The organism is Arenibacter amylolyticus (genome assembly GCF_002150785.1).
Classification (GTDB): Bacteria; Bacteroidota; Bacteroidia; order Flavobacteriales; family Flavobacteriaceae; genus Arenibacter; species Arenibacter amylolyticus.
On record NZ_MTAZ01000034.1, the window covers coordinates 1 to 57,671 of the forward strand.

General features: G+C 39.7%; 50 protein-coding genes and 1 tRNA gene (1 of these 51 running past the window's edge). 25 read left to right on the forward strand and 26 right to left on the reverse strand.

Going from position 1 to position 57,671, the window contains the following annotated elements:
- Window positions 1-269: 269 nt before the first annotated feature.
- Window positions 270-812 (reverse strand): RNA polymerase sigma-70 factor, encoded by a 543-nt coding sequence (locus BV214_RS12310; protein WP_086477814.1) that lies wholly within the window; start codon window positions 810-812, stop codon window positions 270-272.
- Window positions 813-984: 172 nt separating this feature from the next.
- Between BV214_RS12310 and BV214_RS12315 the strand changes: the two genes are divergently transcribed.
- The 3 genes from BV214_RS12315 (at window position 985) to BV214_RS12325 (ending at window position 7,627) form a co-directional block, all read left to right on the forward strand.
- Window positions 985-2,124 (forward strand): FecR family protein, encoded by a 1,140-nt coding sequence (locus tag BV214_RS12315; RefSeq protein ID WP_086477815.1) that lies wholly within the window; start codon window positions 985-987, stop codon window positions 2,122-2,124.
- A 180-nt stretch (window positions 2,125-2,304) separates the two neighbouring features.
- On the forward strand, window positions 2,305-5,802 hold the full coding sequence (locus BV214_RS12320) for a TonB-dependent receptor (RefSeq protein ID WP_217868740.1): 3,498 nt from the start codon (window positions 2,305-2,307) through the stop codon (window positions 5,800-5,802).
- A gap of 13 nt (window positions 5,803-5,815) precedes the next feature.
- The gene (locus BV214_RS12325; RefSeq protein WP_217868742.1) at window positions 5,816-7,627 is read left to right on the forward strand and encodes a RagB/SusD family nutrient uptake outer membrane protein; all 1,812 of its coding nucleotides are present in this window, start codon (window positions 5,816-5,818) and stop codon (window positions 7,625-7,627) included.
- Window positions 7,628-7,943: 316 nt separating this feature from the next.
- On the opposite strand, the gene BV214_RS12330 is transcribed toward BV214_RS12325, so the two are convergent.
- Window positions 7,944-8,663, reverse strand: a complete 720-nt coding sequence (locus tag BV214_RS12330) for an oxygen-binding di-iron domain-containing protein (protein ID WP_086477818.1) — start codon at window positions 8,661-8,663, stop codon at window positions 7,944-7,946.
- Between the two features lie 279 nt (window positions 8,664-8,942).
- On the reverse strand, window positions 8,943-10,040 hold the full coding sequence (locus BV214_RS12335; RefSeq protein WP_086477819.1) for a ScyD/ScyE family protein: 1,098 nt from the start codon (window positions 10,038-10,040) through the stop codon (window positions 8,943-8,945).
- Window positions 10,041-10,606: 566 nt separating this feature from the next.
- Between BV214_RS12335 and BV214_RS12340 the strand changes: the two genes are divergently transcribed.
- A complete protein-coding gene (locus BV214_RS12340) occupies window positions 10,607-11,416 on the forward strand; it encodes an alpha/beta fold hydrolase (RefSeq protein WP_086477820.1) in 810 nt (269 codons plus the stop codon).
- Between the two features lie 94 nt (window positions 11,417-11,510).
- A complete protein-coding gene (locus BV214_RS12345; RefSeq protein WP_086477821.1) occupies window positions 11,511-12,620 on the forward strand; it encodes a sensor histidine kinase in 1,110 nt (369 codons plus the stop codon).
- A 186-nt stretch (window positions 12,621-12,806) separates the two neighbouring features.
- Here the strand turns inward: BV214_RS12345 and BV214_RS12350 are convergent, their stop codons facing one another.
- Window positions 12,807-13,550 (reverse strand): SOS response-associated peptidase, encoded by a 744-nt coding sequence (locus tag BV214_RS12350; RefSeq protein ID WP_086477822.1) that lies wholly within the window; start codon window positions 13,548-13,550, stop codon window positions 12,807-12,809.
- 271 nt (window positions 13,551-13,821) lie between these two features.
- On the opposite strand from BV214_RS12350, the gene BV214_RS12355 reads away from it, so the two are divergent.
- The 7 genes from BV214_RS12355 (at window position 13,822) to BV214_RS12385 (ending at window position 24,364) form a co-directional block, all read left to right on the forward strand.
- On the forward strand, window positions 13,822-15,261 hold the full coding sequence (locus tag BV214_RS12355; RefSeq protein WP_086477823.1) for an SLC13 family permease: 1,440 nt from the start codon (window positions 13,822-13,824) through the stop codon (window positions 15,259-15,261).
- 414 nt (window positions 15,262-15,675) lie between these two features.
- The gene (locus BV214_RS12360) at window positions 15,676-17,013 is read left to right on the forward strand and encodes a sugar porter family MFS transporter (RefSeq protein ID WP_086477824.1); all 1,338 of its coding nucleotides are present in this window, start codon (window positions 15,676-15,678) and stop codon (window positions 17,011-17,013) included.
- Between the two features lie 36 nt (window positions 17,014-17,049).
- Window positions 17,050-18,690, forward strand: coding sequence for a glycoside hydrolase family 32 protein (locus BV214_RS12365; protein WP_086477825.1), 1,641 nt, complete (start codon window positions 17,050-17,052; stop codon window positions 18,688-18,690).
- Window positions 18,691-19,063: 373 nt separating this feature from the next.
- Complete coding sequence (locus BV214_RS12370; RefSeq protein ID WP_086477826.1) at window positions 19,064-21,088, forward strand: cation:proton antiporter; 2,025 nt, start codon at window positions 19,064-19,066, stop codon at window positions 21,086-21,088.
- 162 nt (window positions 21,089-21,250) lie between these two features.
- A complete protein-coding gene (locus BV214_RS12375) occupies window positions 21,251-21,508 on the forward strand; it encodes a hypothetical protein (RefSeq protein WP_086477827.1) in 258 nt (85 codons plus the stop codon).
- A gap of 202 nt (window positions 21,509-21,710) precedes the next feature.
- Complete coding sequence (locus BV214_RS12380; RefSeq protein WP_245806791.1) at window positions 21,711-22,955, forward strand: alkaline phosphatase family protein; 1,245 nt, start codon at window positions 21,711-21,713, stop codon at window positions 22,953-22,955.
- Between the two features lie 257 nt (window positions 22,956-23,212).
- The gene (locus BV214_RS12385; RefSeq protein WP_086477829.1) at window positions 23,213-24,364 is read left to right on the forward strand and encodes a universal stress protein; all 1,152 of its coding nucleotides are present in this window, start codon (window positions 23,213-23,215) and stop codon (window positions 24,362-24,364) included.
- A gap of 198 nt (window positions 24,365-24,562) precedes the next feature.
- On the opposite strand, the gene BV214_RS12390 is transcribed toward BV214_RS12385, so the two are convergent.
- The 4 genes from BV214_RS12390 to BV214_RS12405 form a co-directional block, all read right to left on the reverse strand.
- Window positions 24,563-25,873 carry an ABC1 kinase family protein gene (locus BV214_RS12390; RefSeq protein WP_086477830.1) on the reverse strand — a complete coding sequence of 437 codons (1,311 nt, stop codon included), beginning with the start codon at window positions 25,871-25,873 and terminating at the stop codon, window positions 24,563-24,565.
- Window positions 25,874-25,879: 6 nt separating this feature from the next.
- Entirely contained in the window at window positions 25,880-26,539 is a 660-nt protein-coding gene (locus BV214_RS12395) for a TetR family transcriptional regulator C-terminal domain-containing protein (RefSeq protein WP_086477831.1), read from the reverse strand.
- Window positions 26,540-26,807: 268 nt separating this feature from the next.
- A complete protein-coding gene (locus BV214_RS12400) occupies window positions 26,808-27,257 on the reverse strand; it encodes a ferritin-like domain-containing protein (RefSeq protein WP_086477832.1) in 450 nt (149 codons plus the stop codon).
- Window positions 27,258-27,674: 417 nt separating this feature from the next.
- A complete protein-coding gene (locus BV214_RS12405) occupies window positions 27,675-28,517 on the reverse strand; it encodes a helix-turn-helix domain-containing protein (RefSeq protein ID WP_086477833.1) in 843 nt (280 codons plus the stop codon).
- A 227-nt stretch (window positions 28,518-28,744) separates the two neighbouring features.
- Between BV214_RS12405 and hxlB the strand changes: the two genes are divergently transcribed.
- From hxlB to BV214_RS12425, 4 genes are all read left to right on the forward strand, one after another.
- Window positions 28,745-29,338 (forward strand): 6-phospho-3-hexuloisomerase, encoded by a 594-nt coding sequence (hxlB, locus tag BV214_RS12410; protein WP_086477834.1) that lies wholly within the window; start codon window positions 28,745-28,747, stop codon window positions 29,336-29,338.
- 59 nt (window positions 29,339-29,397) lie between these two features.
- Window positions 29,398-30,027, forward strand: coding sequence for a 3-hexulose-6-phosphate synthase (hxlA, locus tag BV214_RS12415; RefSeq protein ID WP_086477835.1), 630 nt, complete (start codon window positions 29,398-29,400; stop codon window positions 30,025-30,027).
- A 210-nt stretch (window positions 30,028-30,237) separates the two neighbouring features.
- The gene (locus BV214_RS12420) at window positions 30,238-31,326 is read left to right on the forward strand and encodes a site-2 protease family protein (RefSeq protein ID WP_086477836.1); all 1,089 of its coding nucleotides are present in this window, start codon (window positions 30,238-30,240) and stop codon (window positions 31,324-31,326) included.
- Window positions 31,327-31,467: 141 nt separating this feature from the next.
- Window positions 31,468-31,863, forward strand: coding sequence for a hypothetical protein (locus BV214_RS12425; RefSeq protein ID WP_086477837.1), 396 nt, complete (start codon window positions 31,468-31,470; stop codon window positions 31,861-31,863).
- 66 nt (window positions 31,864-31,929) lie between these two features.
- Here BV214_RS12425 and BV214_RS12430 read toward each other — a convergent pair whose 3' ends face one another.
- Window positions 31,930-32,697, reverse strand: a complete 768-nt coding sequence (locus BV214_RS12430; protein ID WP_317045184.1) for an exodeoxyribonuclease III — start codon at window positions 32,695-32,697, stop codon at window positions 31,930-31,932.
- A 401-nt stretch (window positions 32,698-33,098) separates the two neighbouring features.
- On the opposite strand from BV214_RS12430, the gene BV214_RS12435 reads away from it, so the two are divergent.
- The gene (locus BV214_RS12435; protein ID WP_086477839.1) at window positions 33,099-34,058 is read left to right on the forward strand and encodes a bile acid:sodium symporter family protein; all 960 of its coding nucleotides are present in this window, start codon (window positions 33,099-33,101) and stop codon (window positions 34,056-34,058) included.
- Between the two features lie 81 nt (window positions 34,059-34,139).
- Here BV214_RS12435 and BV214_RS12440 read toward each other — a convergent pair whose 3' ends face one another.
- Window positions 34,140-35,060, reverse strand: coding sequence for a serine hydrolase (locus BV214_RS12440; protein ID WP_086477840.1), 921 nt, complete (start codon window positions 35,058-35,060; stop codon window positions 34,140-34,142).
- 312 nt (window positions 35,061-35,372) lie between these two features.
- Here BV214_RS12440 and BV214_RS12445 point away from each other — a divergent pair, with 312 nt between their 5' ends.
- Window positions 35,373-36,272 (forward strand): DMT family transporter, encoded by a 900-nt coding sequence (locus tag BV214_RS12445; RefSeq protein ID WP_086477841.1) that lies wholly within the window; start codon window positions 35,373-35,375, stop codon window positions 36,270-36,272.
- 202 nt (window positions 36,273-36,474) lie between these two features.
- Here BV214_RS12445 and BV214_RS12450 read toward each other — a convergent pair whose 3' ends face one another.
- The 5 genes from BV214_RS12450 to BV214_RS12470 all read right to left on the reverse strand — a co-directional run bounded on the left by BV214_RS12450 (window position 36,475) and on the right by BV214_RS12470 (window position 38,802).
- Window positions 36,475-37,068 carry a TlpA family protein disulfide reductase gene (locus tag BV214_RS12450; protein WP_086477842.1) on the reverse strand — a complete coding sequence of 198 codons (594 nt, stop codon included), beginning with the start codon at window positions 37,066-37,068 and terminating at the stop codon, window positions 36,475-36,477.
- A 30-nt stretch (window positions 37,069-37,098) separates the two neighbouring features.
- The gene (locus BV214_RS12455; protein ID WP_086477843.1) at window positions 37,099-37,515 is read right to left on the reverse strand and encodes a DsrE family protein; all 417 of its coding nucleotides are present in this window, start codon (window positions 37,513-37,515) and stop codon (window positions 37,099-37,101) included.
- Between the two features lie 56 nt (window positions 37,516-37,571).
- A complete protein-coding gene (locus BV214_RS12460; RefSeq protein ID WP_140157756.1) occupies window positions 37,572-37,982 on the reverse strand; it encodes a sulfur reduction protein DsrE in 411 nt (136 codons plus the stop codon).
- A gap of 2 nt (window positions 37,983-37,984) precedes the next feature.
- On the reverse strand, window positions 37,985-38,395 hold the full coding sequence (locus BV214_RS12465) for a DoxX family protein (RefSeq protein WP_086477845.1): 411 nt from the start codon (window positions 38,393-38,395) through the stop codon (window positions 37,985-37,987).
- Between the two features lie 116 nt (window positions 38,396-38,511).
- A complete protein-coding gene (locus BV214_RS12470) occupies window positions 38,512-38,802 on the reverse strand; it encodes a hypothetical protein (RefSeq protein WP_140157757.1) in 291 nt (96 codons plus the stop codon).
- A gap of 514 nt (window positions 38,803-39,316) precedes the next feature.
- Between BV214_RS12470 and BV214_RS12475 the strand changes: the two genes are divergently transcribed.
- From BV214_RS12475 to BV214_RS12490, 4 genes are all read left to right on the forward strand, one after another.
- Window positions 39,317-40,738, forward strand: coding sequence for an SDR family oxidoreductase (locus tag BV214_RS12475; RefSeq protein ID WP_086477847.1), 1,422 nt, complete (start codon window positions 39,317-39,319; stop codon window positions 40,736-40,738).
- Window positions 40,739-41,034: 296 nt separating this feature from the next.
- Window positions 41,035-41,250 (forward strand): hypothetical protein, encoded by a 216-nt coding sequence (locus BV214_RS12480; RefSeq protein ID WP_086477848.1) that lies wholly within the window; start codon window positions 41,035-41,037, stop codon window positions 41,248-41,250.
- Window positions 41,251-41,634: 384 nt separating this feature from the next.
- A tRNA-Pro gene (locus BV214_RS12485) sits at window positions 41,635-41,708 on the forward strand.
- A gap of 517 nt (window positions 41,709-42,225) precedes the next feature.
- The gene (locus BV214_RS12490; protein WP_317045185.1) at window positions 42,226-43,170 is read left to right on the forward strand and encodes a site-specific integrase; all 945 of its coding nucleotides are present in this window, start codon (window positions 42,226-42,228) and stop codon (window positions 43,168-43,170) included.
- 614 nt (window positions 43,171-43,784) lie between these two features.
- On the opposite strand, the gene BV214_RS12495 is transcribed toward BV214_RS12490, so the two are convergent.
- The 11 genes from BV214_RS12495 to BV214_RS12545 all read right to left on the reverse strand — a co-directional run bounded on the left by BV214_RS12495 (window position 43,785) and on the right by BV214_RS12545 (window position 52,925).
- A complete protein-coding gene (locus BV214_RS12495) occupies window positions 43,785-44,378 on the reverse strand; it encodes a P-loop NTPase family protein (RefSeq protein ID WP_140157758.1) in 594 nt (197 codons plus the stop codon).
- 104 nt (window positions 44,379-44,482) lie between these two features.
- Window positions 44,483-44,935 carry a helix-turn-helix domain-containing protein gene (locus BV214_RS12500; RefSeq protein WP_176328513.1) on the reverse strand — a complete coding sequence of 151 codons (453 nt, stop codon included), beginning with the start codon at window positions 44,933-44,935 and terminating at the stop codon, window positions 44,483-44,485.
- Between the two features lie 15 nt (window positions 44,936-44,950).
- The gene (locus BV214_RS12505) at window positions 44,951-45,241 is read right to left on the reverse strand and encodes a hypothetical protein (RefSeq protein WP_086477851.1); all 291 of its coding nucleotides are present in this window, start codon (window positions 45,239-45,241) and stop codon (window positions 44,951-44,953) included.
- 411 nt (window positions 45,242-45,652) lie between these two features.
- Window positions 45,653-47,902, reverse strand: coding sequence for a xanthine dehydrogenase family protein molybdopterin-binding subunit (locus tag BV214_RS12510; RefSeq protein WP_086477904.1), 2,250 nt, complete (start codon window positions 47,900-47,902; stop codon window positions 45,653-45,655).
- Between the two features lie 51 nt (window positions 47,903-47,953).
- Window positions 47,954-48,421 (reverse strand): (2Fe-2S)-binding protein, encoded by a 468-nt coding sequence (locus tag BV214_RS12515; protein WP_086477852.1) that lies wholly within the window; start codon window positions 48,419-48,421, stop codon window positions 47,954-47,956.
- A gap of 119 nt (window positions 48,422-48,540) precedes the next feature.
- Complete coding sequence (locus tag BV214_RS12520; RefSeq protein ID WP_086477853.1) at window positions 48,541-49,128, reverse strand: flavodoxin family protein; 588 nt, start codon at window positions 49,126-49,128, stop codon at window positions 48,541-48,543.
- A gap of 13 nt (window positions 49,129-49,141) precedes the next feature.
- Entirely contained in the window at window positions 49,142-49,594 is a 453-nt protein-coding gene (locus BV214_RS12525; RefSeq protein ID WP_086477854.1) for a nuclear transport factor 2 family protein, read from the reverse strand.
- A gap of 15 nt (window positions 49,595-49,609) precedes the next feature.
- Window positions 49,610-50,458, reverse strand: a complete 849-nt coding sequence (locus BV214_RS12530) for a DUF4440 domain-containing protein (protein WP_086477905.1) — start codon at window positions 50,456-50,458, stop codon at window positions 49,610-49,612.
- Between the two features lie 39 nt (window positions 50,459-50,497).
- The gene (locus BV214_RS12535) at window positions 50,498-51,607 is read right to left on the reverse strand and encodes an alpha/beta hydrolase (RefSeq protein WP_086477855.1); all 1,110 of its coding nucleotides are present in this window, start codon (window positions 51,605-51,607) and stop codon (window positions 50,498-50,500) included.
- Window positions 51,608-51,651: 44 nt separating this feature from the next.
- Window positions 51,652-52,161 (reverse strand): cupin domain-containing protein, encoded by a 510-nt coding sequence (locus tag BV214_RS12540; RefSeq protein WP_217868745.1) that lies wholly within the window; start codon window positions 52,159-52,161, stop codon window positions 51,652-51,654.
- Window positions 52,162-52,166: 5 nt separating this feature from the next.
- Window positions 52,167-52,925 (reverse strand): carboxymuconolactone decarboxylase family protein, encoded by a 759-nt coding sequence (locus BV214_RS12545; RefSeq protein ID WP_086477857.1) that lies wholly within the window; start codon window positions 52,923-52,925, stop codon window positions 52,167-52,169.
- Between the two features lie 265 nt (window positions 52,926-53,190).
- On the opposite strand from BV214_RS12545, the gene BV214_RS12550 reads away from it, so the two are divergent.
- The 3 genes from BV214_RS12550 to BV214_RS12560 all read left to right on the forward strand — a co-directional run.
- Window positions 53,191-54,102 carry a helix-turn-helix domain-containing protein gene (locus BV214_RS12550; protein ID WP_086477858.1) on the forward strand — a complete coding sequence of 304 codons (912 nt, stop codon included), beginning with the start codon at window positions 53,191-53,193 and terminating at the stop codon, window positions 54,100-54,102.
- Window positions 54,103-55,259: 1,157 nt separating this feature from the next.
- On the forward strand, window positions 55,260-56,267 hold the full coding sequence (locus tag BV214_RS12555; RefSeq protein ID WP_086477859.1) for a lipoate--protein ligase: 1,008 nt from the start codon (window positions 55,260-55,262) through the stop codon (window positions 56,265-56,267).
- A gap of 724 nt (window positions 56,268-56,991) precedes the next feature.
- Window positions 56,992-57,671: the 5' portion of a mechanosensitive ion channel family protein gene (locus tag BV214_RS12560; RefSeq protein ID WP_245806792.1), read on the forward strand. 13 nt of this gene lie beyond the right edge of the window; only the first 680 of its 693 coding nucleotides appear in the window; its start codon is at window positions 56,992-56,994; its stop codon lies beyond the right edge, outside the window.

Sequence of the window (57,671 nt, forward strand, 5' to 3'; positions counted from 1 at the left end):
ACACCGTAGGTAATCCTTCCAAGAAGATTCTTCGGAAAATGTTTTACAAGAAATAGATAAACCAAGCAGCGATAGCTGTGTGGTTTCGAATTTGCAACATTGCTTGCTGAAGGAACACCGTAGGTAATCCTTCCAAGAAGATTCTTCGAAGCCAAGAGTATGACTTCAGGTTTCGTGGTTTTAAGACTTTTCGTAAAACAGCAAGACTTCCAAATTGTACATAGTATTCTATTTTCACCAATTTATTCTCTCAATTAAACTGTTTCGGTCTAATGGAAGTAAGCGGAAAGTGCTAGTATGATATGTAGCCAATCTTTAGAAGCATTATTTCTAAGAAAAGCATATGCCCTTTTCATTTGTGTTTTCACGGTATTTATGGAAATATTGTTGTTTGCGGCTATTTCTGCATAACTCATACCATCCAATACATAAGAGGTGAAGATATTTCTACGGCTTTCAGGTAATTGTTCAAGCAGCTTGGGAACTTTAACTTGAGCAAGTGGTGCTTCTGTTATTTTAGTTTCCTCATGTTCATCAAGTGGCATTTTCTTAATCAGTAACTGATGGTTACGATGTTGCTTCAGATAACGTAAACTTAAATTTTTAACAGCACCTATCGCATAAGCCTTAAAAGTTTTTGTAACAGTTATATTCCTCCCTTTCTCCCAATATGATATAAAAAAGTCTTGGACGATATCTTTAGCAGCTTCTTGGTCTTTTACTACGCTATACGCATATAGGCACAAAAACGAATAATGTTCTTTAAAAAGTCTTTCAGTCTTAGATGAATCTGAAGGCTTGGAAAACTTCATAGATTTAAGATTGATTGGTTAACGTTTTCGGTTACTAATTTGATTGGTAGAGATTTCGAATATAAGGTTTTTGAAGGTAATTCAAAACTGTGCTTTTGAGGTTGAAAAATAAAAACATTTTTTTTGTCACCCTAAATCGCTTTTCTAGGAACATTATAATAAAGGCTTTAATATGTCTGAGATACATCGATTAAAAAAAATATTAAGAGCTATCAATAATTCTGAATCTATTGATGAAATAGATCTTGAAAACCTTACCAAGGAAGAAAGAGAATTATTACTGAAGCTGGTCCAGGAGGATATGGTAGGGGAGTCATTAACTTTTCTTGCTGATTTGGATACTGATAGGGAGTGGAATAAAATAAAGAAGCAGTTAGCTAAGACTGAAAATTCAGTGATTCGGATGCGAAAGTCTGTTATAAGATATGCCGCAGTAATAGTATTGCTTTTGGCATTGGGAATAATAATTTCTACAACATTAGGTCCAGATAAGAAAGAAACAGTGATTGAAAATGCGGTTACTCTGACAATAGGGGAGGACGATGTTAAGATTATTAAACGAAATGGAGAGCAATCCATTGTTACAGCTTCGGGTGAAATTGTTGGACACCAATACGGTAACAAAATTATTTATACTAAGGAAGTACAACAGGATAAATTGGTATATAATGAATTGAGCATCCCCAATGGAGAGTTATTTGAATTGGAGCTTTCCGATGGTTCATTGATTCACTTGAATGCAGGAAGTAAACTGCGATATCCAATTAGTTTTTTAAGTGAGAATAATAGAGAAGTATTTATAGAGGGAGAAGGATATTTCCAGGTTGCTGAAGATAGGGATCATCCCTTTATTGTCCACACCGACGGAATCGCGATAGAGGTCTTAGGAACGTCGTTTAATGTTTCCAATTATAAGGACAATAAGCAGGTAGAAACCGTTTTAGTAGAGGGTTCTGTACAACTTTATAATCCAAATGAATCAGGATCAGGGGTGATGCTAACTCCTGGTTATAAAGCCAGTTGGGATAAAAATGAGCTTTTGATGGAAATAAATGAGGTCTCTACTGAGCTTTATACTGGTTGGGTTAAAGGAGAACTGATTTTTAGTGATATAGCTTTTAGGGATATGGAGAGAAAGTTAGAGCGGGCATTTAATGTGACTATTGATAACAACAATCTAATGCTGGCAGAAAAAGTTTTAAATGCCAAATTCAACAAGGATGTGGAAGATATAGAGGGGGTGCTTAAAGTGATTAACGCCATTTACCCCTTTTCATATAAGATTTCTGGACAACAAATAATTATAAACTAAAAATAATAAAAGTATGAAATGAGAATCATTAAAGAAGATCACAGAAAAAACCGGAAAATGATTGGAGCATTTTCCGATTAATTAAACATGGATTAAAAACCCTATTCAAGATTATTTAACCCAACCAAAATTATGAATAAATTTTTTATTAGATGCTTGCGTCACTGGCAAATTCCCAGGATGGAAAAGAAAATTAAGCAGACACTACTTTTACTATTTCTTTTCTCATTAAATGTACAGGCTAATAGCAACCCTGTATCCACTAAGTTCTCATTGAACTTTAAAAATGTTGAATTAGAGCAGGTTTTGACTAAAATTGAGGCGATATCCGAATTCAGATTTCTATATGAAAGTAATCAACTGAATTTAGCTCAAAAGGTTTCTCTGAGAATTAAAGAAAAAGAAATAAAAGATATCTTAAAACTTCTTTTTGAAAAAACGAATATTCGTTTTAAGGTTTTAAATAGACAAGTAGTTTTAACAAAGGCTACGCCAACTCCATTGTCTTTAAAAGAAGAATCACAACCCCTTATCGAAAGAGAGGATTCCTATGTCCAGATTCAAGTATCTGGTACTATCACGGATACAGAGGGGCAACCTTTACCAGGAGCTAACGTACTAGAAAAGGGGACCACCAATGGTACACAATCTGATTTTGATGGAAATTTTATCCTCAACGTAAGCAATCGCGATGTAATTCTTGTAATTTCGTACTTGGGTTTTAAAACGCGGGAGATACCTCTATCTGGTCAATCAACATTATCAGTACAACTTGCCGAGGACGCTGCTGGCTTGGATGAGGTTGTCATTGTTGGGTATGGTGTTCAGAAAAAAGCAAATATTACCGGAGCAATTACTTCTGTTAAAGTGGATGAGCTTAATAATATATCTAATTCTAATCTTTCAAATACTTTGGCGGGAAGAGCGCCTGGAGTTGTGATTGCTGGTTCTTCGGGATTAACCGGAGCCAGTTCTTCCGTCCGAATACGTGGTGCATTTGGTGAACCACTTTATGTAATAGACGGAATAGTCAGGGATAAAGAAGCCTTTGATGCCCTTAATTCAAGTGAAGTTGATCAGTTGAGCTTTTTAAAGGATGCGGCTTCTGCTTCAATTTACGGAAGCAGGGCTGGAAACGGAGTGGTGCTGGTGACCACAAAGCAGGGTGTTAGACAAGAACCAACCTTTAGTTATCAAGGTTCGTTTACTACATCCTCCCCAACACAACAATTATTATCAGACCAAACGACTGCCACGGATGAGCTTATTTATCAAAACCGTGTGGCAGAATATATGGGAACCCCAATTCCTAATGGAGCCGAGGAGTTTGATTATTTTAAAAATCTTAGCTATAACGTTAATGATTTTATCTGGAACAATCCCCAAAGCAACAAGCATTCCTTAAGTGTAAGTGGTGGAACTGATAAGATTACCTATTACTCACTTGCCAGTTATCATGGGGAAAAAGGATCTTATAAGAATTTGAAATACGACAAGGTTAATTTGCGGTCTAATGTTACGGCGCAAATATCGGACGATATCAAGTTAAACCTAAATATATCGGCTAATCAAAGGAATCACAATCGCTTCTATTGGCCGTTTTCACCTGATGATGATTATGATGTGTCCGATTTATATAGGGTTACATTTAACTGGCCCAAGGTATATCCTTTTTATACTACGGCAGATGGTACCCCGGCAGATTATGTAACAGATTACCCAGTGCAAACCCCGATGGGTAGTTGGCTAGCATGGAGCGTTATCGATCAGGTCATTGGTGATCGCTATATCAAGACTAGACAAAGGGAGGTGAATTCGATTCTATCCCTTGATATAGATTTAGGGAAGTTGGTTCCTGGATTATCTACTAAGATCTATGGAAACTATCTGGGGTCTGACTATATGAGGAAAAAGTACCTAACTTTTCAAAAAAATTATGTGTTTAACCAGGCTGATCCTGATGGCAATAGATTTATTCCGGGTGCACCAGACCCTAATAAGACCAACACCTTTACATTTTCTAGAAATCAAGAGTTTTTGAGCTATGATATCAATACGCTTTGGAGTTATCAATTGAACTGGCAATTAAATTACATGAGAACTTTTGAGAAAAGTGATTTTAGTGGAATGTTGGTATTGGAGCAGGGAGAGAATGGAGGATATGGGGCTTTTGCCCAGGCAGAGGATCCAGTAACTAATTATGATCAGATGTTTGTTTACTCTACCGATTCTGAGCGTAGGTATGGAGACGGTTGGGAACAAGTAGGAGCACGCCAATCTGCTATAGGTCGCTTTAATTATAATTACGATCAACGGTATATAGCAGAGTTTTCTTTTCGGTATGATGGAAACACCTTATTTCCCAAAAATAAGCGCTGGGGATTTTTCCCGTCCATGTCCTTAGCTTGGCGACTTAATAATGAACACTTTATGGAAAAGTATGATACTTGGCTAGATGATTTAAAATTAAGGCTCTCATACGGAACCACGGGGAATGATCTGGATGTTAACAATAGAAGAATAAGCCCTTTTGGATTTAGACAAGTATATAGAAATGCCGGTTCATATATTTTTGGCAATAATTTATATAGAAGTATAGCTCCTGGGGTAACTCCTAACCCTAATTTAACTTGGGCGACTTCTACCACTTATAATGCTGGTTTTGATGCTGCTATTCTTAAGAATAGGCTAGTTACTATGTTTGATATTTTTTACAAGAAAGAAGAAGATATTTTAGGATCAAGATTGGTAACCTTACCAGATAACTACGGACAGGATCTTGCACCTGAAAATTACGCAGCAAGATCTTGGAAAGGACTTGAATTTTCGGCAATTTGGCGTGATATGCTGTTGGATAATGAACTTTCGTACTCTATAAATGCTAATATTGGATATGCAAAGGATCAATGGGATGTTCTGGATGAAGGAGCTTCTTTTCAAGAAGGAGGATCTCTTGCATGGCAAAGTAAAATAGGGCAGCCGTTAAATAGAATTATAGGTTTGAAAAATGTTGGGATGGTCAGAAGCCAGGAGCAACTAGATGAATTACTTGCAGCTGGTTTTAAACAATTTGGTAGAGACCCATATCTAGGAGCTCTTATTTTTGAGGATATTCGAGGCGATGGATATTCGGAGGGGCCCGATGGTAAGATTGATGGCAATGATATGCAGGTTCTTTCCAATAATGCAGCGCCACGTATCAATTACGGATTCGGATTTAATGTAGAATATAAAGGATTTGTGGTAAATACTCATTTTCAAGGAGTAGGGATGTATGACAGAATCATCTCTAATAAGGAAGGTCCTGGTATGCGTCAACACGGAGGCTCTATAAGACCATATTATCCAATATGGGCGAAAGATGTATGGACACCTGACAATCCCGATGCTAAATATCCTCGTCCGGTTGGTAAGAACTGGTATGAATCTGGTACTGGCGCTTCTTCATTTTGGATTAGAAATGGAGCATACTTGCGATTGAAAAACCTCAATATTGGTTATAATCTACCGGTTAAATGGACTTCTTTATTGAGTCTTAACCATGCGCAAGTATTCTTTAACGGAACCAATCTTTTTGCTATTTCGGAAATGAAAGAATTTCATGATCCAGAGCAGAAGGAATATGATTCATATCCTTTAATGAAGTCTTTTACATTGGGACTAAACATAAACTTTTAATAAAGATTAGAACATGATGAATATTCATAATAAATATAAAAAGACTTTTAAAGTTAGGCTATTAGCCCTAATAGCAACGTTTTTATTTAGTGCGTTTTGTTTTGTTGCTTGTGAGGATGTTTTGGATATAGAGGACATTAATAATTATGATCCAGAGCAGTTATGGAATGATGAAAACTTGGCCAATGCCTATATGGCAAACCTATATCCATTGTTTGGCAATTGGAGTGTTGGTCAAGACAGTTATTCCCAGCAATTAACTGGAATTCAGTTTTATCCTGATATGATAACTGTAACAAATGGTAATTTTAAATATTGGGATTATGAGCGCATTCGATTAATAAACCAAGCTATACAAGATGTTCAAAATGGTAGCTTGGCTCAAGAATTTAAAGATCAAATTTTAGGTCAGGCTTACTTCATGAGAGCCTACATTTATTTTAAAATGATAAAATATCACGGTGGAATCCCTTATATAAAGGTGCCACAAGATCGATATAATGATGATCTTTTTGTGTCACGAAACTCTACTGAAGAATGTTTTAAGTTTTTAGTAGAAGATTTGGACAGTGCTATATCTTTGTTACCAGAAAAGATTGATAAGGGATCCCAAAATTATGGGAAAATTGATGGGAATTTCGCATTAGCTTTTAAAGCGAAGGTTTTGCTTTACAAAGCGTCTCCGCAATTTAATCCGGCTAATCCTTGGTCTAATGCCCATTGGGAGGAAGCATACGCTGTAAATAAACAAGCATACGACCACCTATCTTCCCAAGGGTACGGATTAACAGAGGATTATAGTGATATTTTTCTTGAGGAAAGAGGACCAGAAGTAGTTTTTGCAGTTATCAACAGTTATCCCAATAAAACTGCAAGTTGGGATGCAGGTGTCCGTCCCGGATCTGAAAGCCGAGGACCAGCTTCCGTAACGCCAACATGGGAGTTTGTAAAAGAGTTTCCAATGAAGGACGGAAAAAGCTATAATGATCCAAGTGGAAAATATTTTAAAACAGACAGTGAATTTTTAATGGATTATTGGTCAGATAGAGATCCTCGGTTTGATAAGTCTATTGTTTGGAATGGGAAGCTTTATGAAGTGTCTGGTAAATCTGGAAAGCGACAATACACTGCACTGGGAGTAGCTCATGAATTAGATGATTTTGGAATTAATCCACAGGCGGCAGTTAACTCAACAAACCTTGATAGGTATAGTGGATTTTTTGTCTTAAAAGCCTCCAAACTAAGTTATACTCAGGCTGAGGTTCAGCAATACGACGTAGACTTTATTTTAATGCGTTTCGCGGAGGTAATGATCAATTATGCTGAAGCTGCCAATGAAACTGGAAGGTTTGATGAAGCGATGGAGATTCTTAGATTAATAAGAAAGCGGGCTGGAATTGAGCCAGGGCTAGATAATAATTATGGGATTACAGCTACTAGCCAAGAGGAAATGAGAGAGGCAATATTACATGAACGTAATATAGAATTTAGTTTTGAAGGTCATCGCTTTTGGGATTTACGTAGACTTAGAATGTTGGATCGCTTAGATAATACCACTAAATCTGGTGTTGAAGCAATTGCAATAAAAGCAGATGGAAGTGAAATGCCTATTGGAGAAGCCCGTAATAAGGCTGACAATTATGAACTGGTGGAATCTGACTTTAAATATTCCGTGCTTCAAGTACCATTTAGTGGCGTAAAAGTTAATTCTGTCCCTGAGTCCTATTATTTCTTTCCTATCCAACAAGGAGTTCTGGATAGGAACCCTAATCTCGAACAAAATGTAGGTTGGGGTGGTACATTTAACCCCACCTTAGAAGATTAATAGCTATCATCGCAAAACATAGTAGGGTAGAAAAGAAAGGGAAAGGGCGCTAAATGAATTTAACGCCCTTACCCTTTCTTATTTTAAAAAGGCTGAAAATTATTATTAAGCAATTTTACCTCCATAATTGAAAATTAGGAACTTTTAATTTCAATATATTGCTTCAAGAGTTATTTACTTTTGGGTTAAATTACACTCTATTAGCCTTTCACTTTAAATAAAACCGGTTTATATAATACTAATAAGGCAAGGGTATTATATGTATTTTTATGATAAAGAGGAAAATTTACTGTACTGCTTTTAATTAATTTTCAACCTACGCTTCCCAAACCTCCCTGAGAACAGCATCTAGATCCATTAGTGTTTGCTTACAATTGCCATTAAAGGAAGAGCCATGCATGGTAGCCAATGTTTTTGGGTTGAGGTCTACCAAACTCTGAATAATTTTTCCGGTGCGTTTGGTATAGGGGGTGTATCCCATTAGCGGGCCATTTTCAAACTCCAGTAAGGAACTTTTGTGCAAGGACAGGATATCCGAATCCGTTATGGGTTTTACATCGCCATTTTGGTGAAGAATATCCGAACAAAAAAGGGTTTTATTGGTTTCCTCAAACAATACGCCAGCATCCCAACCGTGGGGAAGATGAGGGGTTCTGATAAAACGAAACTTATGTTTCCCCGTAGTAATGGTGTCTCCCTGTGCCATGGCATGGGCAGGACGGATGGAATAATCACCCATATTAACCAAGGCTCCCACTTCACTACAGACAGGTAAGGCATTAGGAGCAATTTGGAGCCACTCGTTCAGGGCCCCGCACTCATCTACTTCAAAATGACTAAAGCCAATCCACCTAAGCGCTGAGGGGTTGATGAGTTTGCTTACGGCCTCACGTAGTGCTGGAAACATATTTTTCATCCCTGCATGGTAGAGCATGGGCTGATTGTCCATGATGAGGAAATGATTGAATTGTAAATTTATTTCTGGTACATAAAGGGAAATTCTGTAAACATCCGGTGCTATTTCGTGGATTTGCATGGTGTATGGGATTAAGGTATATGTGAAATCAAAATTATAAGGGTCCTGTTGTAATTCACTGGTAAGTAGGAGGTTGTGTTGTGTGTTGAGAAGGAATGGCTGGCTGGCACCTTCTTATATTTAATCATCTAAATTTATGCTAGTGTTATAGAATAGAAGAAACCATCCCGCTAAAACCTTTAGCGGGATGGTTAATCAATTTCCTCAGAGTCGTTCCAACGATTTGGTAGTGCTACTCATCAGTAATGCTATCCCCACAGTCTTGTGACATAAAACGGATTACATAGCTATTTTTATGACTTCTGCCAGTGAGGGGTTAAGGGAGTGGGTAGTGGCCCAGAGACTCCCGTCCTTCCCAAAAGTAATACCTGTAAGACCCATTATCCCAGTAGCTACCTCTTCAATATTCAATGTTTCTATATCAATTGCACTTATAGTACCACCTACACCTGTACCTAAGACTTCCACTGCAAACCAGCTTTGTTCATCTAGTTCTGCAACGTAGAGTTTTCCGTCGGGGCCAAAGGCTAAATCGATGATAGAAGTGAAACCTCCATCCAATAACTTCATGCAATCCGCACTTGTACCACAGGCAGCTCCCGATGCATTGGGAGATATTCGCCATATATTGGAGGCATCTGCAGGAGCCGGAAACCCTTTAAGCTCCCCCACATAATAATAGCCGTCTGGCCCCACTACTACAGTGGTTGGGACTGCTTGTGCTGGCAATTGAGGGGTGTCGCATATAAACGCGAAATCAGGATTGGGGCAGCCTACAAGGGCTTGTAGGTTGGCAGTAGATACCACTTCATCAGGGAAAATAGCCAAAAGCTTTATGTTCCCCTGCCTATCAACCTGAAGAAGGTCGTTTCCCCCTGCATCTGTTACCAATGCGGCATTGCCACCTAGGGAGGCTAGGCCAAAAGGGTTAGAATCTACCCCAGCGCCATCAGGGTCATGCGCTTCTTCAAAGGCAAATAGGTCGGCAATGAGTTTGCTATTGCCATTAGAGACCCGATGTAAACCTTGGCCCGTATTAATGACAGCCCCGTCGGGTCCGCCAATAGCGCCCGTGATGGCCCACATAGAGCCGGTTCCAATAGGGGCAACGTCAGTAACACCAAGCAAAGGAATGTTGGTAGTGCCCGTAGCGTTGGCAATTCCAGCGCCACCGTCCGCAACCAAAATGTCCCCGTTAGGGGCGGTTGCAAGACCAAAAAGGGGTGTGATGAAACCCTCGGAGCTCATTTTTTTACCTGCTTTGGCTGTAATAGCTCCATGTTCTAAGATGGCTTCGGGGGTAATAGACTCTTTACTACATGCCGTTAATAATAAGAGGGACAGGGTTAGGACCCCGAAAATGGATAAATTTTTCATAATTACATGTTTTAATTAAATGAAAACTCTTTTAGTAAAATACTCTAAGTCGGAATGAAATTATTCCTAACAAGCTGAAGAGGGGTCGCAAGAAACCGTCATAAGTGCTTTCTATAAACAAAGAGCACTTTAAAATGGGAGAGTGTAAATAGAAGGTAAATCAAAAAAACAGGTTGATTGTCAGTCTCTTATAAATGTATGGTTTTTTGTGGATAACCCCAAATGAAAATAGGAAACAATTAATAAATATTTAAAGTTGTGGGAGGGATCTCATCAAACTTTAAATAAAAGGGCGGCTATTGGAGTATTGGTCATTTCCTTTGTTGTGGTAGATTTACCTTCCCAATTTATTTGGTTTTAGGCTGAGAAACTTGTCCTGCTGTCATGGGAGTGTATAGAAGCTAAAAATGAATACTGGGATTCTTCACTTATTTGATTTGAACCTTAGGGAATAAAGCAGCCCTACTAAAGGAAAGGAAAACTCATATAAATAGAAATATGGCTAATTATTGGGGATGGCATATATTGTTTATACATTTTTCTATCTTTAGGAAAAATGATAGTGCATGGATACATTAAAAAGAAATAATGTAAAGGTAATTGGCAAGGGAGACCAAGTAATTATGTTTGCACACGGCTTTGGATGCGATCAGCAAATGTGGCGATATATTACACCCGCTTTTGAAGACGAGTATAAATTGGTGTTGTTTGATTATGTTGGTTGCGGAAAATCGGATATTGAGCAATATAATGAAGATCGCTACGGTTCGCTGCACGGATACGCCCAAGATATTCTTGATATATGCACTACACTAAACCTTAAAAACGTCATCTTGGTAGGTCATTCAGTAAGTTCTATGATTGGCATGCTCGCCTCCATTCAACAGCCCTATTTATTCCGGTCATTGATTCTAGTGTGTCCTTCTCCATGTTACATTAATAAGTCCGACTACATAGGAGGTTTTGAAGAAAAGGATTTACAAGGCCTTATGGAAGTTATGGAAAATAATTATGTTGGTTGGGCTAGTTTTCTGGCACCCGTGGTGATGAAGAATACAGAGAGGCCAGAACTTGTCCAGGAACTTGAAGAAAGTTTCTGCTCCATGGATAAAGAGATTACGGGCAATTTTGCCAGAGTTACTTTTTTTTCGGACAATAGGGAGGACCTTCCTAAGGTAAAGGTTCCGAGCCTTATTCTGCAATGTGCAGAAGATGACATTGCCAATGAAAAGGTGGGAGCCTATGTACATGCTAATTTAAAGAACAGTGTACTAAAGCCTATGAAGGCAACCGGACATTGTCCACATATGAGTCACCCAAAAGAAACTATTAAGTACATCCAACAATACTTGCAGAGTGAAAATATCGTTGCCTAGTTGAACTAATGAATTAAATGAATCCGTGAATATTAATCCCCCTTGTTATTTTTTTTCCTTTTCAGTAGATGGTTATTTAACACAAATTAACCAGATGATGCTAGACCATTTGGAATATAGCGAGGAGGAGGTCATTGGTAGCCTACGATTTGAGAACCTGCTAACAGGTGGTAGCCGTATATTTTATAAGACTCATTTTTCACCTATGCTTATGATGCAGGGTAAGGTAGATGAAATGTTCTTATCCCTAAACTCCAAATCGGGAATAGAATATCCAGTTCTTATGAATATGGTCTTATCTAACAATGCGCAAGTTCCGACGGTGCAAGCGGTAGGCCTTCACATGGCTAAGCGAAATAAATACGAGAAAGGTATTTTAGAGGCCAAGCAAGCGGCAGAAAAGGCGCTCAAAGAGAACGATTTGTTGTTAAAAATGAAGGCCAAATTAGAAAGGCATCAGGATTTATTAGAACAACAATTACGTGAATTAAAACGCATTAACCAAGAGCATGTGGAGTTCAATAAAGTGCTTTCCCATGATATGCAGGAACCGCTACGTAAAATGCAATTATTTGCAGGCCTTCTAGAAGATAAGATTGAGAAAGATCAAGTTGGAGAAGAATTTGGATTTTATCTAAAGAAGCTTCAAGGGCTGTCGGAGTATTCTCGGGACTTACTAACGAGGTTGCAGCGTTATCATTCCTTGGAAAGAAGGATGAACGACTTCACTACAGGAAACTTGGAGGAAATGATTAAGTCGGCCATCACTACGCTGAATATTCCTAAAATTCAACCAGATGTAAGCGGCTTAAAAGTGAAGGAAATTCGCGCAGATATACCTAAACTAACTTGGGTGTTGAAAGAATTATTATTCAATGCCTACCAGTTTAGAAGCGAGGATAAGCCCTTACATATTTCAATTGCATCCGAGCTTATCAAGGATAACTATTATAAGACTGTACAAGACGCCTACCGGTATACAGACTTCATCCAAATCCGGGTCAGGGATAATTCCAAGGGATTTCCAGATATTGATCAAGGTAATTTTTTTGGACTTTTAAATAAATTTCATAGAGAAAGCGGTAAGGGATTGGGGCTGGCTTATTGCAAAAAGATCGTGGATCTTCATGAGGGTCGTATTGAATTAAAAGACAATGCGGAGGGCGGGTCACAATTTATCATTTTACTGCCCTATTTACCCTAAGGTGTGATAAGGGCGAAATGATACCCTATGATAAGGCGTAATCTATTAGGAGTCCTAAAATTATTTTATTATAGTGTTTAACGAATCATGGGTAAACAACTAGTAGCATTGAGCCTATATTGGTATCGATAAGCACTATTATGAATTAACTATTTATAATAGGCAACCCCACGCCTAAGAACCCATTCAATATTCTATCTCCAATTCCTGGTAGGGGACTTCCTTTATAATATCGGGCCGATTAGAATCTATCTTGCGGCTATATAGGTCTTTACTGATAGGGTAGGCCTTTAGTTCAGAGTCGGGCATATCTTGCTTTATCACGGCTTCTATCTCGTTTTGTGATAGGCCTGCATGCAACCAGGTTTCAATAGCGTCATCCTGTAGAATTACCGGTCTTCTTTTTTTGGTATTGTGTATTTTTTCGAAGAGGGGAGTGGCCTCCTTGGTAAGAATCGTAAAGGTATTGTACCCATCCTTGGTGGTAGTATATATACCGGCAAGGCTAATAGGTTCTCTGTTGATTCGTTCAAAATAGAACGGGACTTTAAAATTTTTGGGTGCGGTATGGGGCTCAAAGAAACCGTCAACAGGAATAATACAGCGCTTGGAGTAAGCACTGTGCTTATAAATAAAATGATCGAAGAGTTTTTCGGAGCGGGCATTTAATCCGGCTCCAAACCTTGCAGCACCCTTATAATAAGTCTGATAATCTGCTCCCAAGCCATTTGCTGGCATAATGCCCCACATAGAGGGAGTAATATGCTGATTTTTTTCTTGGGGAATGATCCACATCAATGGATGGGCCCATCCGTTGGCGTGGTGGTACATTAAATTGTCTTCCACTGGAGTTTTCCCAACCAGCTTGGTTACATTGTAATATTTTTGCAAATCCTTGATGGAAGTGGTTACCCTAGTTCCAAAACACATAACTATAGTTTTTACTCACTTAGTGAAATTTGAATGCTGCGATACTTTGATCGACTTACTATCTTAATTTTCCAACCGTCCTCTCATGGGCCTGCCCGTACTATTCAGGCGGGCTTGCCATGCGTTAATTGTCTTAATGTAAGAATTAAATCCCTAAGGTAAGAATACAGAATGGGAATCCATAAAAATAGCTGGTTGCTGTAGGGAAAGTGCATGCATTGCTTTCTCCTTATTGTTTTTTTAAATAGCTTAGGCTCATATATTCTACGAGATGACCATACCAAAAAACACCTTGGCCCTATTAGCAGGTCCCTTATCCTTTTTAACCTTCCTTTTTTTTGATGTCCCCACAGATATGCCCCAGAACGCCTATCTTATGCTGGCAGCTACCTGTTGGATCGCTATTTGGTGGATTACGGAAGCGGTGCCCATTGCCGTAACCGCCCTAATACCATTAATTCTTTTCCCCATGGCGGGTATTATGAAAATAGAGGATACCACAGCTGCCTATGGGGATAAGTATGTGTTTTTGTATTTGGGAGGGTTCTTTTTGGCAATAGCGATAGAAAAATGGAACCTGCATAGGCGGATTGCCTTAAACATTATAAAAATTATTGGCACCAATATTTATAGGGTGATCCTCGGATTTATGATTGCTACCGCTTTTTTGTCCATGTGGATTTCCAATACGGCTACTTCGGTGATGATGTTGCCCATAGGGATGTCCATGGTAGCCCAATTAAAGGACAACCCTACCACCAAAGAGGATGAAAATGCTATTTTTGGAAAGGCATTGATGCTTGGTATTGCCTATTCTGCCTCTATTGGCGGAATTGCCACCTTAATTGGTACACCACCCAACCTGGTAATGGCAGGGTTTGTTCAGAAAACATACGGAGTTGAAATTACTTTTTTACAATGGTTTAAATTTGGTTTGCCAATTTCTATCATATTATTGGGGATAGCGTGGGTCTATTTAACTCGAGTTTCCTTTAAGTTTAAGCAGAAGGAATTTCCAGGGGGGAAACCAGAAATTAACCGACTCATAAAAGAGTTGGGCCCCATGCAATTTGAAGAGAAATTGGTGCTTGTGGTCTTTGTGCTTACTGCCTTTTGTTGGATTACACGCTCTTTTCTCTTACAGCATTTAATTCCGGGATTGGATGATACCATTATTGCTATGACGGCAGCGATTGTCCTCTTCATTATCCCTTCTAAAAAGAAGAAAAAAAAGCTTCTTTCCTGGTCCGATTCGGTGAGAATTCCTTGGGGAATTATCTTGTTGTTTGGTGGGGGAATGGCTTTGGCAGCCGGATTTCAAGAAACAGGATTGGCAATATGGCTGGGCAGTCAAATTGATCTACTGATAGGAGTCTCCCTCTTTTTACTGGTCTTTATCGTGATTACCTGTGTGAACTTTTTAACCGAAGTAACCTCAAACTTGGCAACAACCGCCATGCTATTGCCCATTTTAGCTCCTATTGCGGCTAAGTTGGAGATTGATCCCTATATTTTAATAGTAGCGGCCACCACAGCCGCCTCATGTGCCTTTATGCTTCCCGTGGCAACCCCGCCCAATGCAGTGGTATTTGGTTCTGGTTATTTAAGAATATACGATATGACGAGGTCGGGATTATGGATGAATATCATATCTATCATCATACTTGGACTCATGGTCTATTATGTGCTTCCCCTGTCTTGGGGACTTTAAAACCTATACATACTATATTTTTAGTCGCTAACCGCTAACCATCAACGGCCTACTTTTACCATAATCCTACGGGGTGTTGTATAGCTATCTTTTGGGTTACCCCTACTACCTTGTAAGGAGACAGGCTACCGCAGGAATATCAAGGTTCTGCAAAGGGGAGATTCATGGATATAAAAATGATGAATGATGGCTTTTACATCCAATATACTGATTATCATAGGTTAATTTTAAACGTTTTTGTTACCTTGGTAGAAAATGAAACTCCTGCTAATAGTTCATTTCCTATCTTTAAAGTGATGTGCTTTGGCCATTGAAAGGAAGGATGCTGAGAGGATTGTAACAGGGGTAGCATCTGAAATAAATAACCACCACTATATTTAAAATGCGAAATCCTTTATACTTAATAATAGCGATATGAGAAAAATATTGATATGGTCCATCACGGCAGCTTTAGCAGGTTTTTTATTTGGGTTTGACACGGTAGTTATCTCTGGTGCCGATAAAAAACTACAGCTCTTATGGGGCTCATCGGATGTTTTCCATGGAACTGTTGTAATGGCCATGGCCTTATGTGGAACCGTTATTGGTGCCTTGTTGGGCGGAATACCTACCAATAGACTGGGTAGAAAGAAAACCTTAATCTGGATAGGGGTGTTTTATACAGTATCAGCACTGGGTTCTGCCTTGGCAAACGACCCTATTAGCTTTGCCATGTTCCGATTCTTAGGCGGATTGGGAGTAGGGGCCTCCACTATTGCCGCCCCTGCCTATATTTCTGAAATTGCCCCTGCCAAGGATAGGGGGAAACTGGTAGGCTTGTACCAATTTAATATCGTATTTGGGATATTGGTGGCCTTCCTATCTAATTATTTATTAAGTGGGATTGGAGAAAATGCTTGGCGATGGATGCTGGGGGTAGAGGCTATTCCTGCATTAATTTATACACTTTTTGTGCTTTCGGTTCCTAAGAGTCCAAGGTGGCTGCTTACCAAGATGCGTACCGAAGAAGCAAAAAATGTACTTCAGGTTATTAATCCTGGCCAAGATGTAGAGAAATTAATGTTGGAAATAAATCAGGAAAATGAGAACAAGGTGTCGGGAGAGAACATTTTTATGAAGAAATACCGCCTCCCATTAATCCTTGCATTCTGTATGGCCTTTTTTAATCAGACTTCTGGTATTAATGCCTTTTTGTATTATGCCCCAAGAATATTGGAGGAGGCGGGTCTTGGGGAAAGTACTGCCCTATTGAGCAGTATCGGTATAGGGGTTACCAATCTTCTTTTTACGCTCCTTGGCATATTCTTAATTGATAGGCTAGGCAGAAAACAGTTGATGTATATAGGTTCCTTTGGCTATATAATTTCCCTTAGTTTGGTGTCTTGTGCATTTTTCCTGAATTGGGAGGGGATGTCTGTAGCCATATTCCTTTTCCTGTTCATTGCCGCCCATGCCGTGGGGCAGGGGACTGTTATTTGGGTGTTTATATCTGAGATTTTCCCTAATCATCTGCGCGGATCAGGGCAGTCTTTTGGGAGTTCAGTGCATTGGATTTTAGCGGCAGTTATTCCTTCCCTAATTCCCTTCCTATTCACTGCAATAGGTGCTGGGACTGTATTCGCATTCTTTGCATTTATGATGGTGTTGCAGCTGCTCTTTGTGGCCTTTATAATGCCCGAGACCAAGGGGATTTCCTTGGAGGCTCTTAGTAAATCCCTCAGTAAACCCAGTAGTAATAACGTGAAACAGTAGCATACATAAATTAATCTTTAATCTTCCTCTTTAGATATGATAAATAATAGATTAAAATTAGTTCTTGCCTTTGTGGGTCTTGGTTTAGTTCTTGCTTGTAAGGACCAGACGCAGAAGAATGAGTCCAAGGTTAAAGATATAAGCACGTTAGACTCGGAAGAGAAATTGTACCGCCCAAATTTTCATTTTACGCCCAAGGTGGGTTGGATGAACGATCCCAATGGTATGTTCTATTATAATGGGTATTACCATTTGTATTACCAACATTATCCGGATGGCAATAAATGGGGGCCTATGCATTGGGGCCATGCCATAAGCTCCGACATGATTACATGGAAAGAGCAGCCTATTGCACTGTACCCAGACGAACTTGGTTATATCTTTTCTGGTAGTGCTGTGGTAGACCTAGAAAACACTTCTGGGTTTGGGCCGGAGGGAGAAGTCCCTATCGTTGCCATGTTTACCTATCACGATCCAAAAAAGGCCGAAGCCAATAAAATAGATGTGGAGTCGCAGGCCATTGCCTATTCCTTGGATGAGGGGCTTAGCTGGACCAAATATTCAGGAAATCCTGTGATAGAGAATCCAGGGATCAGGGACTTTAGGGATCCCAAGGTATATTGGAATCAAGAACATGAAAAATGGGTAATGGTCTTGGCCGCCCATGATAAGGTACTATTCTACGGTTCCAAAAACCTTAAAAACTGGGAGTTACTATCGGAATTTGGCGGAGATTGGGATAGGGAAATTGGCACTCACGGAGGTGTCTGGGAGTGTCCAGATCTTTTTCCCCTACCCGTAGAGGGTTCTGAAGAAACCAAATGGATACTCCTTGTAAGTATAAATCCTGGGGGACCTAATGGGGGGAGTTCCACGCAATATTTCATTGGCGACTTTGATGGTACATCATTCACTATGGATAAGGAATTTGAAGCTGAGCTAAACAAGGGGCAGCACCATTGGTTAGATTATGGAAAAGATAATTATGCAGGGGTTACTTTTTCCAATATTACCTCTAAAGATGGAAGCATGTTTTATATGGGGTGGATGTCCAATTGGGAATACGCCAATGAAGTTCCTACCGAAACCTGGCGTAGTGCCATGACTGTGGCTAGGGAAATAAAAGTTATCAAAGATGATAAATCCTATAGGTTAGCGTCTATGCCGGTTAATGAAATTGAAGCTTACAAGGGGGTGCAGTATACTTTTAATGGGATAAAGTATAAAAAGGAAAACATTCAAGTCAATGGAGAAATGGCGCTCATCAACGTAGAGGAGGTTGATTTTTCACGCGCTGTAATTAAGTTTTCTATTGCAGACATCAAAAATAACAGCTTCACTTTTAAGCTGTTTAATAAGCAAGGGGACGTATTGTTATTTGGGTACGACGGTACAGATAACACCTTTTTTATAAATCGCAGTAAATCAGGTAAAACAGGATTTTCCGAAACCTTTGCTAATAAGAAGAGTATTGCGGAACGAGTTTCCACAAGTGAAAAACTTTCTGGAACTATCCTCTTGGATAAAACGTCCTTAGAACTTTTTTTTGATGAAGGATCAACCGTATTAACGGAAATCTTCTTTCCCAATGCACCGTTTACAACGCTATCGATTAAGTCTGTTAATCAGGGTTTTATGCTTAATCAATTGGAAGTAAATCAGCTTAGCATACCATAAAATTGGCGTTCTATCTAAGTTGGCAGATACATCAAAAAAATGCGCTATAGTTTCACTAGAAGTCAGGACCCTATGGTAGAGGCAATTTAACTATGGCTGTTGCTATGGTTATTGGTCTGGAAAAAGTACGAGTAGTATTTTCTTGGAGTGATTTTTTCCTTGGGATTGATGAGGTGCTAAGTAAAGGAGGTTTGTTTAGTAGGTTTTGGGGAATGGAGGTGGTAGTATGGTATTGGTTTTAGCAGGAATTGGTGGTGCCTGTGCAAAATTAACTTTACTGATAGACAATCGGTGCTAGCAATTCTTATTTTAGCGAATTGAAAAATTCGGCAAGCCGATTCTTACTGTTTAACCTTTTACCGAACCCTGCACCATGGATGTCATTATTGATCATGTTATAGAAGAGTTTCAACTACCCTTAAAAAGCCCTATTTTAATCTTCTCTTTAATTCTCTTAATTATCCTTTTGGCCCCGGTAATACTCCAAAGAATTAGGATACCAGGTATAATCGGACTCATCATTTCGGGAATCATCATTGGTCCGGCCGGATTAAATATTTTGGAGAAAAGTCTTTTTGTGGACGTGTTTTCTACCATAGGCCTACTCTATATCATGTTTATAGCGGGATTGGAGTTGGATTTAAATGAGTTTAAGGTAACAAGAAATAAAAGTGTATTGTTTGGGATACTAACCTTTACCATTCCTATCGCCATAGGCTTTCCTGTATGTCATTATTTATTGGGGTTTGATGTTAACGCAAGTTTGCTTACCTCCAGTATGTTTGCAACCCATACCCTGGTAACCTATCCCATTGTGAGTCGGTTGGGCGTATCAAAAAACATAGCCGTAGCGATAACAGTAGGGGGTACCATATTAACCGATACGGCGGTACTTATATTGTTGGCCGTAATTTTGGGAGCCCACCAAGGCGGACTAACCCAAGAGTTTTGGATCCGACTTGCCATATCCTTGGTTTTATTTTCCGCCTTTATGTTCCTAGTAATCCCGCGAATTGCAAAGTGGTTTTTTAGGAGCTTGGAGAGTGAAAGGCATTCCCACTATATCTTTGTGCTTTCCGTAGTGTTCTTCTCAGCATTTCTAGCTGAAATTGCCGGATTGGAATCTATCATTGGGGCCTTCGTTGCCGGTCTGGCACTGAATAAGTTAATTCCCCATTCTTCTGCCCTCATGAACCGAATAGAATTTATTGGGAATTCGCTCTTTATTCCCTTTTTCCTTATTAGTGTAGGGATGATTGTGGATGTTAGCGTTATACTAAGTGGTCCCATGGCACTGGTTATTGCGGGAACCTTAACCGTTGTTGCGATTTTTGGTAAATGGACAGCAGCTTTTTTTACCCAGAAAATCTTTAAATTCTCCAAGGGACAACGGAAGTTGATCTTTGGTCTAAGTAGTGCCCACGCTGCTGCTACCCTGGCAGTAATCCTAGTAGGATATAATGCAGGAATTTTGGATGATAATATTTTGAACGGAACTGTGGTGTTAATTCTCGTAACCTGTATTATTGCTTCCTTCGCCACGGAAAGCGCTGCTAAAATGATCATCAAAAACGCAGATGAAGATGAAGAGGTGCACCTGCCTTATGGCCCAAATAACGAATACATTCTTATCCCGATCGCCAATCTGATTAATATTGATAAGGTCTTGGATTTTGCTGTTTTGATAAAGGAAAAGAAATCGGTTAATCCGCTCGCTATTTTAACCGTAGTCCCCAATACGGATGAGGCGGAAAAATCTATTGTTAAAGCCAAACAGGGCTTGGAAAGGTTTTTAAGGGAAACTACTGCCTCGGATACACAGGCTACAGTTAAGGCCACTATAGACCATAATGCCGCTAGCGGAATTTCTAGGACAGCCAAGGAGATTATGGCCGATATAATTTTATTGGGGTGGCCGCAAAAAACCGGATTTTTAGATAAATTGATTGGGGATAAAATGGAGAGTATTTTGGAAAATACCGATAAAACCCTGTTTATCTGTAATTTCGAGATTCCATTGACTAACCATAAAAGAATATTTGTAATTGTTCCGCCCAATGCAGAATTGGAAGAAGGTTTTGCTATCTGGGTCAATAAACTGGCAAAATTATCCGTGGAGTTATCCATCCCCATCAACCTAAATTGTAATGAAGAAACCTATAAGGCCATTCTGCGATTTGCGAAAGAGAAAAAGGTACCCCTGTCTATTAACTACAATTACTTTAATGAATGGGTAGATTTCCTAATTCTTTCTAGGAAAATTTCGGATGATGATCTTATAATAATGGTGTCGGCTAGGAGAGCTCATATCTCCCATTTTGGCTTGTTGGATGGGGTGCCAGCTAAATTGGAAAGGTATTTTCCAAGCGCTAGTAAAATGGTTATTTATCCGCAGTAATAATTTTGATGTCATAAGGAGGATTACATAGATGGCTATTAAGCCATGAACGGTGCTACTTCTTTTCTACAAGAGGAGAATTTAACTTTTTTCAAGCTACTCCCTATCTATAAAATGATTAATTTTGGATATAATCCATAAAAAGGGATTTTATCCAAAATAATGAAGAATATTGTATATCGAAATCACGATCGCTATGCTATAAAGCGTCTTCTTATAGAAATAGGGGCGCATCAATTAACCAAGGAATGTGAGCAGATGCGACTCCCTTTTCCCAAGAGATTGGGGCTGTTCTACATTGAAAGTACGGATGCCTGTGTTTATTTGGTATACCGGTATTTTGATGGAGAGAAAAAAGTAATGAAACTAGACCGCTATGAACTTCCCGAAGCGGGTTGGGTACGAGTAATTGTAGAATGATGTAGGCGGAATAAGCACCATCCAACTACCACAGACTTGGAACTATTAAAGAACTGAAAAAGCCTATATTGCAAAAAAAAGGTGCGTTAGAAGCATGGTATCTTTCCAACTCAGAGAGTTTTATAAAGGTTGGCCTGCCATAGCGCTTCCTTGGAGTAAGAGTTTTACAACTTGGACTTTTGTAATTGCTTAAAAAATAATAATGATGTCCCATAGAACCCTGCTAGCATTAATAATCACTTTCCTAACAAGTTTAATTGTTATTTCCCAAGAGCCCAATACCAAGGTGTTGTTTGTAATCGCCGATGGCATCTCGTCCGACGTACTAGAGAAAATTGATACACCCCATTTAGATTTAATTGCGGGCGAGAATGGGTATGCGCGGGCTTATGTAGGTGGGGAAAAGGGAGGATATTCCCAAAGTCCTACTATTTCCGCTGTAGGCTATAATAGCTTACTAACGGGTACTTGGGCCAATAAACACAATGTATGGGGAAATGGTATTGAAGATCCCAATTACAATTATTGGAACATTTTTAGAATGGCGAGGGAATATAGGCCCCAATTAACAACGGCCATCTTCTCTACCTGGTTAGATAACCGAACCAAATTGGTAGGGGAGATGCTTGCCACAAACGGAAACATAAAGCTGGACTATCATTTTGATGGATTTGAGCACGATACTATTAGATTCCCCCATGAGGACAATTCCCTTCATATACACAAGATAGATGAGCATGTTGTGGATCAGGCAGCGAAGGTAATAAAGGAGAGCGCCCCAGACCTTTCTTGGGTATACTTGCAATACACGGACGATATGGGCCATAGGTATGGGGATAGTGAACCATTTTATATGGCGGTAAAAACCATGGATCTTCAGATGGGCAAATTATGGGAAGCGATACATTATAGAACTGAGAACTTTAATGAAAAGTGGCAGCTTTGGATTACCACAGACCATGGCCGCAATCCAAAAGATGGGAAAGGCCATGGAGGGCAATCGGATCGGGAACGTAGTATATGGATCGTGACCAATGAGAAGGAGCTTAATGACTATTATAAAGAGGGGCAAGTGGGATTGGTAGATATTGTTCCTACCATTTTACACACTCTGGACATTCAACCAAACAAAGAGCAATTATGGGAAATGGATGGGGTGCCTCTTAGCACGGAAATTTCTTTGGCCAACGCCAAAGCTATGCTCAACAATAAGGAGCTAGTCCTAACATGGGATGCCTACCAATTAGAAGGAACTCTGGATATTTGGATTACTACTACCAATAATTTTGCAAGTGGGGGGACCGATGCATATACCTTGGCAGCTACGGTAGCTATTGATTTGGGAAAAGCGACCATAGACCAATCGCAATGGCCCTCCAATTTCTATAAGGTGCTACTGTCGGGTGAACACAATGCTATTAATAGATGGGTGATGAAAAATAATTGATCCATTCTTCCATTACTTACTAAGTACGCTTTAATTGCCTGCCCGAAACATTCAGGCGGGCCTGCCCGATCTGCTCAGGCGGGCCTGCCCTGAGGTAAATGACGGAAATTTTCGAGAAATCATATTCTAGGGATGAATAATCAATCTCTAAAAACCTATAATAAATTATAATGGGCGTCTAAGATATTTCACAAATATCTTAGGTTTAATAATATCATTTGTTAAATTTAGGTTTAATTCCTACAAAAGTTAAAAACATGAAGCAACTCGAAAAAATTCTGGTTCCTATAGATATAAATGGCGATTATGATAATCAAATAGATGCGGCTATCAATATTGCCCGGGTATATAATTCCGAAGTAATTATTACCCATGTTCTGTCTGAAGAAGCGGGTAGTGGAAGCATTAGTATGCGAAAGATGTTGTTAGATAGTGTGATGGAGTCCTTAAACAAGGTGAATGATACCCTTATAGAAGCGCGTATTATAACCAAAGACCCTATTATTAAGCACGGTAAATTGATAGATAATATTTTAAAGGTAGCTTCCTTCCAAGATGTAAATTTGATTGTTGCAGGATCGGGTCGAAAACTACAGGGGCAACGACATAAATTGGGAGATAGTGCCGAAAAGTTAATGCGATATTCACCTATACCGGTATGGGTGGTATCTACTAAGGGGAAGTCTAAAGTAACCAATATACTTTGTCCGGTAGACTTTTCGGAACCTTCTAGAAGTGCACTCAACAATGCTATTTCTTTGGCGCAAGATTTTAAGGCATCACTAAGGGTGTTGGGAGTTGTAGAGCCTGTGCTAAATCTTTCTCCTAGGTACCAGTTAGAAGACTTGGAAGAGGAAAATACACGCCGAATGAAACATCTGGAAAAGGACATGAAAAAATTCTTAAAGGATTTTGACTTTACCGGTGTAGATCATAAGATAGATCTTCAGGCAGGAAGTGTTCCTCTAACCATTGTGAATATGGTGAAAAAACACAAGCACGATCTGCTGATTATGGGGACTACGGGACGTTCCGGTCTAAAGCGTGTACTTATGGGGAGCGTTACCAGTAAGGTAACCCGGGAATTACCCTGTTCTTTTATCACTACAAAATCTAAAAGCATACTCTACTCTAGATTTGATAATGATGTGAAGGAAATTGAAACACACTTTAAAAAGGGGATGATTATGGCCGAAAAAGGAAGGCCTAAAGATGCTATTCGCGAGTTTAAACTTTGTCTGCGTATAAATAATATGTACATCCCAGCTATCTATAAATTATCTGAAGTATTCCATCAGAATGGGGATGAAGCAAAAGCACTCTATTACAACAATATGGCCAAGGAATTACTTACCAGATTATGGGACGAGGATATAGAAAAGGAAATTAGGGAACATTATAAATCCTAAGGATTTCCTAGGATATAGTAGACCAATACATATTAAATCCCGCCTATTTTTAGGCGGGATTTAATGTTACTAGGCATACGGATCACCTTGCTGCCAAAGATTAAATTTTCAATTCAGCAAGATACCAAATGGTGTTATGCTTATCCTAAAAGTTGCTTTTGAAAAGGATTACCAACAGCTACCTTTTCTTGTTAGTGCCTATAATCGCTGAAAATTATTAATCTCAATATTATTGGCTTTTAAATCGAACATCAAATTATAAAGGCCGAAAAAGGTTCTGTTGATATAGATAAAATGTTTGGAGCCACGATTAGCATTCATTTTACGCAATTCTGTATTCTTGGAATAGCGTTGCCCCATTGCTGATATTTTTCCAAAAAACTCCGCATCCGAAAAGTCAAATCGCTCTACGTGAAATGGTTGTGTGAAGAGTTGTAACAGTTCATGGAACATTTCGGTGAAGAATTCCGTTTCCTCCTTGGTGTCATCTACTCGAAGAATTTCCAATTCGTATAATTTTGAGACAAAAAATTCACGATTGTTGATATTTTTGGGATTAGCCAACTCAAAATAAGGGACATAAAAATCATTCGGAATTATTTTCATACATCCAAAATCCAAGGCAATCAGTTCCCCCTTCGGGGAGACTAGGAAATTACCGGGATGCGGGTCTGCGTGTACTTTTCGCAATTGATGTATTTGAAACATATAAAAATCCCAAAGGGCTTGCCCTAATTTATTGGCTTTTTCTTGATCGTCATTTAGGGCCGTAAACTCCGATAGGTGCAATCCCTCCATATAATCCATCGAAATAATATATTCAGAGGACCAAGCCTCATAGTACTCTGGAAAAAGAAGGTTTGGAATTTTGGAACATGCGGCGGCAACTTCCTTGCTCTGCTCTAATTCTAAGAGGTAATTGGTCTCTTCCAAAAGTTTTTCCTCCACTTCCTTAAAATACTTTTCCAGGTCCTTTCCCTTTATATTGAACATTTTTATGGCAATTGGTTTCACCAAGGCCAGATCGGAGGCTATACTTTCTGCAACGCCGGGATATTGAATCTTAACAGCGAGATTTTTTCCGTTTTTTTTGGCTTCGTGTACCTGTCCAATACTAGCGGCATTAACAGAATTGGGGTTAAAAGTGTCGAATAGTTCATTGGGAAGTTTACCAAAATGCCTTTTAAAAATCTTGAATACCAAAGGTGGGGATAAGGGAGGAACGGAAAATTGAGACAAGGAAAATTTTTCCACATAGGCCTGCGGCATAATGCTTTTTTCCATACTGAGCATTTGGGCCACCTTTAGCGCACTGCCCTTAAGTTGTTTTAGGCTATCATAAATATCCTCGGCGTTGTTCTCATTTAAGCGTGACCTAGCCTCTACTTCCGTTTTGGTAATTTTATCGCCATAATACTTCAGGTAGTTAACACCAAGCTTGGCACCGGTAGATACCAGTTTAGAAGCACGATGTATTTTGGAGATGGGGATGTGATCTATCGTTTTCATGTATGGCTAGTTGTTGGGATGTATTTTTTCCTTGTAAATAAATTTCCCAAAATCGATTACACTCTTTAATGGGGAAATATTTAAAATGTCGAAACTGGTATTTACAGATTTCTCTATAAATATGTCTGTTTTCTCAAAGGAGGCCGAAGTGTCGTCCATCCAAAACTTTAAGGTCAACAATAACTGTATCCAAGCCGATTCTTGCAGGGCGCGTTTTTGAAATTTTTCTAGCTCTTCCTGTTTTAAATCCAGGGTTTTAATATCTAAATCTGCAATATAGGCGGTAAAACCTTTTCTTAGTTCGGATAGAAGGGATAGCCCTTTTAAACTGTTCTTGTGCTTTTTTAAAGCATATTGTACGTAGCTTCGGTTGGCAGTTAAATTTTCAAAGAATGTGTAATAAAAACTCAAGAGCTTATTGCGTGCGTCAAAAGATTGGAATTCTTCGCTTTTTTTCAACACTGTAAGAGTGTTATCAAAAAAGGTCTTAAAGATCTGTTGTTCCAAGGCCTTGAATGAGCCAAAGAATTCGTAGAACTGAGCCTCTTCCATATTATTTTCCTTTGCAAAAGCATAAACGGAATCTGGGCTTTTATGATGTTCCAGTACATAATCCATATACCTATCGATTAGCTGGGTGTCTGAAATTGTTTTCTTTTTTACCATGGCTGTTAAATCTATGCTACAAGATACAACTTGTTTAAGTTTTTATAATAAAAGTAAAACAAAATTTAACAGCTAATTGGCATAAGGAAGGGTAAAAAGATTGCTTTAGTAGGGAATGCTACAGCTAGATAAGCATACTGTACTATAGGCGTTGATCCTTTTCATAAAACTACTTGCTCCTAGCTCTATGGGTGTCTTAAGATATTTTTCTTTTTATAAAATAATAAAGCCCCAAATTCTGGGGCTTTTCTTAATGTCTAGTGATAATTTACCTTAAATCTTCCAGAGTTCTATTTTTAGCCAAATCTTCTTTTAGCCAATCTCTCTGAGCTCTTATTATGGAGGATACATTTGGGGGTATGTGGGTGTCGGCCAGTACTTCATTATATTCCTCAATGGCGGCTTTGTCACCTCTAATGGCCTCCTCTAGCATTGCTTCGGCATCATCCCCAGAAAAGAATGCTTTTACGTCCATCCAAGTTCTGTGTAAGGCGCCTTTAGTGCTTCCCTCTATTTTATCGCGTGTATCCAAAGCAGGGGTGGCCGACTTTAAATCTACCAAAAAGTTACGGCGCTCCCTCGCTTTATTTCTAAAGTACATTTCCAAGCCCGTTTCTTCCGTATTTTCTGCGGCTTTTTCATATCCCTTAATGGCATCTTCATTTTTTTGAATAATGTCATTAATCCTATTCTCAATCTCTTTTATATCCTTGTTCATTTATATTGAATTTAAGTCGGTAACCATATGCCTACCGATTGGCATTTCTATAAAGATAGGGGGATAGATTAAGTGGTGTTATTTCATATGCAATTCTTTCTAACTCAATAGCTTAGGGTGCGGGTTTTGTGTTGGGATTGGTTGTAAATAAAGTCTAAGGAGGTAAAAAGCTAGGTAAAAATGGGAAATAAGAGCCTGGGATTATCCGTTTTAAATAGTTGGATAGCTATTTGCCCCAAAATAAGCTTTTCTCAAAGCAGGAAATAATTGAATTAGGGTATAGGTAGTGTGTTGGTAAGGTGTAAGATGCACAGTGGTTGCTAATTTCCCGTCAGCTGCCAAAATAAGTTGTCTTTTTGGGAAGTTTGATTCATTATTATAACCTAACCAATTAATCCCACTCCAATAAATAAAGAATCAATTATATAAAGTATTGTCGTGGGAGATGACATGCTCCCTTACCTTCTTTTGAAATTCGAGCGGTGTTACACCCGCGTGCAGTTTAAAAAACCGACTGAAATAGGAGTGGTCTTTAAAGTTTAGATTATAAGCTATTTCCTTAATGGTGTTTTCACTATGAATAATTTGACGTTTAGCTTCCAAAATCAAGCGGTCATGGATAATCTGGACCCCAGTTTTATCCAACTTTTCCTTTAGAATTTGATTAAGGCGTTTTGCGCTAATTCCCAATTTACCAGCATAGAAATCGGTGTTCCGTTCTTCTTGATAATTCATTTCAAGTAAAAGCATAAACTCGTACACCCGCTTTTCATTAATATCCTGAAGGGTAAAATGCTCTTCCTTTAACTGTATCAATTTTAATAAAAATACTTTTAAGAGCGCTTTTAGCATAATAAGACTAACGGTCTCTTTCTTGTATTCCTCTTCCAAGAGCTGGTACACATCCATTAAACCTTTAGAGGTTTCCTCATTTACCTGTAAGCACGAAAATTCTCCCTGAATATTGAACATTCTAAAAACATCCAATAAAAACTCTTTTAAATCCCCTTCCAATAAATCTTGTTTAAAGGATATAAGAACGCCGTTTTTACCGGCTTTGTTGAGTTGATGTACTCTATAAGGAGGTATCAAATAAATCCAGTCTCCTTTAAAGGTCTGAAAATCGTGTTGTGGCACATGTAGCGCATCCTCGTTGCGCAACCAAACTATCTCATAAAAATCCCTTCTGGCAGGATCGTTTAAATAAGCAGGGGGGCAATTGCCCAAATTTTTAATATATAAAACCTTATCACCGAGCATTAGAACTGTTTTTTATGATGGAAAAACACGGGGTTTTCTTGCTTTTAATCGACAAAAAACGAAGCCGTTTCCAAAATGTACCACAAAAATAGTGAATAATACCATTGGTTTATTGTTGATGGGCAAATTGTACCATATAACTATCAAATTGTGTAATTATCCTAGGATGATAGCTCCTATCTTTGCACCGCAGTTTGATAGTAATCAAGCTTTTACATTAAAAAGTTATGGAGAACACATCTACAATAGAAGCAACACAAGAGACAGAATTGGTAGCATCGGCAATGCAAACCATTATGGACGAGCATCAAAGGTTAACTGCCCAGATAAAATCTGATGAAATTGCTGCATTAATGCCAGTCATCAATAAGGCAAACCGTATTTTCTTGATGGGAGCCGGAAGAACCGGACTCATGATGAAAGCTTCGGCCATGAGACTAATGCACTTGGGTTATACTGTATTTGTTGTTGGAGAAACAACTACACCAGCGATCGATGAAGGAGATTTGCTCATCGCCGGCTCAGGTTCTGGAACTACCAGTGGAATTGTAAGAGCGGCTGAGGTAGCGAAGAATGTAGGGGCTAACGTAATTTGTTTTACCACTAGTCCGACGTCTCCCCTGGCAACATTGGCAGACTATACGGTTACGATTCCTGCAGCACAAAAGCAGGCTCGGGACGAAGACGTATCTAAACAATATGCAGGTAGTCTTTTTGAGCAGTCCCTTTTATTAAGCTTCGATGCACTTATCCAGGCCCTTTGGGATATAGATGGCAGTACCGCTTCGGAATTGTGGAAGCGTCACGCAAATATGGAATAGAAAACTGCAGATAGAAAAAATTAATTAACGTAGAATATTTTAAAATTAAATATAGAATTATGGCAAAATTACAAGTAGCGATCGATTTGTTGAAAATAGAGGATGCAATCGCTTTGGCAACAAAAGTGGCTCCTTATGTAGATATTATAGAATTGGGTACCCCACTTATTAAGAGTGAAGGATTAGCCGGAGTTAGAAAGATGAAAGATGCTTTTCCAGACAAATTGGTTTTGGCCGATTTTAAAACTGCCGATGCAGGTGAATTGGAAGCAAACATGGCTTTTGGAGCTGGTGCAGATTATATTACCATTTTGGGAACTACAGGTGACTCTACTATTGCTGGTGCAGTTAAAGCTGCAAAAGAGCACGGTAAAGGTGTTGTTGTAGATACCATCGGTGTTAAAGACAGAGTTCAACGTGCAAAAGAAGCAATTGCTTTGGGTGCAGAGTTTGTAGAATTACACGCTGGTTTGGACGAGCAAGCTGAAGAAGGATACTCTATCCAAGTATTGATTGACGAAGCTAAGAGAGCTGGAGTACCAGTATCTATTGCAGGTGGAGTTAATAAAGATAGCATCACCCGTGTTAAGGAAGCTGGTGCTTCTGTTGCAGTTGCTGGTGCAGCTATTTACGGAGCAGAAGATCCTGCACAAGCAGCAAAAGAATTGAAAGAACTTTTGAACGCATAAGTTATTATAAGGTTTAAGCACCATTTTAATACTATAAAGGTCCCCATAAATTAATTTTTATGGGGATCTTTAGTTATTGCCTATAGGCTATTTTTCTTTCCCTTTGCACTTCGGTTTTACTCCTTATACTTCTTGTAGCTCCCACAATTTATGATATTGATCATTGGTGATTAGCGGTTTTTGCAATAACTTGGTAAAAACTGCATTGACATGAAAGGCGTTTTAAATTTGGGAAGAGTTGCAGGAATTAAGATAGAGATACATTGGACGTTTTCCTTATTATTGATATGGGTCGCCTTTATTGAGGTAAAGGCAGGTGCCGATCTTACCAGGATTCTACTCAATGAATTGCTGATCCTATTGCTTTTCGGATGTGTGGTGCTGCACGAATTAGGACATGCGCTCACCGCAAAGAAATTCAATATAGAGACCAAAAAAATTATGTTACTGCCCATTGGGGGAGTGGCCAGTCTAGAGAAAATGCCCGAAAAACCAGGACAAGAATTGCTAGTGGCACTTGCGGGTCCGGCCGTTAACGTGGTAATAGCCTTCCTATTAGCTCTTGCCGTGCCCTTTAAGTATTACTTCGGCCTAAATGCCACAGAAATGACGGAAGTGCTCTATACACCTTCCCTCCAAAATTTTATCTTTTACCTTTTTATTGCCAATGTAATGTTGGTGCTATTTAATCTCATTCCAGCTTTCCCTATGGATGGCGGAAGGGTACTTAGGGCCCTTTTGTCCTATAGATTGGGACGGGTAGAGGCTACCAGGATTGCTGCGGGCATAGGACAGACCTTGGCAGTGGTATTTTCATTGCTGGGACTTTTTTACAATCCATTCCTTATTTTAATTGCCTTCTTCATTTTTTTCGGGGCCTACGCAGAGAATCAAATGGTGAAAAGGACTTCCTTAATTAAAGGTCATATCGCTAAGGAGGCCACGCTAACGAATATAACCATTTTAAGTCCGGTTCATAGCGTTCAAGAGGTGGTAGACCTACTTTTGGCAGGTACGGAAAAAGATTTTGTAGTTATGGATCAGGATGAAATAGTGGGAATAGTTGCCCATAAGGATATAGTGAAACATGCGCGTACTCCCTCTCTTTTGGTAAAGGAAATTATGGGAAAGAATTTTACCACGGTAGACGCTACCACAAGCCTTACCCAAGTTTATGAAATGATCAACAGGGAAAAGAATGGTTTCTTTCCCGTAGTTGAGGATAAAAAGCTAATCGGTGCAATCGATCAGGTAAATTTAAGCGAATTTATCTTGTTAAAATCGGCGACCATACCTTAGAATTAACTTTAATGGGAGGGGAAGACCCATGGGATTCCCGGGTATAGGGCCCTTGTAATTTTTGCTAAGTGAATTAAAATTTTTGAGGGTACTGTCCAGCTTTTACCTGAGGTACCAAGATCATTATTTAAAGTAACTACTATGACAGCATCAGATTTTAAAGGAATGAAAAATTCCATCCCTGGAAGTGGATTGGATATCCTACATCAAGAAAGTAAGGAATGGCTCAATATTATCGATTTTTGGAATGACGAGTCTAGATTTTTCTCCGATCTCCTGGATAAAAAAGAACCTATGCACCCAGAAAAAAAGGAGATGTTGAAATATTTGGATAAGGTACACCAATCCCTCTTTCAATATTTGAAGGAGGATATCATAGCCCATGAAAAGCACTTATCCAACTTGTTAAAAGGTGAAAAGGGAATTACGACGGGAGAATATGTTGAAAAACATATGGATTTGCGGGAGCAGCTCCATCTGTTTACGATGGACTTTAAAGAGTTTAAGAAAATGGTTTTTAACTATGCCAAGAAATGAGGGTTTAATGCTTTTATTTTCCTTATAATATGGGGCCCTTTGGCCCCATTGTTCCATTTTTTTGGGCTAAAGATCTAGTTCCAATCCTACGGGACAATGGTCCGACCCCATAATGTCTTTATAGATTTTCACCGATTTAATTTTGTCTTTTAGAGATTTGCTGACCAAAAAATAATCTAACCTCCATCCAATATTCCGTTCCCTCGCCTTAAACCGATAGCTCCAATAGGTATAAGCTTCAGTATCTGGGTTTAAAAGTCGGTACGAATCCACAAAACCAGCCGCTATAAAATTATCCATTCCGTCAATTTCAACCTGGGTATACCCCGCAGTTTTGTTGTAGTTAGCCTTGTCGTTCTTTAAATCGATCGCCTTATGGGCTACATTAAAATCCCCACATGCAATTACAGGCTTAGTTTTTTCCAAATTAGTTAGATAGGCTAGAAAATCTGCATCCCACTGCTCGCGATAATCCAAACGGACAAGTTTTTGTCCGGAATTGGGAACATAAACGTTTACCAAATAAAAATCTGGGTACTCCACACACTGTACCCTACCTTCCGTATCGTGCTCTTCTATTCCAATACCAGTGGATTCACTTAATGGGGTAGACTTAGAGAGTATGGCGATTCCAGAATATCCCTTTCTTTCTGCAGAACTAACGCTTAATTCATAACCTTCTACAGGCGATAAGGCGTCTGCCACCTCGGCCTCCTGGGCTTTGGTTTCCTGTAAGCACAGAACGTCTGGGGCCAATTGGGCAATGGACTCAAAAAAATCTTTTTTAACCACGGCCCTTATACCGTTTACATTCCAAGTAATAATGTTCATCATATTCAGCTTTTCAATTATGGGAGCAACAGCTATTTTAACCAATAACCCCTCCTTAAAATAGGGCGATGAAATTACGGAATTGCTCGGGGATTAAAAAATATCATAAACCCTCTAGATGTTAAAGCTTTTAGTTATATAGACTTCGTTGGCTTTAAGGGCAGTACAAACTGTTTTTGTAAGGAGGTGAAAAAAATGTTTCGCCTATAATAGGTAAGAAATTGTCGTCCCAGGTCATAAGATGCTCATTCTTGTTGTTTTCCACTACCTTTGCTTGCAAATAAACGCTAGGACGCAATTTGCAGATTATATACTGTGATAGGACCAAATTAATGGGGAGCGAACAGGATATAATGCGCCATAATGATTGGTGTGATAGCCTCTCTAGCCAGTGATGTGTATTTATGAAATTTAAGATAGACAAGTTTGTACTTTCCATTATCACTATAGTTGGAATTGCATATTTTTTTCCGCAGTGGGGCTCCTCACAAAGTGAAATCCCATTGGATACAATAAGTGATATTGGGATTTCTCTAATTTTCTTATTCTATGGACTTAAATTGAGTCCGCAAAAAATAAAGTCGGGCCTAAAGAACTGGAAGTTGCATCTGTTGGTGCAAACTGCTACCTTTTTAATCTTTCCGCTGTTGGTCTTATTCTTTCGACCCTTTTTGCAAACAGAAGAACAGGAATTGTTGTGGTTGGCCTTCTTTTTTTTGGCAGCCTTGCCATCTACGGTTTCCTCTTCCGTGGTTATGGTATCCATGGCCAAGGGGAATGTACCAGCGGCTATTTTCAATGCCAGTATTTCGGGAATCATCGGCATAGTTCTCACGCCAATTTGGATGGGGCTCTTTGTTCAAGAGGCGCAATCGGGTTTCCAGTTTACGGAAATTTACATCAAACTCGTTTTTCAAATCATATTACCAGTGGTAGTGGGGCTTTCCTTACAGCGATTCTTGGGAGGGATGGTTCAAAAATACGGTAGCCAATTAGCCCTTTTTGATAAGGCCATTATTTTGTTGATTATCTATAAGAGTTTTGCAAGGTCTTTTGAAGAACAGATCTTTAGTACAGTATCTATATTGGATCTTATGATTATAGGGGTTGCAGTGTTAGGCTTGTTTGTGTTGGCCTATTTATTAACAGGCTTTGTTGCCGAAAAACTGCGATTTAATACTGAAGATCAAATTACGGCCCAGTATTGTGGCACCAAAAAATCCTTGGTACACGGGACCGTTTTCTCTAAGATTTTATTTGGGAAAATGGCAACGCTGGGAGTTATCCTTCTCCCGCTTATGATCTATCATGCTTTTCAGATTCTAGTTATTAGTGTGTTGGCAACCAAGAGGGGTAATAGGTAAGTGGCTTCCCCTTAAAAGGGCATGTACAAGAATACTGCATATTAAAAGCTTTGCAAGTATAATGTATATGTAAATCCTATCTTAATACCGTAGATTCCCTAGTAATTCCGAAAAATCAGCGGCAGGTTTCCACTGTGAAGTTGGGTTAAAATACCTCCATAAATAAGCAGAAATTTTCCGTTGCAATTGCCAAGCCTCATTTTTAAACCCCCAGGAAGTATCATTATTGTTTTTGGTTGCGATATAAAAAACATAATCGCCCGTAGGTGCGTTCACCATCACCAATTCTGAGCGCGACTGGTTTACCATTCCTTGTTTGGCCGCAGTCTGGATAAAGGGCGGAATTTGGGAAAGAGAGTAATCCGTATAAAAGGAATTGCTTAACAGGCGATACATTTCATCGCTCGATGCCTCACTGATTAGGTTGCGGTTACGTATTTTTATTAATAGAGAAGCCATTTCCCGGGGGGTGGTCTGTCCCCATCCATATTTTTCCCAGTCCTTAGTCCTTCCTTGGGTTCTGCTATTTACACGGGTATACTGCAATCCCAAATTATCCATCAATGCGTTTATGCTTTCTCCACCACCAGCCAATTCTTGGCACCAAAGGGAGGTGGTATTATCGCTCATTGTAATCATTAAGGAGACAAGGGTCCGCAGATCGGTCTGGGTGCTATCCTTATAAAACTGCATCAACCCGGCGCCGCCATAGGCCCGTTTTGCATCATAGACCAAAGGATCATTGAGTGAGAGTTCCCCATTATTTATCTTATCGAAAATTCCAATTAGGATAGGGACTTTTACAATGCTTGCGGTAGGGAAAATGGTATCGGCATTAATAGCGGCTTCGGTGTTCCTATTGGTATGATAAACGTAAACTCCAACCTCACCCTTAAAATTATTAACTAGCTCCCTTAGACCGTTTTGTAGGTTTTTGTCGGTTTGTTGAGCTGTAAGGGGGTGTATGGTTATTAGGAAGAGGAGTAAAAAAAAAGGTCTCATGGTTGGCTTGCATTTAAAAACCCAATTTACATAAAAATATGAAGGTATTTTGGAGTGCGCATCCGTAGTTAAGAGTTGTAATTAAGTGTATGTTCTATAGGCTTAAACTGGAAGGTAATATTTAACAAATAATTGGATTGTTTGGAAGGTGATGTCACCATCTATTTTTAGTAGTTTTGCCGATTCTTTTTACTATACAAGGATCTTTATATCAGCAATTAAGATGATGGATGTTGGGATGTTATGGAAGGGGCTTTGCTGGTGGATGTTAGATCGATATAATGATCAGTTAAAAATATTAATTTTTTAGAAATGAAGAAGGCACGATTCGCATTGGCCATGGGGGTACTCTGTATTTCCATTTTCCCAATTTTGGTGAAGCTTAACCTAACCCCTGGAGTGGTTTCCGCATTTTATAGAATGGCAATAGCTGCTTCTTTAATATTGCCCTATGTACTAATCACCAAGAAGCTGAAGGTGCCTTCCATGAAGTTTTTGCTTCCCACCGTGTTATGCGGCTTGGTTTTTGGGGCCGATGTGGCGGTTTGGAATGTTGCCATACAGGAATCTACCGCTACGCAGGCTACCCTGCTCACCAATTTGTCTCCAGTATGGGTTGGTATAGGGGCGTTTTTCTTTCTAAAGGATAAGCCCACCACCAATTTTTGGATTGGTACTGTGGTCGCTATTTTTGGTATGGTATTACTGGTGGGTTTCAGCACTTTTGTTAATCTCGACTTTGATTTGGCATTCTGTCTTGCCATCTTATCCGGGATGCTATATTCAGTATATATGTTATTGAGTAAAAAAGTCCTAAATGAAGTAGATGTAGTAAGTTTCCTAACTATAAATTTAATCTCCTCCTCCATAGGCTTGGGTATTGTAAGTTATTTTCTTGGAGAGCCTTTCACAGGTTTTACTAATGCTGGTTGGTTGGTGTTGGTGGTGCAAGGGGTAGTCTGCCAGTTGTTGGCTTGGTTGCTCATTAGTTACGCCACAAAACATATGCGCGCCACTAGGGTGTCTGTAAGTCTTTTGGGACAGGCAGTTATAGCTTCCCTTTTGGCTTGGTTGTTTTTGGACGAATCTATTTCTTTGCAGATGGTCATTGGTGGTTTCTTTTTGTTATTCGGTATACGGATTACCTTTTACCAAAAACAATTGTTTGCCAGAAAACGGGCCGTCCAAGGTGCCGTCTCACTAAAGCAATAGCATAGGGTATTGTCTTACGCTAAGGTACTTTTAAACACATCACACTATTTATTTACTTGTTTTGGATACGTTGGGTAGGGCCATTGTTTACTGATGTTTTCATTACACTAAGGTTTTAGTATATCACTATTTCAGGACGGGACCACAGTAGAAATATAAAGGGAGCCCCTTCAAAGGAGCTCCCTTTATAATAGGAGGAAACCTATTGTATGCTCCGCATAAATTCGATGAATTTTTTGGTGCCGTAATTGCCTATACCTCTATGGGTCATCACTATATTTCCATCGGCATCAATCACGTAGGTAGTGGGAATACTTCTAGATTGATACATTGCTGGAAGTGGGCCATTGGGTGTATAGATCTCAAAATCGTACCCCTTCCTTTCGCTAAATGCTATTGCTTTCTCAAAGCTATCATCTACGGACAACATAATAAAAGCTACATTTTCGTCCTTTATTTCGTTGTATAATTTATTGATGCTAGGCATTTCGGCAATACATGGAGGGCACCAAGTGGCCCAAATATTGAAGAATATAGCTTTCCCTCTTAACGCTTCCATAGATACCTGGGCACCTTTGCTATCAATTAAATTTAGATTAAAGTCGGCCCGCGGATTGGAACCGTCTTTCAGCGCCAACTCCGTCTTATCTACATCGGGATTCATTAGTCCCGTTGCCAAAATCCCTCTTTGGGCAAAGCCTATTACCTCTGTGTGTAGTCCTGTGGTATACAGAATAAGGAGTACCGCTATTATTCCGGCCCATTGCCATAATTCTTTTTTTATCTTTTTTTTCATGTTTTTCTTTTAGATACTAATTGTAATTAGCTAGAGGCTTAAGCCCATAACTCCCTTTTTTTGAAGTTGTAGGTAGTGGGTAAATGCGTTGGGAACTACTTTAAATTCTTTTGGGATATCCTTTACCGATACCTTGTAGTGATCTAATGCCATTTTACAAACTACCAAACTTACCTTTGCTTTTTTTGCTTCTTTTAGGTAGGGCTTCATGATTTTTTTATCCGTTAAGCCCTCCACTTCTTTACCATATACAATAGTGCTAAAACTCCCAAAGGAATCCCCGTCTTCCTCCAACAAGGAAGCTGCGGCTAAGGTAATGGGTTTTAGTTGTTGAATTTTTGTTGTCATAACTGCATAGTGGTTCACTTTCTTGTCTTGAGCATTAAGATTGCCACCAATAACCACGGTAAAGAGTACTAATAGGGTTTTTAAGAATGTTGTTTTCATCAGTTTTTATTTATTTATCCATAGCACATGGCTATGGGGAATTTTACAATTAATATTTATAGGTCTAAGTTAATATAGTCTTTCTTTAAAAGCTGGAAAAGGTATAAAATCCCGTTCTCTACGATGTCAATATCTCGCGGAATCCCACTTCGGTCTACCTTAAATTTATTAAGAGAAAATCCGCAGGCAACTACCGAAATGGGCTGGTTGCTTATCCGCTTTAAAATGGGATCCATGATTTTGGTATCCGTAATTTGGGGTATGGATTTCCCGCAGAAAACAATCTGAAACTCACCAAAACTTTTTGGGTCGTCTATCAGAAGTTCCTCTGCAGTTTCTATGGCCCCTATCAGGGAACGTTCATTTTTAACCAGTGCAGCATAGTTTGCGGGCTGTTTGGGGTCTTGAGCCATACTCTTAAGGGGTAGCAATAGGAGTGCCCCAGCTAATATTAATAAGGATTTCATTTTCATGAGCTAAGTTTTTTTGATACGTTTTCGGTGTCGTTAAGTACAAAAAACAGTAAGCCCCCAAAGATCGCTACGTTTTTAAATAAGGGGCCCAAGGTAGTGGCTTGTCCTATTTGAATAGTAATTGTAATAGGAATTAAAACCGCGATAAGGATCCATGCGGCCCACTTAGTTTTATAGCCAATTAGGAAAGCGATTCCGGCAACTAGCATTACAATTCCAGATAATATTACCAAAAAGGTAGGGTCGCCAAAGAAATAAGCGAAGTCTTTTAAACTCGCCGTGGCAATTCGTCCTACAACTTGTTCGGTCTGGATAAGGTGGTTAAGACCAGCTAATAAGAATATTCCGCTTACCGCTATGCGCAATATCTGCACAGAACGACGGTTAATGTTAATCGTTTGTTTCATTTTTTGATGTGATAAAAGTGCTTTTAAATAGAGATTGCCAAATGGTCCTCGTCTGTTATCTGAATGAGGACACCAGCAGATGGTTCTGGATAAGGTTCCAGAACAAGCGAAATTAGTTAGGCAATTCTTGGAGGAGGTGAATTTTGGTCTTGATAGAGACCTTCCATTAAAGGCACATTAAATCCAAATACGGCATACGCTAGGTCTTGCTCCAAAAGCGTCCAGTGATGACTTTCCACTTGAAATACGGTGGAGCAGGGTACTGCCATATAGTTGACTTCGGTAAGGGAGGCCTCGGTAATTTGTGTTTCCAAGTCCTTGGGTTGGTCCCTCTTCTTTTTACAAAAAGGATTAACAAGCACTACCTGATCGCTCTCCATGGTCCAGGAAAGTATCTTTGCGTCCATAACCAGAAACTTTGTCATAAACAAAGTTAGGAGTAGTACAGATATGTATTGATTTACCTTCATTGCGCCCAAACTTACTAAAAACAACGGCGCCCTTTTGCAACAATTGTTACTTAAGCTCCCCATAGAGCCAACTTTATGATTTTGCTAACGTATTTAGGGTAGTATTCCAGCACCTTTTGTAATTTCCAGTTGACCATCCTTCGTAATGCATATTAAGGGATATGTTTCTTACGCTTTTCAAACTACTGGTCTTAAGTGTTTAGGCTAATTTTATAACATTTCATTCTTAAAGAAACAGGGGGACTATGATTTTTGGGCTGTATAAATTTTAATGGGTTAATGTTAAGGGTGAATGAGTTAACAAAAGCAAGCGAATGTTCGTGCCGTTGTGTGGGCTTTGTATACTTTTATTCCAGCTATCTCATATACACCCTATGGTAGGTAAATAATTATGGGCCAATTATTGGTTTTTGATTATTGTCTAAGGTAAAAGGATAAAAAAAATAAGTATATGAAAATACTGGTTACAGGGGCAACCGGATATATAGGTAAACGCTTAATTCCACTGCTGGTGCAGGACGGACATCAGGTAGTGTGTGCTGTTCGCAATAAACAACGAGTGGGGAATAGTTTTCAGGATGAGGAGGAAATAGAGATTGTGGAGGCCGATTTCCTAAAGCCCGAAACCCTCCATACCATTCCAAAGGATATTGATGCAGCCTATTATTTAATCCACTCCATGTCCCATACCTCCAATGATTTTGAAACGATGGAGGAAGAATGTGCCATCAACTTTAAATCGCGCTTAGAGAATACTCAGGTTCAGCAAGTAATCTTTTTAAGCGGAATTACCAACGAAGAAAAACTTTCCAAGCACCTTAGGTCTAGAAAAAATGTAGAAGATTCCCTTGCTTCGGACAACTATGCCCTTACGGTGTTTAAGGCGGGGATTATTGTAGGTTCTGGGAGTTCGTCCTTTGAAATTATACGGGATTTGGTAGAGAAATTACCAATAATGGTTGCACCAAAATGGTTGAACACCAAAACCCAACCTCTGGCTATTAGGGATGTATTGGCCTTTTTATCCAGAGCTGTAGGAAGAGAAGAGCTTTACAATACCTCTTATGACATTTTTGGGCCGGAGATACTGACCTATAAACAAATGTTATTGCAGTTTGCAGAGGTAAGAAATTTAAAACGGACTATTCTAACAGTTCCGGTGATGACTCCAAAACTATCTTCTTATTGGTTGTATTTCGTAACCTCTACCTCCTATAAACTTGCTACCAATTTGGTAGACAGTATGGGGGTGCAAATAGTAGGGAAGCCTAGTGATATAAACCAGTTGCTCCAAGTGCAACCGCTACGGTATAAAGAGGCTGTTTCCCTAGCATTCGAAAAGATTGAACAGAATAGTATAGTTTCTAGTTGGAAAGATGCTTTGGTAAGTAGCGGCCGGTTAAAGGATGACATTCATAAATATGTGAACGTCCCAAAGTTTGGATGTTTTGTAGATTACAAGGAGGAAGAGGTGACCGATGTGCAGAGAACCATCGATAAAATATGGGCCATAGGAGGAAGAACAGGATGGTACTATGCCACTTTTTTATGGAGAGTTAGGGGGTTTTTAGACAAAATGGTGGGAGGCATTGGCCTTCGCAGGGGAAGAACCAGCGAAACGAATTTGGAGGTAGGGGATGTGTTGGATTTTTGGCGGGTTATCTATGCCGATAAGAGTCAAAGGAAATTGCTGTTATATGCAGAAATGAAATTACCAGGAGAAGCTTGGCTCGAATTTAAGATTGAGGATGATGTCTTAAAACAGACGGCCACCTTTAGACCCTGGGGGGTAGCGGGAAGATTGTATTGGTATAGTGTATTGCCTTTTCATGGACTAATTTTTAAGGGAATGATCAATAGATTAGCTTCTTAAAGTAGTAGAATTTGGATTGGAATGAAATTCTATTTTAAATATAAAACCGGTCAGGTTAAATTGAAGTTAAATAGAGGTGGTTTCTGTTAAATTATAATTAAGGGCTTTAGAAGTGATAGAAACCAGTTGTAGATTTGAGGATTTAAGGACTATGTTTCCTACTTTTTATAGAGAATGAAAGTAGTTTTTTTATCTTGTAGTTGTGTATGATGGGGTAGGGGCATAAGTAGGCTTTATTTGAAGATCTTACTGAAGGCCTGAAGGAAAATAAAAAACAGAGAATTGAAATATATAATATGGATTTAATAGATAGAGCACTGGAATTTGAGCAAAGGAAAATGAAGTCGCTTTCCACAAGCGACCGTGTTGCCCTTTCTCGTGAGGCCAAAGAGTTGATTCTTGGATTAAATGAAATCTACAAGCAAAAAAAGGACGCTAAAATAATGGATCTTATGAAGCGTTTAACGGTGATAAAACAGCGAGTAGAGAAGCGTTTAAAGTCAAGAATGTAATTCCTTAGCCCTACAACTTTTATATTGGCTAGATAAGAATCACCAAAATCCTTTCTTAACAATTCCATTCCTTTTATGGATAGAAAAGTTTTGGATGGTAAACAACCAAGATAATACTACCATTATAAGATATTCTTGGAGTAGGCTGGCTTCACAATAGCGGATTCTACTTATTCCAAGCCGGGGCATCATTCTGGTTTTTCGCCTATTGCAATATTTAAAGTTTCATAACTTCCTTTAAATCAATTGAAGTGATTCATGATTTTTGGGAATGACTGGGAAAAGTTGATTTTGATATTTTGTTGATAATGGAAGTGGTGAAAATATTTTCCCGCATTTATTGGCAAATATCATAGATGTTTATTACTTTCGCAGTCGGATTTTCGGGATGTGGCGCAGCCCGGTAGCGTACACGCCTGGGGGGCGTGGGGTCGCAGGTTCAAATCCTGTCATCCCGACTTTACATTTTCATGTAATTGCATTGAGCTGTTAATCGACTGATTAACAGCTTTTTGCGTTTTTAGGGGTATCATAAGAAATCACATGAAATCACATGAAACCACCTGAAAACGACTTAAACGTGTTGAATACGGGATTTTTTATACCTCCTAAATGTCGTATCTTGAAGTAGCTTCTGAGGGTATTTACTGCGTGTTTTTACTTTCTAATTTCACTAATCTAAAGCTGCCTATCAGGTTAGAAAACAGTAGATTATATGTTTTGTTCTTCACAAGAAAACATAACAAAGAAAGCGACACATTAAAACTATATGCACGTGTTACGGTAAGCGGAACACGATGTGAATTCAGTTTAAATCGGGATTTAAAAGCCAGTTTATAGGATCATAACCGGAAAAGAGGGAAAGGATATTCTAAATATGTGATGTCCCTGAACAAATATTTGGATCAAATATTTGTCGGATTATAAGAAGCGCATCGACAACTTTTAGAAGAAGGCAAGGTTATAACCTCCGCCTTGGTAAAGGCTAGGTATTATGGGGAAGAGGAGGATGATGGAAAAACTTTGCTCGATTTGATCACCTATCATAACACGACCATGCATACCTCCCTAAAGCCCGGGACCATGAAAAATTATTACAGTACGGAGCGGTGTATAAAAAAATTCCTTGAGGAAGAATATCGGGTGGAAGACATTCCCCTTAAAAAACTCAATTATCGTTTTATTGTGGATTTTGAGCAGTACGTACGGGAATATAAACCCGCTACCCGAAGTGGCTGCGCCAATAATGGAGCTATGAAGCATATGGAGCGTTTAAAAAAGATGTCTAGGTTAGGGGTTCGTTTGGAGTGGTTGGACAAGGACCCATTTATCAATTTTAAACTTAAGTTTAACAAGACAGAACGCCAGTTTCTAACCGAACGGGAGATAAAACTTATCCAAGAAACCACTTTTACTGAGCCGAGCTACGAGAAGATCAAGGACCTTTTTTTGTTTGCCTGTTATACGGGACTCTCCTATATTGATGTAAAAGAATTGAGGTCAGACCATTTGGTAATTGGTCGTGACGGTGGGGACTGGCTGTTTACCAAAAGGGAAAAGACCGAAGAATCCTTAAAAATCCCTTTACTGCCAATAGCAAAGAAAATTATCGAAAAATATAAAGAGAATGTCGATATCAAGGCTAGGGGTAGACTATTACCTATTTATAGCAATCATATGATAAATCGGACATTGAAAGATATAGCTGATGCCTGTGGGATACACAAAAATTTGACATTTCACGTTGCACGGCACACTTTTGCTACTGCAATTACCCTATCCAATGGTGTACCCATTGAAACAGTTTCTAAACTATTGGGGCATTCCAAACTGTCTACCACCCAAATTTACGCAAGGGTATTGGAAAAGAAGATAGGGGAGGATATGCATAATTTGATGATACGGTTACAGCAGAGGTAAGAAGTTAGTCCTGATGTAATGTAAAATGTGTAGGTAGCATTTGGTAAGGTTACTCAGCCCCAAATCTTACCCAAGAACTTTGCGCATGGATCCTGGTCGATTTTTGTAGTGTTCGGGAAGATAATCGTACCTGCCTGCCGGGCAGTCAGGAAGCAAAAATCGAGCAGGGCGCACCTATTTTCATGAAATTTGGGACGTTATCTATTTTGATCTATGGGAATTAACTGTGCGCTGGCAAGGATAAAGGCAAGGGGCGCTTTTTCTGCGTTCCATGCTTTTATGAGCGGTCCTGAGGAGGTTGGAAAATCCTAAGCATTTTCAACTTCCGCAGGGACTGGATTATTTTTGGGAGACATTGGAACCGATGGGCAGTTTTCTGTTTAAACAGTATTGTATACTGGGTCAGTTTAATTCGGACTTTATAGGGGTTGAACAAGGTTTTGACCCATTCAGCTAATTAAAATGGAAAGGTCATTTAATGGCAACCCCATGAACAAAGGTCTTGACCAGTAAATCAAATTTGTAACACCGCTTTAGCGTGTTACCCTCTTGCTATTCCATTTCTTTGTTTCATCTCGGATTGGAATTCTTTTGACGGAACCAAAACATTTGGTCTACTTAATTATTCTTTTTCTTTCTCTAGCTATTTTTCTTCGGCTAGTACCATCCAATTTTAACTGGTTGAACATTCTGATAAACCGATCGGAGATCTGTGTTCCGTACCGGTTCTCGATCTGGGCAAAACTCAAGTTGGTGGTTATATGGGTCTTAGTCCCCAAACTTTCAAAGTTGCGATAGCGGTTTAAAAGTATCCTGACAAATACTTCCTCCTTTCCGTATTGGTATACATTGTTTCCCACCGTTTCAGTTCCCAGGTCATCGAATAGAAACACCCCTTTGGAATAATAGTCGATTACTTCGTCCTTATTTCTTACGGCATTATATTTCGCTACTACCTCCTGAGCTGCAATGATAGGAAACCACAATTCTGGAATTCGATATTGTTGAGATATGTTCTGGATGATCTGGAAACTTGATGTCTTCCCGGTTCCGTAAGTACCAAAAACGAGCAAACCCTTTTTAAGGGATATGTTCTCCACAATTTCAAATTGGGGATCACGATTCCAATATTTGCAGAAATGCCTTAAGAAGTTCTTATTGGTACCGTCTACCTCGAAATTGAGCTCCATCTTGGCGTAAAACTCCACTGCCGACTTTTAAAACAATTTTTTAAAAAGCGCTGGGTCGCAAAGCGGTTTTCGCTTTAACGGTTTTTCCGAAATTTGATTTAACCATCCCTTTTCCATGTCGTCTATTCTAAGATTGGACTTCTATTTTCTTTTTCTTCTTTTAAAAAGGTAAATTGTTTTATCGTTTGTTTTGTAACTGGTTTATTATGGTAGGCATTTTTATCTATGCTGCCTGGACTATTTTGTCTAGACTGTTCCGACGCTTTTGTCAAGTAAGCCTTGCCAGTATTAGCTTTGATACGCCACAAACTTTTCAGATAACGTTTTCTACCGTCAAAGGCCGTCTCCTCTATCCATCCCAATTTCTTTAGTTCGGTTACGTATCTCGAGGCCTTTCGTTCGGAAATTTGAAGAAAAGAAGCAATGTGCTTGTTGGACATATAGCATTCCTTTCCATTTTCGGTAAAGCTGTTTATCTCAAGAAACAAAATTTTTGCATGCCAGTTCACCTCAGAGTTCATGTAGATCGATTTCGGAATCCAGATTCCTTTAAAATTTCTATCTGATTTTTCCATAACCATAGAATTCAATTATTTCTTGTTCTTCAACAGGGCCTTATTGAACTTTTCCTCCAAGGTTTCATCAGAAAGATCAGTTTCCCCCAACAACCAAGCGTCGATAGTATCCTTATCAGAGAATTTTTGACGGATATAGGGATTGTTCCCCATAGGAATGAGCTTTAGCTGGGTAAGTTTGTAGATTTTGCTTTTGGACAGGCCTGTGTACAGTGCTAGGTCTTCCACGTTCATTGTTTTCTTGTTGTGGGCAAGTAGCCCCTTGATTTCCGTTAAGAGGCCTACCACTTTTTTTTGTTCTTCCATTTTATATGCTTTATGGTTTTCATCAAATTAGAGAAGCAAATGGAACTGAAAGATACTTGCTGAAATTTTAACAATTTTAAGATGCGGTTCTTGAGGGATTATCAGCGATTACTTGAAATTGGTTGGAATAACGCAACACGTAATTGTCTTATAACCCTATTTGGTAGAAGAAAGAGGTGGAGTTAATAATTGAAGAGTGATTTTAGCGCACCAATTGAAATGGTTCCCATCACTTATCTATACGAGAATTGAAGAAAACCATAGGATACTATTTTAAAGTCTAAATAAACGTGGGGTTTAATGCACCATGGGGATTGGTATTTTGTTCCTTTAAACATATGTTTTATGGGGACATTCGAATTCGGTATTGGAATTTCAAGAAAAATAGTTTGGTTATTTGCGCCTATTTATTTATCCCACCACAGCCTTTTCGGTTATAAAAGGCTGATGATAATGACGTTGTCCTGTGGCTTTATAAAGTGCATTGGCCAATGCTCCCATTATGGGTGGAAAAGGGGGCTCTCCCAGACCGGTCGGATCAATATTGCTTTGTACGAAATGGGTCTCAATTTCTTTAGGTGCCTCGCTATAGCGTATTAAGCGGTACCTATCAAAATTGTTTTGTTCCGCTACTCCATCTTTGAATGTTAGTCCGCTATACATAGCATGACCAATACCGTCTACGGCACCCCCTTCGGCGAGATTCGTAGCAGCATCTGGATTCACTACGATACCGCAATCAATCGCCGCCGTAACTTTTTGAACCACAGGTTTATCATTTTCTATGGTCATATCCAATACCTGGGCCACGTAACTATTGTGACAGAAGTAGGCGGAAACACCCCTGTGGATGCCATCTTGTTCTTGACCCCAGTTTGATTTTTCCCTTACCAATTCTAAAACCCCGGAATAACGGTCGGCCTCGTAGTCGTTATATTCCCCAACGGGATTTTCCTGTGCGCGTTTCAAAAGTTCCAATCGAAATTCGATGGGGTCTTTTCCTGCTTCTTCGGCCACTTCGTCCAAGAACGATTGCTCGGCCCCGGCGATAAAGTTGGATCTCGGTGCACGGAACGCACCAACGGTTATATTGGAATCGATGGACCAATCTTCGGCGAGATAATTGTCCACCCCCCCGGCTGGAAAGCGGTTGGCCGCCAATGGGCTCTCGGGTATTCCACCCGCCCTTACGTGAAACGCTATAAGGTTGTTGTCCTTATCCAATGCGGCACGGTAAAATGCATGGTAAGCAGGTCTGTATATCCCTGTTGTCATATCATCCTCACGGGTGTAGACCAATTTTATAGGTGCTTTCATCCTTTGGGAGATCACTCCCGCCTCGGTTAGAAAATGCCCATAAAGTCTTCGACCGAAGCCACCGCCCATTCGGGTCATTTGTATGTCCACTTTTTCCAAGGGTAGCCCCAAGCGTTCGGCAACACTTCTTTCCATAAACTCAGGAGTCTGAACCGGTCCGTTAAGAACCGCTTTGTCCTCCATTACATCCGCAAAGAAATTCATGGGTTCCATACAGTTATGGGCAAGAAACGGACAGGAATAGCTGCGCTCGATTACCTTCGCCGCCTTTTTGAACACCGCTTCAGGGTTACCATCTTTACGTACCACATTCTGTTTTATTCCGGCTTTCTCCACCATGGCTTCCCGGTGGGCTCCCGAACTTTCCAATCCGGCAGGGAACCTAACATCCATAGTACGCCCAAAAATATCCATTTGTTCTTCAATAGCAGGGGACCGGTCCCATTCGATCTTCAATGCCTTTTTGGCCTGCATTACTTCCCATGTAGTATTCCCTACCACAACAACGAGGTTCGTGAAGGAACAGTTGTCAAAGGCACTCTTTTTATAATCCTCGTTAAATGTCTGTATGGTAAACACATCTTTAATGCCAGGCATTTTCTTGGCCTCAGTATCATCTACGGATTTAAGTTGGAGCCCAAAAGCGGGTGGATGTGCGATCATTGCAATAAGCATACCTTCTTTTTGGATATCAAGACCGTACAAAGGCTGGCCTGTAACGATTTTTAGGCCGTCCACATTTTTTCTGGAAGTACCAATAATCTTAAAATCCTTTACATCCTTTAGTTTTACCTCTTCTGGAATTGGAAGTTTTGCTGCGGCGGAAGCTACTTCGCCATACCCCATCGATTTATCGGATGTTTTGTGAAAAAGCGTTCTGGCTTCCGTAGTGATTTCTTCGGCGGGTACCTGCCAAACTTCGGCTGCCGCCATTACCAACATGTGTCTTGCGGTTGCCCCGGCCATACGAAGTGCTTCCCATCCTTGACGGATAGATTGGCTTCCCCCGGCCAATTGACGCTTGAAAATGGCCGTATTTAGCGGGGCCTGTTCAACAATAACTTCGTTCCAATCCGTATCCAATTCCTCGGCGACGATCATCGGCATCGATGTTTTTACATTTTGACCGATCTCCGGATTTGGGGACATGATAGTGACCCTCCCATTATCGCCAATTTTCAGATAACCGTTTATTTCGAACCATTCTTTTGGCATACTCCGCACTTGTTCAGGAGTAGGCTTACAGGAAGCCAACCAACTAAAACCAAGCATCATTCCACCCCCGGCGAGCACGGAACATTTTAAAAAGGAGCGTCTATTATAAGTTGTTTTTATGAGTGTCATTTCTTTGATTTTAGGTGTTCGCCTTCGAATACGGTCCGGCATCGTTTTTTATTAAATGTTTTCAATATGGGCGGCCGCTTTTTTAATGGCCTTCTTTATGCGTGTATAGGTGCCGCAACGACAAATATTTCCGTTCATAGCAGTTTCGATCTGTTCGTCCGTTGGGTTTGGATTGCTTTTTAAGAAGGCACTCGCATTCATAATCTGTCCCGCCTGGCAGTACCCGCATTGATACACATCCTCTTCCAACCATGCTTTTTGTACGGGATGGTCGCCATTTTCAGAAAGTCCTTCGATCGTTGTAATGGCCTGTTCGCCCACTGCGGAGACAGGCAATTGGCACGAACGTACCGCATTGTCCCCTAAGTGGATAGTGCAAGCCCCACATTGGGAGATACCGCAACCATATTTGGTACCCACCAATTTGAAATGATCCCTTAGCACCCAAAGCATGGGTGTAGTAGGATCCAGATCGATTTGTTGTTTTTTTCCGTTGATGTTCAGATTAAAATTCGCCATGATTTTGGTGTAAATAGATGAGTATTATAAATTTACGAAATTTAAGGATACCTAAAATGACAGAATTGAAACAATTTTAAAAAAAGCTTATGTACAAGATTCATATAATCCTTAAGTTGCTACTCTAGGACCTCTATCCGGTTAAGCCATTTTTTTACCTCAGTTTCCGTTTTTGCTGCAACATCTCCTTTTATGGCAAGGTAAATACCATCCCGCTCTACACCGCCCTTTATGGAAAAGCCTTCTAAAACAGTGCTGTTCGGACAAAGTTTTTTAACGGTCCGGAAGCTGCTACCCACTCCATACCCAGCATTGGTATTGAATGGAATAATCGTTTTATCACTTAGGTCATATTGATTCAAAAAGCTTTTTATGGGGGGAGGAAGCTGCATGCCCCAAGTAGGAAATCCCAAAAAGACCGTATCGTATCGGGCCATATCTACTTTGGTCTTCAGCGGAGGTATAAAACCGATTTCGTTTTCTTCGGCCACTTGCTTCACGATGGCATGGTAATCCTCAGGATAGGGATTTTCCAGTACAAGGGCCACCAAATCTCCACCGACCTCTTCTTGGATCATCTCGGCAACGGCCTTGGTGTTATTGGTCCTTGAATGATATACAATCAAGATTTTTTCAGATTTATTTTTTTCCTCTTTTGGGAAATAACCTACCGAAACTATTAGAAAGCATAGAAATAACATTTTCATAATCGACTTGCTATTAACCTTCTGGTGTCAGCAGCTTACTAAAGGTCAGATTGGCCAATTTCCAGTTGTCATTTTCCTTCACATAGACTTCCGTTACCATAAAAGGGTTGGTTACTTCGTTTCCGCCTACAGCGGCCAGGAGCGTAATTCTATTCCAAAGTATCACGGTATTTTCATTCAACACTTCTACCATAACCTCATGCACATCTGCCTTTTTATAATGGATTCCGCCGCTTCGGATAATATCCACTTCCCGGTCTTTGCCCCAGGTACCTCCCATATGCACGAACTTGGCCTTCTCATGGAAAAGTTCCGCCAGTTTGTCCGCATCCTTGTCGGCCATCCATTGCCATTTTTGTTGGGAAAGTTGTTTGATTTCCTGTTCGATATCGGCAGATTGCGCCATGGCCATTGGCAGGCTTAAAAAAGCGATTAGTACGCGTAAAATCAGTTTATTGTTTAACATTTTGTTTTTTTAAGTTTAGTGTTCAATTTCATGGGTATCCCGTACACTACTAAAGGTCAGGTCCAATAATTTCCAATCGCCTGCTTCCTTTTTATAGAATTCCGTTACGGTAAACTCGTTTTTAACGTCATTTCCCCTTACATGGGCAGTGAGCGTAATACGGTTCCAAAGCACGGCGGTGTCATCTCCGAACGATTCAACAGCAATATCATGTACCTCGGCATTTTTGTACCAAATGCTTCCCGTTTTTATGATTTCCAGCTCCCTGTCCTTTTTCCAGGAACCGCTCATGTGCACAAATTTTGATTTGTCATGGAAAAGGGTAGCTAATTTATCCACCTTTTTATCGGCCATCCATTGCCATTTTTGTTGGGAGAGTTCCTTGATTTCGGTTTCGATATTGGCATCGTTCAATTTAGGTGCTGGAATGGCATTATAGGCCTCATCGGTCAGTTCGTCAGTCCACTCCGTGGGTGCATTGCCGCTTATGGCCAAATAGGTTACCGGGCTATTAGAAGCTGCGCCGTGCCAATGTTCCACATTCGGTTGGCATATCACCACATCGCCCGCCCGTACCACTTTCACTTCCTTACCTTTTTCCTGATAAAGTCCCACGCCATGGGTAATTAATAGTTGTTGCCCTTTGGGATGCAGGTGCCAGTTCAGTTTTGCTCCTGGAGCGGACACGGCCTGGGCAACGCTCCAGTCAAAGGTTGCATCGGCATCAACGACATGGCTCAGCCAAACATCCCCTGTGTGGTGTACGTTTTTGGCCAAAGTGCCTTTTGGAAAAATGGCATCTTGGGCCAAAGCCGGATGAATAATAGCTGCCGCAAATAATAAGGAATAAAGTATTCTTTTCATGTTTTTCATTTTAAACGTGTTCTAGCTTACATTTTTTGTTTATTTCTTGTCCAGCCCCTTTTCCTTTAACCAAACGGATAACAGGTTGGCCACTTTTTGATTGTTCAAGTCCGACATGGGGAAGTGGGTATTGCCTTTGAGACCAACATCTGGCAATTGGATCAAGGTCACATCGCCACCGTGTTTATTGACGGTATCCCTCCATAATTTGGCCATCGTGACCGCAGCGCGCCATTGTTCCTGCGCCGGGTTTTCCACGGGTTCATCGGGGATATTATCGCCGTAATAGATAACAATTGGTATTTCGGTCAGTCTTTTGAATTTGGACATTGGAACGCCCCTGGCACTTAATGTACCGCCCACATACGTAATCGATGCTGGTACTTCACCCTCGGGGAATACAAAATTACTTCCGGGCTCATAGGAGGCGATTGCCTTGATGTTTTTATTTTTAAGGGCGGTCATCCAGCCTTGCCCTCCGCTATGGGAATGGGTCACCAAGATGCCCTCGCCAATTTTATCGAACAAGGCGGAAACGGCATCAATATTGACCATGATATCGAGTGGGCCGGTATCCGGGGTAATCTGTCTAAAATACTGGTTCAGGGCTTCCGGGTCTTTGGAAAACTGGATATCCGGATAAAATTCCGTGCCTACGCCAACTCTAAAGATGCCGAACCAAAGCTGGTCATCGGTAGAGGCTTTGATGGTAGTTGGTTCCGTACTACGTCCGGACAGCCCCCTTCTGGGCTGATCTACCAAATTTACTGGGAAACCGCGTCGTAGAAAAATACTCTGAAAACCTTCCCTGCCGTCGGGAGTAGTCTGCCAAGTGCGCATGGACTGTCCGAAGCCGTGCCAAAACACCAGAGGTAATTTATTGGCATCTACGGGAACTTGGTAAAATACCGTGGCATGGTCCCCGTGAAGGGACTGGCCCTCCGCGCTTTGATTTGTTGGGTTGAATGCCCCATGCGCTATGGGATCAAAGGCTCCTGGACTGGTCTTTATCGTTCCTCCTACGGTAAAACTACCTTGTTCTAGAATGGATATGGGCAGCTTTTGGGCATGGCCCAAGAACACCCATAAAAAGATACTCCCCAGGGTAAAGAAAAGATTGGTTTTTAAATGTACTAGTACTCTGTTCATATTTTTGATGTTATTAGGGTGCTACTACAAATCAATTTACCCTATCAGTTATTTGCGTTGTATTCCTCTTCCGTAACGGGCTCCAACCACTCCGTGGGTCCATTTTCACTACTTGAAATCGCCAATTGTATAAACTCGCTGTCGCTACTGGCCCCGTGCCAATGTGGAAGGTTCGGCGGACATTTTACGGCATCCCCTTTCTGTAAAACCCGTTTGGGACTTCCTTTTTCCTGATAATACCCTTCGCCATCGACAACCAAAATGATTTGCCCAGAGGGATGGGAATGCCAGTTGGTACGCGCGCCCGGTTCAAAGGTCACGTTGCCTACGTACGTATGGTTTAAACTATCTACACTAATGAGCATGCTCACATAGGCGGTGCCCACAAAATTGTTGTTGGTTATTTTGTTGCCTTTTGTAAATATAAGGGATGCCTCCTGTTCCGGCATCACCGCTACCGTTTCAATATTTTGTATTTCGGAACTGTTTTGTTCCTTGCAGGAAAGTAATAACACCATCACAGAAAATACAAGTAAACCATTTTTAAATTTCATCTTGTTCATTTTTTGGGTTCCAATAATTCGCTTAAAACTTCCCTGGCCGATACAATTTTTGATCTGTCCACATTTTTTTCCAGGAGATCCACCAATTCAGATAATTGTTCTGGGGTGATTCCCTGTATCAAACAGATATTTAGATGCGAACTAAGCATTGGTTCTACACCTCCAATAGTTGCCAGTACAGAAACCGTGACCAGTTCCCTTTGTTGGTAGTTCAAAATATCACGCTCAAAAATATCGGCAAACAAGTGTTCCTTTAAAAAGACTTCTATTATTGGGGCAAATTGTGCATAATCGGCCGGTGGCCCGTCTAATTTGTTTTGAACCAATTCTTCTAAAATAACCTTCCCCCTATCGTATTTCGGAATCGTATCCTCGATGAGACTAGCGTCCTTCCCTATAATATCCTTAATTCCATTAACCTTTCGTTCCTCCAATACTTTAATAAAAGTTCGCATACCGCGCAGGCTGCGTGGAAATCCACAATAGGCATACAGGTGTACCATTACCTCTTTTATTTCGTTAACGGTTAGGCCAGAATCCAAACCGTCGACCAAAGCGGTTTCTAATTTTTCCATATCCCCTTTTGCCGTTAGTGACGAAATGATGATAATCGATTTTTGCTTATTATCCAACATCTTTGTGGTACTGCCGGTTGCTTGTGCTTTCGAGCTGGCCGTAAAACCAAGAAGGAAAGTAGCAAGTGAAGCAAAAATCAATGTCTTCAGTTTTTTTATTACCCTATTATTAATCTCCATTATATCCTGTTTCTTTTTAGCGATCGGTCATTTTTTGATCAGTTGGCGAATAACATTCCCCTTAAGGTAAGTCTTTGAAGTGGCCTCCGAAATAATAATTCGTATCCTTTTGGCACTTCTCTGTATTTAACATTCAAAATTAACACTTCAAAAACCAAAAATACTTACCCAAATTACGGATAAACCTACCATTATTACGGATTAGTGAAAAGCAATTTTAATTACTTATAATCAATGTCTTATCTTTAATAAAAAATTATTGAAAATGGATAAAATCTTGTACATCAAATCGGTTTCGGACTATTGTAAACTTCGAAACTGGGAGGTGCTGCATCCTTTGGTGGCCATTATCGATTTTGACAAGCTCAGCGAGGAAGGCTATACAAACAACCAATATGATGCTTTCCATTTTAAGTGCTATGCTATTTTCCTCAAGGATGTAAAAGGGTGTAAAATCCATTATGGGGGCAAACCCTACGACTATGACGAGGGTACCCTTGTTTTCATGGCTCCTAACCAGACCATCGAGTTAGGTGGTTTTGATCCAGATTACGTGCCAAAGGGCTATGCAATGCTATTTCACCCAGACTTGTTACTGGGTACAGAATTGGGAAAAAAAATGCATATATATAATTTTTTCGCCTATTCAAGTAACGAGGCACTCCATCTCTCGGCTAAAGAACGCAAGGTGATCTTAAGCTTATTGGAAAAAATACAGTTTGAACTGGAGCAGAACTTGGACAAGCACAGCAAAAAACTGATTGTGGCCAACATCGAGCTCTTTTTGGACTATTGCACACGTTTCTATGACCGGCAATTCTTGACCCGCGAGATCGAAAACATAAGTTCCATGCAAGAGTTCGATCAATTTTTGAACGACTATTTCACCTCCGATAAGCCACAAAAGCATGGTACTCCTACGGTAGGTTATTTCGCAGAGCGATTAAACCTATCTTCCAATTACTTTGGGGATCTGGTTAAAAAAGAGACAGGGAAATCTGCACAAGAGTACATTCAAAGCAAATTGATCGAGGTGGCAAAGGAAAGGGTTTTTGATCCGACCAAATCATTGAGTGAAATTGCTTTCGAGCTTGGTTTCAAATATCCACAGCATTTCACCAGATTGTTTAAACAACGTGTTGGACATTCACCTCGCGAGTTTAGGGATTTAAATTGATTAAGATCACGGCGATATTCGGTGTATTTACCAATATGCCTTTAAGCGGTCATTTTGTGAATCATCACAAAACCATCTCAATAACTGTCTGTTGTTCCACCTCTCTTTTTAGAAGTTCCAGTAATTTTCCTTTAAGGGAAATAACAAAGTATATTTAAACGACCGTATGATCTACAATAATAAAAGTCAAGTACTTTTTTGATGCTCAGAATAAACATAGTTTATTTTTCCCGTATCTTTAATAAGTTTACACTCTTAACCTTTAAATGCCCATGATGGATTTTGACATGTTGGAGTAAATACAGAAGAACATAATTTACACCATCTGGTTAATATTCTCATTAGAAAGAATACAAAACTATACATATATAATTCGATAGGATTAAAGGGAATCGTTCAGAAAGATCTTGGCAATTTAAAGTCAGTATCCCAATCATTAAAAACACATGGTTTGGATCACTATAATTCTGCTCTTTAATATTCTATCTCCACCAAACACCTAGTCTTTTCCTAGATTGTTTGTATCAAATTATTTTTCGGAGATGTTTTTTTAAAGGATGTAAAAAATGTTGCTTGTAAAATAATTTTCTTTGTAACTTAGAGGTAGTAAAAACGCATAGTATTTACTTTCATTTAGTTACATATTTGATTAACATGTCAATAGCGGGATTATACATTAAATAAACGTACGCAAAGTCCTGATTGTCAGTTGCTTGGATTTAGTTATTGGATGCTGTCATCCCGACCAAGTAAAAAAGGGTTAAGGCGCTAGCCTTCACTTTTGCATTTGCAGCAAAGGGTTTATTAGGATTCTGCAAATCCTGTTCTGGTCGGTGTTATTTCTTGTGAGGGAGTTCCAAAACGCAGTTTTGAGAAACGATCTGAAACAAAAAAAGGAATAAGGCGCTAGCCTACAATTTTCTATTTCAAACCCTACCTACAACATAAGGGTTGGCGTAGTGTATTAATTATTGCCCAATATCCATTACCTTTATTTCGCGATTATATACTAGCCACTTTCTGCTTTTTTCTTAATGGACGATTGTGAGCAAGGGGGCTATTGTTATTGATGCTAGGGCCATGGGTTTAATAATTACGGTTGGTATATTGCTGTAAATCAGCTTTTTTCACCTTATAAAACACAAATACCTAAAGAAATGATTTTTATAGAGAACGAAGTAAATACCAACCCACGCTTAAATTTAGCACTGGAAGAATATATTTTGAGAAAGTTTAATCCTGCGAATGATTATTTGTTGTTTTATATCAATGAACCATCCATCATTATAGGTCGAAACCAAAACACCTTGGAGGAGATAAACCACCAATATGTTGAAGACCATAATATCCACGTAGTACGTAGAATTTCTGGTGGGGGAGCGGTATATCACGATTTTGGAAACCTCAATTTCAGCTTCATCACCAACCACGATGGGAAAAGCCTAAGTAATTTTGAAAAATTCACAGCTCCCGTAATTAAGGTTTTAAACGCTTTAGGGGTGAAGGCCCAACTTAAGGGGCGCAATGATATACAAGTAGCTGAAAAAAAAATCTCTGGTACCGCTCAATTTTCAACAGGTAAAAGAATGGTAAGTCATGGAACTTTATTATTGGACACCGATTTGGAGGAAGTGGTAAATGCACTAAATGTTAAAATGGACAAGATAGTGTCTAAAGGCCATAAATCCGTTCGCAGTCGTGTAGCCAATATCTCAGAATATTTAAAACAGCCCATTAAGATTGAGGAGTTCAGGAGCTTGTTATTGGCCGGACTTTATGAGGAGAGCGAGCCTTTTGAGAAGTATCAGCTTACGCCAGAGGAATGGGAGGGGGTACACCGGTTAAAGGAGGAGAAATACGATACTTGGGACTGGAATTATGGAAAATCGCCCAAGTTTAATATTCAACGAAGCAAACGCTTTCCTGTGGGTGAGTTGGATGTACGGATTTTTGTTGAAAAGGGGCATATACAGGACTTTAAGATCTATGGAGACTTTTTTGGGAAAGAACCACTGAAAAGTCTAGAAGAACGTTTTATAGGTGTTCGCTATGAGTCAGAGGATATTTTGGCGCTTTTAAATGATGTAGATATCAAAGAGTATTTTGGCGACCTCCCTAAAAACGACTTTGCCCAATTGGTATATGGTGCGGACGTGGCGGATTAGCTTGTTAAACGAGGGTGAGAGGAATACTGAAATTGGCTTTTTTAACTCTCTTAGCGGGGGGGGGGGTGTGTTTTTAAAGTAGAGGTGTATGCCTAGGGTATGTAGTTGTTTCTGGGTTTATTTAAGGTGAAGTGTCCTCTAAAAATCACCTCCATTAATAAATAACTATTGAGACATTTTGGAATAAAAACTCCTGTGGTTTTATGGCCACGGAAGTACATGATGTAACCCTAGCCTTATAGATGGAGAAATTCCTGGTAGAAATCTGGGTGGAGCAGAAACCCCATAAGAAAGAAGGTAGAATTATTATTTAGGTAAATTGGGCTATTATCATGTGTTTAAGGGAGCCTAATAATCTGATGCGTCCCAATTTATAATCAGTCATTTTGGGAGAACAAGTCGCAGGGTTTGCGTAATTTTATATAAACCGAAAACTATTGGAAGTTACCTTTAAGCTGGGATTATCTGGTACATATCCAAGGGATCTTGCCATGTTGGCGCAGGTCCGTAAATTAAAACTCGCTCTTTTACCGTTCCTTTCAACGGGATCGTATAGCCCTTAGAAATAACAATTCTTAAATCCAATATAATGGAATTAATAAACAATTTTTTAGAATTTGATCTTTTAAGAATCGGGAAATATAATTTGAAGGTTGTTACTCTTTTTATAGCGTTATTAATAATAATCTTAACGAGGGTAATTTTATGGCTGATAAAGAAATCTATGTTTCGTAGGAGAAATTTAGAGCACTTTAATGAAGGGAACACTTATTCTTTATTTCAAATAATAAAATATATTCTGTGGATAATAGCCATTGCATTTATCCTAGAAACCTTAGGGGTAAAGGTAACCCTATTAATTGCAGGTTCGGCGGCTTTGCTGGTGGGAGTTGGTCTAGGTTTACAGCAAACATTTAACGATATAATTTCGGGCATAATTTTGCTTTCCGAAAGGTCCATTAGAATTTCCGATATTCTTGAAATAGATGGGGATATTGTGAAAATTCAGGAAATAGGCTTGCGTACTTCCAAAGGCCTCAACACAGATGATATTTCAATTATTATCCCCAACTCCTTAATAACAACCAATAAAGTTATTAATTGGAGCCATCAAACAAACCTTAATCGCTTTAGGATAGATGTGGGAGTTGCCTATGGTAGTGATGTAGAGCTCGTTATTAAAATTCTACATGAGAGCGCCATGGAACATCCAGAGGTAGATGATCAAAAATTACCGGAAGCAAGATTGGTGAATTTTGGAAATTCATCCTTAGATTTTCAAGTGCTTTTTTATAGTAGTACCGTTTTTGGATCGGCTAGAATGAAAAGTGATATTCGCCGAATAATAAATAGGAAATTTATTCAAAGCAATATCTCCATTCCTTTCCCACAGATGGATGTGCA

Coding starts and splice junctions, on each gene's coding strand:
- BV214_RS12350 (WP_086477822.1), bottom strand. CDS start 13,550: ATGTGTTTTGGAACTAGGGTAACCACTTCCATCAAGGATTTGCAAAAA.
- BV214_RS12375 (WP_086477827.1), top strand. CDS start 21,251: ATGAAGAATATTGTATATCGAAATCACGATCGCTATGCTATAAAGCGT.
- BV214_RS12555 (WP_086477859.1), top strand. CDS start 55,260: ATGATTTTTATAGAGAACGAAGTAAATACCAACCCACGCTTAAATTTA.
- BV214_RS12475 (WP_086477847.1), top strand. CDS start 39,317: ATGAAAATACTGGTTACAGGGGCAACCGGATATATAGGTAAACGCTTA.
- BV214_RS12325 (WP_217868742.1), top strand. CDS start 5,816: ATGATGAATATTCATAATAAATATAAAAAGACTTTTAAAGTTAGGCTA.
- BV214_RS12425 (WP_086477837.1), top strand. CDS start 31,468: ATGACAGCATCAGATTTTAAAGGAATGAAAAATTCCATCCCTGGAAGT.
- BV214_RS12480 (WP_086477848.1), top strand. CDS start 41,035: ATGGATTTAATAGATAGAGCACTGGAATTTGAGCAAAGGAAAATGAAG.
- BV214_RS12340 (WP_086477820.1), top strand. CDS start 10,607: ATGGATACATTAAAAAGAAATAATGTAAAGGTAATTGGCAAGGGAGAC.
- BV214_RS12500 (WP_176328513.1), bottom strand. CDS start 44,935: ATGGAAAAATCAGATAGAAATTTTAAAGGAATCTGGATTCCGAAATCG.
- BV214_RS12450 (WP_086477842.1), bottom strand. CDS start 37,068: ATGAAAAAAAAGATAAAAAAAGAATTATGGCAATGGGCCGGAATAATA.
- BV214_RS12320 (WP_217868740.1), top strand. CDS start 2,305: ATGGAAAAGAAAATTAAGCAGACACTACTTTTACTATTTCTTTTCTCA.
- BV214_RS12430 (WP_317045184.1), bottom strand. CDS start 32,697: ATGATGAACATTATTACTTGGAATGTAAACGGTATAAGGGCCGTGGTT.
- BV214_RS12505 (WP_086477851.1), bottom strand. CDS start 45,241: ATGGAAGAACAAAAAAAAGTGGTAGGCCTCTTAACGGAAATCAAGGGG.
- BV214_RS12360 (WP_086477824.1), top strand. CDS start 15,676: ATGAGAAAAATATTGATATGGTCCATCACGGCAGCTTTAGCAGGTTTT.
- BV214_RS12395 (WP_086477831.1), bottom strand. CDS start 26,539: ATGGTAAAAAAGAAAACAATTTCAGACACCCAGCTAATCGATAGGTAT.
- BV214_RS12455 (WP_086477843.1), bottom strand. CDS start 37,515: ATGAAAACAACATTCTTAAAAACCCTATTAGTACTCTTTACCGTGGTT.
- BV214_RS12545 (WP_086477857.1), bottom strand. CDS start 52,925: ATGGAGATTAATAATAGGGTAATAAAAAAACTGAAGACATTGATTTTT.
- BV214_RS12540 (WP_217868745.1), bottom strand. CDS start 52,161: ATGAAATTTAAAAATGGTTTACTTGTATTTTCTGTGATGGTGTTATTA.
- BV214_RS12310 (WP_086477814.1), bottom strand. CDS start 812: ATGAAGTTTTCCAAGCCTTCAGATTCATCTAAGACTGAAAGACTTTTT.
- BV214_RS12335 (WP_086477819.1), bottom strand. CDS start 10,040: ATGAAAAATTTATCCATTTTCGGGGTCCTAACCCTGTCCCTCTTATTA.
- BV214_RS12530 (WP_086477905.1), bottom strand. CDS start 50,458: ATGAAAAGAATACTTTATTCCTTATTATTTGCGGCAGCTATTATTCAT.
- BV214_RS12510 (WP_086477904.1), bottom strand. CDS start 47,902: ATGACACTCATAAAAACAACTTATAATAGACGCTCCTTTTTAAAATGT.
- BV214_RS12520 (WP_086477853.1), bottom strand. CDS start 49,128: ATGAAAATGTTATTTCTATGCTTTCTAATAGTTTCGGTAGGTTATTTC.
- BV214_RS12515 (WP_086477852.1), bottom strand. CDS start 48,421: ATGGCGAATTTTAATCTGAACATCAACGGAAAAAAACAACAAATCGAT.
- BV214_RS12460 (WP_140157756.1), bottom strand. CDS start 37,982: ATGAAATCCTTATTAATATTAGCTGGGGCACTCCTATTGCTACCCCTT.
- hxlB (WP_086477834.1), top strand. CDS start 28,745: ATGGAGAACACATCTACAATAGAAGCAACACAAGAGACAGAATTGGTA.
- BV214_RS12370 (WP_086477826.1), top strand. CDS start 19,064: ATGGATGTCATTATTGATCATGTTATAGAAGAGTTTCAACTACCCTTA.
- BV214_RS12525 (WP_086477854.1), bottom strand. CDS start 49,594: ATGTTAAACAATAAACTGATTTTACGCGTACTAATCGCTTTTTTAAGC.
- BV214_RS12355 (WP_086477823.1), top strand. CDS start 13,822: ATGACCATACCAAAAAACACCTTGGCCCTATTAGCAGGTCCCTTATCC.
- BV214_RS12440 (WP_086477840.1), bottom strand. CDS start 35,060: ATGAGACCTTTTTTTTTACTCCTCTTCCTAATAACCATACACCCCCTT.
- BV214_RS12420 (WP_086477836.1), top strand. CDS start 30,238: ATGAAAGGCGTTTTAAATTTGGGAAGAGTTGCAGGAATTAAGATAGAG.
- BV214_RS12445 (WP_086477841.1), top strand. CDS start 35,373: ATGAAGAAGGCACGATTCGCATTGGCCATGGGGGTACTCTGTATTTCC.
- BV214_RS12405 (WP_086477833.1), bottom strand. CDS start 28,517: ATGCTCGGTGATAAGGTTTTATATATTAAAAATTTGGGCAATTGCCCC.
- BV214_RS12535 (WP_086477855.1), bottom strand. CDS start 51,607: ATGAACAGAGTACTAGTACATTTAAAAACCAATCTTTTCTTTACCCTG.
- BV214_RS12390 (WP_086477830.1), bottom strand. CDS start 25,873: ATGAAAACGATAGATCACATCCCCATCTCCAAAATACATCGTGCTTCT.
- BV214_RS12330 (WP_086477818.1), bottom strand. CDS start 8,663: ATGCAAATCCACGAAATAGCACCGGATGTTTACAGAATTTCCCTTTAT.
- BV214_RS12365 (WP_086477825.1), top strand. CDS start 17,050: ATGATAAATAATAGATTAAAATTAGTTCTTGCCTTTGTGGGTCTTGGT.
- BV214_RS12385 (WP_086477829.1), top strand. CDS start 23,213: ATGAAGCAACTCGAAAAAATTCTGGTTCCTATAGATATAAATGGCGAT.
- BV214_RS12465 (WP_086477845.1), bottom strand. CDS start 38,395: ATGAAACAAACGATTAACATTAACCGTCGTTCTGTGCAGATATTGCGC.
- BV214_RS12470 (WP_140157757.1), bottom strand. CDS start 38,802: ATGGACGCAAAGATACTTTCCTGGACCATGGAGAGCGATCAGGTAGTG.
- BV214_RS12380 (WP_245806791.1), top strand. CDS start 21,711: ATGATGTCCCATAGAACCCTGCTAGCATTAATAATCACTTTCCTAACA.
- hxlA (WP_086477835.1), top strand. CDS start 29,398: ATGGCAAAATTACAAGTAGCGATCGATTTGTTGAAAATAGAGGATGCA.
- BV214_RS12345 (WP_086477821.1), top strand. CDS start 11,511: ATGATGCTAGACCATTTGGAATATAGCGAGGAGGAGGTCATTGGTAGC.
- BV214_RS12550 (WP_086477858.1), top strand. CDS start 53,191: ATGGATAAAATCTTGTACATCAAATCGGTTTCGGACTATTGTAAACTT.
- BV214_RS12435 (WP_086477839.1), top strand. CDS start 33,099: ATGAAATTTAAGATAGACAAGTTTGTACTTTCCATTATCACTATAGTT.
- BV214_RS12400 (WP_086477832.1), bottom strand. CDS start 27,257: ATGAACAAGGATATAAAAGAGATTGAGAATAGGATTAATGACATTATT.
- BV214_RS12315 (WP_086477815.1), top strand. CDS start 985: ATGTCTGAGATACATCGATTAAAAAAAATATTAAGAGCTATCAATAAT.